Raw genomic sequence first — 53,265 nt, forward strand, 5'->3', positions numbered from 1 at the left:
CGCCCAACGCGGGATCGTCGAGGGCGGTTCGATCCCGTCCTGATAGGCGGCGTTGACCAGGATGATCAGGGCGGCCGCGGCCGCCAGCAGCAGGGCGGTGGCGGCCTTGGTGCCCCATAGCGGCGCCAGGCCCGTGAAGGGCAGGGTGGCCAGGAAGCCGGCGGCGATCACCACCATCAGCGGCGACAGCCAGGCCAGCAGGGTCAGGCCCACCGTCCGCACGCCGCGCACCAGGCCGGCGCGGGCCTCGGTCAGCTGTACGGCCATGTGGACGGCGGCGGCGAACATCAGGCCGGTGGCCGGGAAGGCGAAGGCGGTCTCGCCGATCAGCTTCTGGATCGCCTCGACCCCGATCAGCTTGAACAGCGCCCCGGCCAGGAATAGCAGCAGCCAGAAGGCGCCGGTGAAGGCCAGGGACAGGAACAGCCGGATCAGGTTGGTCCAGGCCAGGTCGAAATAGTCCGCGTAGGGCGCGACCGGCTTGCGGGCGGCGTCGGCCGGCTGGACCAGATGGTGGGCGATGAACAGCAGGGCGGCCGCGGCGATGAAGATCGGCGGCGACAGCGGGCCGGCGCCCAGGCGCTGGGGCTCGGCCCCGGTCCAGGCGGCATGGACGGCCAGGATCGCGGTCAGGCCGGCGGCGAGGGCGGTCCAGGTGATCAGCGCCGCGCGCCGCATGGCCGACAGCGCGGCCAGCGGGATCAGCGGGACCATCAGGGCGCAGACCAGCAAGGGCGCGTAGAGCATCGGCGCCGTCGCCGGCCAGGCCTTGGACTCGTCGGCCTTCTGCAGCAGGAAGAGGACAATCCCCTGGGCCAGGCCGATGGCCAGGCGCGTCGCGGCCGTCTTTCGCGCCGTCGTGGCGTCCGTCGAGCTCATCCGGCGTCTCTCCCTATTTCGAGCAGGACGTCATATCCGCACGCGGTTGTGAAGCTTCTCCGCTTGGCTTAGCAATTCCGTCCTCTTTGGAGGGGTGAGTATGAAACAGTGTTTCCGGGCCAGCGTAGCGGCCCTTTTCGCGGTGACGATGCTGAGCGGCGTCCCGGCTCTGGCGCAGGAAAAGGGCGGCGACAAGCCCGCCGCCGAGGCCAAGTCGGACCTGCCGCCGCTGCCGGCCGACAAGTCGGTGCAGCAGTCGGCGACGATCGGCGGCAAGGTTGTCAACTACACCGCGACCGTCGGCGTGCTGCCGGTGCGTGACGAAAAGGGCAAGAAGGTCGCCGAGGTGGTCTACACCTCGTACATCGTCAACGGGCCGCGCGATCCCAGCCGCCCCATCACCGTCGCCTTCAACGGCGGCCCCGGCGCGGCCTCGGTCTATCTGAACTTCGCCCTGGGCCCCAAGCGCGTGCAGTTCGGCGCGGAAGGCGACAGCCCCTCGTCGTTCAGCAAGCTGGAAGACAACCCCGCCAGCTGGCTGGACTTCACCGACCTCGTCTTCATCGACCCGGTCGGCACCGGCTTCTCGCGCACGCTGGTCAATGAGGAAGAGACCAAGAAGCGCTTCTACGGCGTCAAGCAGGACATCGACTACCTGTCGCGCATCGTCTTCGACTATCTGGTCAAGACCGAGCGCCTGGCCTCGCCAAAGTACCTGGTCGGCGAAAGCTACGGCGGTTTCCGCGGCCCGCGCCTAGCCTATGAGCTGCAGACGGATCTGGGGGTCGCCGTGAAGGGCGTCGTGCTGGTTTCGCCGCTGCTGTCCAGCGCCGGCCGCGCCAGCCAGGAGGTCTCGCCCCTGCCGGCCATGTGGACCCTGCCGTCCATCGCCGCCGCCAAGCTGGAGCGCGAGGGCAAGTTGACGCCTGAGAACATGAAGGCCGTCGAGGACTATACGCGCGGCGAATACATGGTCGATCTGATGAAGGGTTCCGACCCCGCCGCCCTGGACCGCCTGACCACCAAGGTCTCGGCCATGACGGGCCTGGATCCGACCTATGTCCGCCGCGCCGGCGGCCGCCTGGAGACCCAGTCGTTCCTGCGCGAGGTGTTCCGCGACAAGGGGCGCCTGGGCAGCCGCTACGACAGTAACGTCACCTCGCTGGATCCCTTCCCCAACGCGCCCGAGCAGGAGGTCAACGACCCGATCCTCGACGCGATCATCGCCCCGACCACCAGCGCCATCGTCGACTTCACCACCCGCATCGTCGGCTGGAAGCCGGAGGCGCGCTACGAGGCCTTGTCGAACAGCGTCAACCGCCTGTGGGATCGCGGTCGCGGCGCCGACACCGAGTCGGTGACCGACCTGCGCAAGGTCGTCTCGGTCGACCCGAAGCTGAAGGTGCTGATCGTCCACGGCTACAACGACCTGTCGTGCCCGTTCTTCGCCTCGCGCCTGATCGTCGACGCCATCCCGGCGACGGCCAATGGCCGCGTGACCCTGTCCAACTATCCGGGCGGCCACATGTTCTACAGCCGCCCCGACAGCGGCGCCGCGTTCCGCCGGGACGTCATGGCGCTGTACGGAGCGCGCTAAACTCAAGACACCGATCTTCCCGGCCTTCGCCGGGAAGATCGAGTTCATTATTGCGCTAGCGCGCCAGCCGCCCGTCTTCCAGGGCCGCCGGTTCGAACGAGAAGATCACGCTGGGATCCGGCTTGGCCACGCCCTTGGCCAGCTTCTTGTCGCCGGCCGCGTGCAGCAGCCAGCGGATGACGTTGAGCCGGGCTTCCTTCTTGTGGTCGGCGCGAACGCAGATCCACGGCGCGATGTCGCTGTGGGTGCGCATCAGCATCTCGTCGCGGGCCTTGGTGTAGTCATCCCACTTGTCCTGAGCGACCTTGTCCAGGTCGCTGGTCTTGAAGGCCTTCAGCGGATCCTCGCGGCGAGCCTTCAGGCGTTCGGCCTGCTCCTCGCGGGTGATGTCGAGCCAGAACTTGACGTAGCGCAGGCCGTTCTCGACCAGCATCCGCTCGAAGGCCGGCACGTCGCGCAGGAATTGCTCCTGCTGCTCGGGCGTGGAGAAGTCCATCACCCGCTCGACCCCGGCGCGGTTGTACCAGGAGCGGTTGAAAATCACCGCCTCGCCACAGGCCGGCAGGTATTCGACGTAGCGCTGGAAGTACCACTCGCTGCGCTCGCGCTCGTTCGGCTTGGGCAGGGCGACGATGGTCGTGGCGCGTTTGGACAGGTGCTCGGTGACGCGGGCGATCGTGCCGTCCTTGCCGGCGGAGTCGCGGCCCTCGAAGATCACCAGGATCTTCCAGCTGTCCTTGATGGCCTTCTTCTGCATCTCGATCAGGGCGAGCTGCAGCTGCATCAGTTCGTTGTCGTAGTCGTCGTGCTTGCTCATGGCGGCGAGCCTACCCCCCTAAAGTCGAGTTGCGCTAGAAGGACGCCATGATCCGTCTTTTCGTTCCCAATGACCTCTCCGCCGGCGCCGGCGTCGTCCCCACCGTCGACCAGTCCCGCTACCTGACCTCCGTCATGCGTCTGGGCGTTGGCGCGCAGGTGCTGCTGTTCAACGGCCGAGACGGCGAGTGGCGCGCGACCATCGTCGAGTCGACCAAGCGCGGCTGCCTGCTGAAGGCCGAGGATCAGGCCCGGCCCATGGCGTTTGGACCCGACCTCGACCTGATCATCGCCATGGTCAAGCGTGGCCGGGTCGAGACCATCGTCGAGAAGGCCGCCGAGCTGGGCGCGCGTCGCGTGCGGCTGACCATCACCCGGCGGACCAATGTCGACTTCGTCAAGCTGGGACGCCTGGACGCCATCGCCATCGAAGCCGCCGAGCAGACCGGCCGCCTGGACGTGCCCGAGGTCGCCGATCCGGAGAAGCTTGACAAGATCCTCGACGCCTGGGACCCGGCCCGACGCCTGGTGTTCTGCGACGAGGGCGGCGACGCCCGGCCGGCGATCCAGGCCCTGGTGGAGACAGGGGATCCGGCCGCCATCCTGATCGGCCCCGAAGGCGGGTTCGCCCCCGAGGAACGCGAGCGCCTGCGGGGGCTTCCCTTCGTCACGCCGGTGTCGCTTGGCCCTCGCATCCTGCGGGCGGATACGGCCGCCATCTCCGCCATGACCTTGTGGCAAGCGGTTGCGGGAGATTGGCGGTAAAAATATTATGGCGAAGGTCGCCCCTTGAGGTTCGCAAAGAAAACGCCCAACTGGGCGTGACCGAGTTTCCGTCGGCGGAGAGATGGGCCTCTCCTCCCGTAGCACTACACCCTGGGGAGGGACGGCTTGCATGGCCGACACCACTAGCGTTCAAGATCGTCAGCTGACGCTCGCAGACCTGACCGACTATTTCGCTCAAGGGGCCAAGCCCAAGGAGCGTTTCCGCGTCGGCGCCGAGCACGAGAAGTTCGGCTTCTATCTCGGATCGAATACGCCGGTTCCATACGAAGGCGACAAGGGCGTCCACGCCCTGCTGACCGGCCTGCGGCGCTTCGGCTGGAAGCCCGTCATGGAAGGCGAGGTCATCATCGGGCTGGAGCGCAACGGCGCCAATGTCAGCCTGGAGCCGGGCGGCCAGTTCGAGCTCAGCGGCGCGCCGCTGCTGACCATGCACGACATCTGCGACGAGACCGGCCAGCACCTGGACGAGGTCAAGACCGTCGCCGACGAGCTGGGCCTGGGGTTCCTGGGTCTGGGCTTCTCGCCGCTGTGGACGCGCGGCGAAGTGCCGATCATGCCCAAGGGCCGGTACGTGATCATGCGGGAGTACATGCCCAAGGTCGGCAATCTCGGCCTCGACATGATGCTGCGCACCTGCACGGTGCAGGCCAATCTCGACTTCTCCAGCGAAGCCGACATGGTCGCCAAGTTCCGCATGAGCCTGGCCCTGCAGCCGATCGCCACGGCGCTGTTCGCCAATTCTCCGTTCACGGAAGGCAAGCCGAACGGCTTCCTGTCGGCCCGCGCCAACGTCTGGACCGACACCGACCCGAACCGCACCGGCCTGCTCGACTTCGTGTTCGAGGACGGCTTCGACTTCGAGCGCTACGCCCGCTATTCGCTCGACGTGCCGATGTATTTCGTCAAGCGCGGCGACAAATATATCGACGTGGCCGGTCGCAGCTTCCGCGACTTCATAGAGGGCAAGCTGCCCGAGCTGCCGGGCGAGATCGCCACGATCAAGGACTTCGCCGACCACACGACCACGGCCTTCCCGGAAGTCCGCCTGAAGACCTATCTGGAGATGCGCGGCGCCGACGCCGGCCCGTGGAGCCGCCTGTGCGCCCTGCCGGCCCTGTGGACCGGGGTGTTCTACGACGACGCCGCGCTCGCCGCGGCGTGGGACCTCTGCAAGGACTGGTCGCTCGAGGACCGCGAGGGCCTGCGTCGCGACGTACCGAAGCTGGGCCTGAAGGCGACGGTCGCCGGCCGCACCGCCCAGGACGTCGCCAAGGACTTCGTGGCCATCGCCAAGTCGGGCCTGAAGAACCGCGCCCACATCAACGGCGGTTTCCTCGACGAGACCATCTATCTGGGCGAGTTGGAGCAGATCGCCGACAGCGGGATCACCCCCGCCGACAAGCTGCTGTCGCTCTATCACGGCGAATGGCAGGGCGACATCAGCCGCGTCTTCACCGACTGCGCCTACTGAAATCGGCTAGGCGGGCCGGCTAAAACCTCGTTATGTGGTTTGACTACATAACGAGGTTGCCGATGCTCCGACCGCTTCTGCCCGCCGTCTTGTTCACGGTCCTGGCGACGCCCGTCTGGGCGCAAAGCCTGACGCTGGTCGGAATCGATGGACAAGCCGTCACCCTGAGCGCCGCCGAATTGACGGCCATGCCGCGCCAGTCCGTGACCTTGGCGGGCCATGGCGAGCGCCATGTCTATGAAGGGCCGTTGCTGATCGATGTGCTGGCCAAGGCCGGCGCGCCGACGGGCAAGGCGCTGCGCGGACCAGAGATGGCGGATGTCGTCCTGGTCGAGGCCGGCGATGGCTACGCCGTGGCGCTTGGCCTGGCCGAGGCCGATCCGGGCACGCGCGCCAACCGCGTCATCCTGGCCGATCGCGCCGATGGCGCGCCGCTGGCGGCCCCGGAAGGCCCGTTCAAGTTGGTCGTGGAGGGCGACCTGCGTCCCGCCCGCTCAGCACGGATGGTCGCCAGGATCACGGTCACGCGCCTTGGCGGCGGCGCGGTGGCTTCAAGCCGCACGCCCTGAAATCCGCGCTCTAGAAGATCGCGCGTACGCCGACGATGATCCCGACCCAAAGGCTCACGGCGGCCCCGAGCGCGAACAGCCGGCCCCAGGCGAGGCGGCGGATGGGGTGGGTCGCGTGAACAGCCCGATCATATGAGACGTAGGCCATGGTTTCCTCCGTGCTCCTCTGACGGGAGCTGGCCCCAAGGTCACGCTCCCAACCGTTAACAGGGGCTTAAAAGCCCGGCTAAAGCGATCCGACGCCCTTGTAGGGTTGGTCGACGTCGCGCTCGACCTTTTCGGAATCGGGCATGGCCACGTTCGGCGGCCAATGCGGGGCCTGGCTGGCCCCCGAACCGCTGTCGGTGTGGCGGACCACGTCGTCGACGCTGGCGGCTTCGGCCTCGGGGGTCGTGCGCTCGCCCAGTTCGAACGCGACATGCTCGGGATAGAAGGCCACGCGATCCGCGATCCGCCCCACCGCCGAGAACGGGTCCTCGTAGGTCCAGACAGCGTTCTCGATGACCTTGGCGTCGCGATAGATGGTGAAGTAGTTGGCGTCGCCCTTGTAGGGGCAGTGGGTCACCTTGTCGGTCCGACGCAGGAACGACATCTGAACGTCCGCCCGCGTGAAGTAGTAGACCGGCGGGTAGTTGGCTTCCTTCAGGACAAGCACGTCGTCGCTGTCGGCGATCTCGTGGCCCTCGAAAAGCACGCGCACGGGGGTCGGGGCGCGTTCGATGGTGATGGGGTGGCTTTCGTCGGGGATCTTCATGGCGGCTCCCGTCCTAAAAAGGGTTCGCTGAGGCAAACGCATGGGGCGGCGGCCAAGCTCCCAATCCAAACATGGGTCCGTTTAGGTCAGCGGCAAGCCGTTGCTTGTGAAACCGTCAGCCGCGTGATCTTCTCCCCGCCAAATTGGGGTCGATGGGGCGATTTGACCGGAGCGCGTCGGGCGAAAGTGTATACGGTTTCGCCGGCCGGACGCGCTCCAAACCTAACAACAGCGGCCTTCCGCTCGCGGAGGGCCATTGGGGGGTCAGGTCCCGTCTCTCGTCATGTTCAAGGCTAGCGTATGAATATCGTTATCGCCGCGGGGATCCTTGTCACGCTCGTGACCGGCATTCCCGTCCTGGTCCAGCTGCTGCGCGGCCACCCGCGCGGCCTGATCATCTGCTTCCTGGCCGAGATGTGGGAGCGCTTCTCCTACTATGGCATGCGCGCCATCCTGATCTTCTATCTGACTCAGCATTTCCTGTTCGACCCCAAGGCCGCGTCCGGCCACTACGGCTCCTACACAGCGCTGGTGTATCTGCTGCCGCTGATTGGCGGCTTCCTGGCCGACAAGTGGCTGGGCACGCGCAAGGCGGTCGCGTTCGGCGCGATCCTGCTCGTCGCGGGGCACCTGGCCATGGCGATCGAGGGCAAGCCCGCCGTCCAGACCCTGACCTATCAGGGCGCGACCTACGAATTCCAGGCCGAGGGCCGGGGACAGGACCGCGTGGCCAAGCTGGTGGTCGCGGGCAAGCCCTATGATGTCGCCGCGACCAAGGCCGGCGACTTCGAGATCAAGAACCTGCCAGCCGGCGCGCCGCTGCCCGCCGTCCTCCAGAAGGCCGATTACAAACTGGACGTGACGGGTCGCGATCCGCTGTACCTGAACATCTTCTGGTTCTCGCTGTCGCTGATCATCCTGGGCGTCGGCTTCCTGAAGCCCAACATCTCGACCATCGTCGGCCAGTTGTATCCGCAAGGCGACCCGCGTCGGGATCCGGGCTTCACCCTCTACTACTATGGCATCAACCTAGGCTCGTTCTGGGCCTCGATCCTCTGCGGCCTGCTGGGCGTGAACGTCGGCTGGTGGGCGGGCTTCGGCCTGGCCGGCGTCGGCATGCTGGCCGGCTTCGTGGTCTTCGTGCTGGGCAAGCCCTGGCTGGAAGGCAAGGCCGAGCCGCCTCGGCCCAAGGTCCTGAAGGAAAAGGTCCTGGGTCCCATCAACCGCGAGTTGGCCATCTACGCCGTCTCCCTGCTGGGCCTGATCGGGATCTTCTTCCTCGTGCAGTTCAACGCCGTGGTCGGCATCGCCCTGAACATCGGCATCCTGGCCTCGCTGGGCTACATCGGCTGGTTCATGTTCCGCAAATGCGGCAAGGAGGAGCGCGAGCGGCTCGCCCTGGCCGTGTTCCTGATCTTCGGCGCGGTGGTGTTCTGGACGCTGTTCGAGCAGGCCGGCTCGTCGCTGAGCCTGTTCGCCGCGACCAATGTCCAGCTGGATCTCGTCCGCGAGCCCGTCCGACTGTTCAGCGGCGCGGTGACCCTGGCCACGCCGGAGCAGCTGTCCAAGGCCGGCATCGACGCGGCCTCGACCTTCTGGGTCAACACCAGCTTCAACGCCCCGCAGACCCAGGCCCTGAACGCCGGCTGGATCCTGATCTTCGCCCCCGTACTGGCCGCGCTCTGGACCTTCCTGGGCGCGCGCGGCAAGGATCCCAATCCGGTCGTCAAGTTCGGCCTGGCCCTGATCCAGGTCGGCGCCGGCTTCCTGCTGCTGCAGTGGGGCTCCACCTTCGCCGACGGCGCGTTCAAGATGCCGCTGATCTTCCTGGTGCTGATGTACATGCTGCACACCACCGGGGAGCTGTGCATGTCGCCGGTCGGCCTGTCGCAGATGACCAAGCTGTCGCCCGGCGCGGTGGTGTCCTTCATGATGGCCGTCTGGTTCATGGCCGTGGCCATCGCCCAGTGGGTCGGCGGCAAGATCGCCGGCTTCGCGGCCACCGAGACGGTCGGCGGCCAGGTGCTGGACCCCGGCGCGGCGCTCGCCGCTTCGCTGAAGGTCTTCAACATCATCGGCCTGGTGTCGGTGGTGATCGGGATCGGCTTTCTGCTGCTCTCGCCGGTGCTCAAGAAGTGGTCGCACGGCGCCGACGACACCACTGGCCCGACGGTCGCCGACGCCTCGGGGGCCTGAGCCGAAAAGGAACGAAGGGCCCCAGCATGGACTGGGGCCCTTCTCACGAGGCGCGGAGGGGCCGCGCCTCGACCCCAGGTGGGACCGTCCTTCGCGGTGGCTCAAACCACGAAGTCCGTTTCCGCTCCTACCCGAAGCTCTTTGGTGAAAACCTGGAGCCAAGGTGGCGCTCGTCGTGCCGCTAGGGAAGTTACAAGCCCGACAGGTGGATTAAACCTTTGCAAGGTTGCGCGGGCCGGCGCTGGCCCCTAGGTCCAAGACCCGACGGAGGGCCGCGATGACCGACCTTGTTAAGCCGCTGACGACCGACGACGTGACCGGGCCGGACGGCGAGGCCGTGCTGGCGCTGAACAACGACCATGCCGTCGAGCTGTCTTGGCTGGAGCCCGAGCGGCTGGCGCATCTGGTCGCCGAGGCCTTCGTCTCCCGGCGCGTCGGCGTGGCCGATGCGCTGCTGCTGACCTTCGACCAGGCCGCCGACTATGACAGCGTCAACTACCTGTGGTTCCGCGCGCGCTACCCGGCGTTCGTCTATGTCGACCGCGTGGTGGTCGCCGACAGCGCGCGGGGCAGGGGCCTGGCGCGCGCGCTTTATGACGACCTGTTCGCGGCGGCCAGGGCGGCGGGGCACGACCGCATCGTCTGCGAGGTCAATTCAGATCCGCCCAACCCGGCTTCGGACGCCTTCCACGCCGCGCTGGGCTTCATCCCCGTGGGGACGGCCGAGATCCACGGCGGGAAGAAGACGGTGACCTATCTGGAGCGGCGGCTCTAAACGGCCGTCCCGCCCACCGTCAGCCCCGTGATCTTCAGGCTGGGCTGGCCCACGCCCACCGGCACGCCCTGGCCGGCCTTGCCGCAGACGCCGATGCCCGGGTCGAAGTCGAAGTCGTTGCCGATCATCGTCACGCGGGTCAGGGCCGAGGGACCGTCGCCGATCAGGGTCGCGCCCTTGACCGGGGCGGTGATCTTGCCGTCCTCGACCAGGTAGGCCTCGGTGCACTGGAAGACGAACTTGCCGTTGGTGATGTCGACCTGTCCGCCGCCGAAATTGGCGCAGTAGAGGCCGCGCTTCAGCGAGGCGATCATCTCCTGAGGATCATCATTGCCGGCCAGCATGCCGGTGTTGGTCATGCGCGGCATAGGCATGTGGGCGTAGGACTGGCGGCGACCGTTGCCGGTGGCCTTCATGCCCATCAGGCGCGCGCTCATGCGGTCGTGCATGTAGCCGACCAGGACGCCGTCCTCGATCAACACGGTGCGTTCGGTCGGCGTGCCTTCGTCGTCGATGGTCAGCGAGCCGCGTCGGCCGGCCAGCGAGCCGTCGTCGAATACCGTGACGCCCTTGGCCGCAACGCGTTCGCCGATACGGCCCGAGAAGGCGCTGATGCCCTTGCGGTTGAAGTCGCCTTCCAGGCCGTGGCCGACGGCCTCGTGCAGCAGCACGCCGTTCCAGCCGGGGCCGAGCACCACGTCCATCTCGCCGGCCGGGCAGGCGACGGCGTCGAGATTGACCAAGGCCATGCGCAGGGCCTCGTCGACCTGGTCCTGCCACTTGTCGGGGCTGATCCAGGCGGCGAAGCCAGCGCGGCCGCCGGCGCCGGAGGAACCGCTCTCGCGGCGGCCGTCCTTCTCGACGGTGACCTGGACATTGACCCGCACCAGCGGGCGGACGTCGCGGAGCAGCTTGCCGTCGGCGCGCAGGATCTCGACCACGCGGCGCTCGCCGGCCATCGAGGCCATCACCTGCACGACGCGCGGATCGCGGGCGCGGGCGAAGGCGTCGATCTCCTGGAGCAGCGAGACCTTGTCGGAGAAGTCCGGCGAATTGACCGGGTTGTCCTCGCCGTAAAGCCGCTCGTTGGTCGAGCGGGGACCTTCGGCGCTGACGCCGGCGTAGCCGCGCTTGGCGAGGCTGGCGGAGCCGGCGGCGCGGCGGATGGCGGCTTCGGAGATTTCGGCGGCGTGGGCGAAGCCGGCCGTCTCGCCGGCCACGACGCGCAGGCCGAAGCCTTCGGCGCTATCGTAGGAGGCGCTTTTCAGGCGGCCGTCGTCGAAGACGAAGGCCTCGCTCTCGGAGCGTTCGAGGAACAGCTCGCCGTCATCGGCGCCGGCCAGGGCCTCGCTCAGGATCGCCTGGGCGCGTTCGCGATCGACGCCGGCGGCGTCCAGGATGGAGGTGGCGGCCAGGGACGAGGCGGCCAGGGAGGAGGCGGAGAGCGGAGCGTTCATGCGCCTACAGGTAGGCTTTCCGAACGCGTCCGTCACCCCGCCCCCTTTGTCACACCCGCTCCCGATCTTTCCGGCGAAGGCCGGGATCCAGATCGTATGGTCGCGAGGCGCCCGCGAAAACGCCCGCGCTCCTGTCCGGAACGCGGGCGCTCTAGCCTCTGAGCCCCGGGTTTCGTCGGGGAGATCGGACCTCGAGATCAATATTCTCGGCGCACTTCGCCCGAGCCGGTGATCTCGGTGCTGACCGTCCTGGGTTCGGTGCGCAGTTCGACGTCGCCGCTGCCGGAGATGTCGATCTTGGCCTTGTTGGTGGCGAACAGAGCTCCGCCGCCGCTGCCCGAGACGTCGAACACCGCGTCCTTGGCCTTCAGGTCGCCGAGATTGACCCAGGACGAACCCGAATTGTCGACCGTCAGGCTGTCGACGCGGCCGGAAGCCTCGACGCCGCCGCTGCCGCTGACCGAGACGACGGCGGTCGGATGGTCGTACCGGCGGACCTCCAGATCGCCCGAGCCGCGGACGTCGAACTTGGTGACGTCCGGCGCGATGACCGTGATCTTCACCCGATCGGAGTCGCTTTCGACATGCACGCCGAACGCGTTGATCGTGATGCTGTCATGGTCGACGCCGTCGTTGTCGCCCAGGCTGATGCGGCCGCCGTCGACGCGCAGGCGGTCGATATAGCTCTTGGGACCCGAGGCGACGATCTTGGCCTCGGCGCCCTGGACGAAGACCACGTCGACCGGCAGGTCGATGGTCAGTTCGTCCTTGCCCGTCCAGGCGAAGGTGCGGTCGACGCTGGGCTCGGCATGTCGGCCCTGGACGAAGTGGCGTCCGGTGCGGATCACCTTGCCGTTCTCGCGGATGACGATGGTCTCGTCATGGTCCAGCGGCAGGGTCCAGCCGTTCTTGAGGATGTCGGGGCCGGCGATGGCCGCCACCCCGGCGAAGCAGCCTACGGCGAGCACGAAGCTGGCCCCGGCGACGATGAGCGTATTGCGGATCAACATTGTCCCCTCCTAGTGCCGCTCAGGCTTGGTCCATGGCCGGCTTCAGCAGCCGGAAGTGAAGACGGGCGTACCAGACGACCGCGTTGAAGACCCCGACCGTGGCCAGCGTCAGCAGGGCGCCGAGGCAGGTGGCCACGCCCATCATGCCCAGCCCCGCTAGGAAGGCGGTGATCGGGCCGCCGGGCGGTCCGGTCAGCGGGCCGGCGGCGAACACGAAGCCCCCGGCGATGAAGATGGTCACGACCGCGACCAGCATCCCGAACAGGACGCCCAGCACGCCCATCAGCAGGGGCAGCAGGAACATCACGTCCAGGGCGCCCAGGCCCAGCAGGGCCAGGACGGCGGCCATGGCGTTGGAAGGGTTCTTCTTTTCCTCCCATTGCTTCAGGCCGGCCTCGGCGCGCATCTCGCGGGCCAGGCGGTCGGGATCGCCGAGGGCCGCGGCCGTCTCGGCCTCGCTCCGGCCCGCGGCTTGCGCATCGGCGAAGTGCGCCTCGTGGTCGGCGACGATGTCGGCGATGGTGGTCACCGGCAGACCGGCGAGACCCCGGCGCAGGCGGATGATGAACTCGGCGCGGGTCATGCGGCGGCTCCCACGATGCTGTTGACCGCTTGCGAGAACGCCGACCATTCGGCCTTCTGCTGCTCCAGGCTTTGCCGCCCGACAGCCGTCAAGCGGTAGTATTTGCGCGGCGGACCACTCTGGCTTTCAACCAGGTAGGTCTCGACCAGGCCATCCGACTGCATGCGGCGCATCAGCGGATAGATCGTCCCTTCCCCCATATCGATGTCCCTCGTCAGCCTGCTGGCGATCTCGTAGGCGTAGCTGTCGGCGTGCGAGAGCAGGGCCAGCACGCATAGCGCCAGCACGCCTTTCTTCAGTTGGATTTCAATCGTTTCCGGCACGGCGTCCTTGCCTCCGTTGATGCTCCCTTCTACCGACAGGTACTGAGTGGTGCAAGGTACCTGCTCATGAACGATACGTAATGATGCGGACGGGCGTTTTAGGGGTTGATGAGAATGGATCGCGACTAGAGCGCCCCAGGCCGGGGATAACGGGCATTCCCATGCCCGGCGTGTGGCCTCTGCCGCTTGGCAACCGCTGGGGATGCGCGTATGCAGCCTCCGGACCAGTCCTTTGGGGCGGGCTGCCGTCGACGCGCGATTCCAAGAGCGCGAAGTCGATTGCGGGGCGCTCTGGGATCGTAATGTGCAAGTCGGCGCGGGTTGGCCTTGATATGGCTCAAACCGCCGCCGAAACGGGCCGTGAGGGATATGAAGGCGCAATTTTCGGGGATTCGGCGGATCATGACGGGCGCGTCCGCCCTCACCGCCGCGATGGTGTTTTCTGGGATGTTCGCGGGGAACGCCCTCGCCGAGGATCTGCTGGGCCAGCCGACGCCGGGGGCCATTGACCTTCAGCCGGCCGCCTCGGTCCTGAAGCACGACGCGATCCGCTTCCACAACCTGGTGCTGATGCCGATCATCACGGCCATCACCCTGCTGGTTCTGGGCCTGCTGATCTGGATCGTCGTTCGCTACAACAAGAAGGCGAACCCGGTCCCGGCGAAGTTCAGCCACAACACCACGATCGAGATCATCTGGACGGTCGTCCCGGTGCTGATCCTGATGCTGATCGCGATCTTCTCGTTCCGCCTGCTGTTCGCCTACAACGACATGCCCAAGCCCTACATGACCGTGAAGGCCACGGGCTATCAATGGTACTGGGGCTACGAGTACCCGGACCAGAAGATCAGCGAAATCGTCTCGCTGCCGCTGACCAAGGAGCAGGCCGACGCCAAGAAGGTCCCGTACCTGCTGGCCGCGGACAAGGCGATGGTCGTTCCCGTCAACCAGGTCGTCCGCGTCCAGGTCACCGGCGCCGACGTGATCCACTCGTTCGCCCTGCCGGCCTTCGGTCTGAAGATCGACGCCATTCCGGGCCGCCTGAACGAAACCTGGTTCAAGGCCGAGAAGACCGGCGTCTACTACGGCCAGTGCTCGGAGCTCTGCGGCGTCGACCACTCGAACATGCCGATCGAGATTCACGTGGTCTCGCAAGGCGAGTTCAACGCCTGGGTCAAGGAAAAGGTCGCGCCGCCGGCGCCCGCCGCTCCGGCCTCCGCGACCGTGACTCCCGCTTCGGCTCCCGCCGCTCCCGCTTCCGCTCCGGCCGCGGCTCCCGCCGCGCCGGCGGCCTAAGATACGATCGTAGGATAGAAGTCCGATGGCTCACGCCGCAGACACTCACGACGCGCACGGCGGTCATGACGACGCCGACCACAAGCCGCCTTTCATCGCCCGCTGGTTCTTCTCGACGAACCACAAGGACATCGGCACGCTGTACATCCTGTTCGCCATCATGGCGGGCATCGTCGGCGGGGCCCTCTCGGGCCTGATCCGCTGGGAGCTGATGGAGCCGGGCATCCAGGTGTTCTCGGACACCGGCATGCTGGCGCAGATGGGCATCTTCAAGGGCAAGCACGGCTATAACGCCGTGGTCACCGCCCACGCCCTGATCATGATCTTCTTCATGGTCATGCCCGCCATGATCGGCGGCTTCGGCAACTGGTTCGTCCCGATCATGATCGGCGCGCCGGACATGGCCTTCCCGCGGATGAACAACATCTCGTTCTGGCTGCTGGTCGCCGCGTGGGTCCTGCTAGTCACCTCGATGTTCGTCGACGGCGGCCCGGGCCGCGGCTTCGGCGGCGGCTGGACGATCTATCCGCCGCTTTCGACCATCGGCCACAAGGGTCCGGCCATGGACCTGGCGATCCTGTCGCTCCACCTGGCCGGCGCCAGCTCGATCCTGGGCGCGATCAACTTCATCACCACGATCTTCAACATGCGCGCGCCGGGCATGACCCTGCACCGCATGCCGCTGTTCGCCTGGTCGGTGCTGATCACCGCCTTCCTGCTGCTGCTGTCGCTGCCCGTCCTGGCCGGCGCCATCACCATGCTGCTGACCGACCGTAACTTCGGCACCCACTTCTTCGACCCAGCCGCCGGCGGCGACCCCGTCATGTTCCAGCACCTGTTCTGGTTCTTCGGTCACCCGGAAGTGTACATCCTGATCCTGCCCGGGTTCGGCATCATCAGCCACATCGTCTCGACCTTCTCCAAGAAGCCGGTCTTCGGCTACCTGGCGATGGCCTACGCCATGGTCGCCATCGGCTTCGTCGGCTTCGTCGTGTGGGCGCACCACATGTACACCGTCGGCATGAGCATCAATCTGCGCGCCTACTTCGTGGCCGCCACGATGATCATCGCCGTCCCGACGGGCGTGAAGATCTTCAGCTGGATCGCCACGATGTGGGGCGGCTCGCTGGACTTCAAGACGCCCATGCTGTGGGCGATGGGCTTCATCTTCCTGTTCACCGTCGGCGGCGTGACCGGCGTGGTCCTGTCGAACGCCGGCATCGATTACAGCCTGCACGACACCTACTACGTGGTCGCCCACTTCCACTACGTGCTGTCTCTCGGCGCCGTCTTCGCCATCTTCGCGGGCTTCTACTACTGGTTCGAGAAGATGTGGGGCGTGAAGTACAACGAGTTCCTCGGCTGCGCCCACTTCTGGGTGATGTTCGTCGGCGTGAACCTGATCTTCTTCCCGCAGCACTTCCTGGGCCTGCAAGGCATGCCGCGCCGCTACGTCGACTATCCGGCCGCCTTCGAGAAGTGGAACTACGTCTCGACGGTCGGCTACATGATCACCGTCGTCGCCGTCGGCATCTTCATGATCATGCTGCTGGAAGCCGCGATCCGTCGCCGCCCGGCGGAAGCCAACCCGTGGGGCGAAGGCGCCACGACGCTGGAATGGACCCTGTCCTCGCCGCCGCCGTTCCACCAGTTCAGCGAACCGCCGGTGATCAAGGAAGACGGCCACCACTAAGGCCGGCTTCCAGGTTTGACCTGAAGCAAAAGGGGGCGCGGTCGGGATCCTTAAGGGTCCGGGCCGCGCCCTTCGCCCATTCAAGACCGATATATTCACCTCGATGTCGAAGACCCTCGCCATGACCCCGGAGACCGTTCAGCCCGACACGTCGCAGCCAGACCTGTCTCAGGCCGCGCGTTGGCAGGACTACTTCCAGCTGATGAAGCCGCGCGTCATGTCGCTGGTGGTGTTCACGGGCCTGACGGGTCTGCTGGCCGCCCGCGCGCCGATCCATCCGGTCCTGGGCGCCATCGCGGTGCTGTGCATCGCCGTCGGGGCCGGCGCCTCGGGCGCGCTGAACATGTGGTACGACGCCGACATCGATCAGCTGATGCGCCGCACGCGCGGCCGTCCGGTCCCGGCCGGCAAGGTCAAGGGCGAGGAAGCCGCCTCGCTGGGCGTCGTGCTCTCGCTCCTGTCGGTCATGTTCCTGGGCTTCGCGATCAACTGGTTCGCGGCCGCCCTGTTGGCCTTCACCATCGTCTTCTACGCCGTCGTCTACACGATGTGGCTCAAGCGCTGGACCGCGCAGAACATCGTTATCGGCGGCCTGGCGGGCGCCTTGCCGCCGGCCATCGGTTGGGCGGCGGCCACGGGCCACGCCCCGCTGAACGCCTGGCTGATGGTGGCGATCATCTTCTTCTGGACCCCGCCGCACTTCTGGGCGCTGTCGCTGTACGTCACCACCGACTACGCCAAGGCCGGGGTGCCGATGCTGCCGGTGGTCAAGGGCGCCAAGGAAACCCGCAAGCAGATCCTGATCTACAGCCTGATCCTGATCCCGATCTGTCTGACGCCGGTGCTGACGGGCCTGGGCGGCCCGATCTATCTGGCGGTGGCCGGTCTGGGCGGCGCGGTGTTCCTGCTGCTGGCGGCCCGCGTATTCACCAGCAAGGCCGGCGACGCCGCCGACCCGCGCATGACCGACCGCGCCCTCTACGAGGTCACCGAGGACGACAAGGCCCCCAAGGGGGAGCAGGGCTCGAAAGCCGCCCGCAACCTGTTCGCCTTCTCGATTCTCTATCTCTTCGCCATGTTCGCCGCCCTGCTGGGCGAAGCCGTGTCGGGCGTGCACGCCCTGGAGCTGCTCAAGTGAATCAACCCCTAGACACTCAAGCCAACAGGGACGCCGCCAAGAAGGCGCGGGACGGGCGCAACATCGCGCTCGGCCTGGGCCTCGTGGCCTTCGTCATCATGGTCTTCGTGGTCACCCTCGTGAGGCTCGGCGCCAATGTCGCCCACCCGCACCCCTAGGGATCGCACCCCAAAGGCGGACCTGACCCCGCAGGAGCAGGCCGCGCGCCGGAACGGCAAGGTGGCGATGATCTGCGCCGCCGCCTTCTTCGGCATGATCGGCGCGGCCTATGCGGCCGTCCCGCTGTACAAGCTGTTCTGCCAGGCGACCGGCTTCGACGGCACGGTCCGCAAGGCCGAAGCCAAGCCGGACAAGATCCTGGACCGCAAGGTCACCATCCGCTTCGACGCCAATATCCGCGAACTGCCCTGGAAATTCCAGGCGGTGCAGTCCAGCCAGGACGTGCGGATCGGCGAGACGGGCCTGGCCTTCTTCAAGGTCACCAATCTCACCGACAAGCCGATGACCGGCCGCGCGCTCTACAACGTGGTGCCGGAATCGGCGGGGCCGTACTTCCAGAAGCTGGAGTGCTTCTGCTTCACCAGCCAGACGGTCCAGCCCCACCAGACGGTGGAGTTCCCGGTCGTCTACTTCGTGGATCCGCAATATGTGAAGGATCCCGAGACCGTCGGAAAGAACGAGATCACGCTCAGCTACACGTTCTTCCCCGCCGTCGACGATGGCAAGAAGACTAAAGTTGCGGCCGCGGCGACACCGCGCATCGTGGAACCCCTTGGCGGCGCACCGTCCAGGGGGCTATAGCGTTTCAGAACGACCACGGCGCGGGGGACCAGCGACCGTGATCAGAGGGATATAAGGGTTAGCAGCAACATGGCCGGCGCCGTCAAACACGACTACCACATCCTTCCGCCCAGCCCGTGGCCCTTCGTGGGCTCGGCCGCAGCCACCGTCATGGCCATCGGCCTGATCGGCTGGATCAAGGGCGGCGTCTTCGGCATCGAGAAGGGCAACTGGGCCATTTTCGCCGCCGGCATCGCGGGCGTGCTCTACACCATGTTCGGCTGGTGGTCGGACGTGGCCAAGGAAGCCAAGGCCGGCGACCACACCCCGGTCGTCTCGATCGGCCTGCGCTATGGCATGATCCTGTTCATCGCTTCGGAAGTGATGTTCTTCGTGGCGTGGTTCTGGATGTTCTTCGAGATGGCGCTGTTCCATCATCACCGCACCTTGTCGGCGATCGAGGAAGTCCGCACCGCCTGGGCCACTTGGCCGCCCGCCGGCGTCGAGACCGTCTCGCCCTGGCACCTGCCGCTGGTCAACACTCTGACCCTGCTGCTCTCGGGCACCACCGTCACCTGGGCGCACCACGCGCTGCAGGTCGGCGACCGCAAGGGCGCCAAGTGGGGTCTGATCCTGACCGTGCTGCTGGGCGCGCTGTTCACCTGCATCCAGGTGTACGAGTACAGCCACATCAACCACGAGCAGCTGTTCTATTCGGAAGCGGCCGTGAACTCGGGCCTCTATGGTTCGACCTTCTTCCTGGCCACCGGCTTCCACGGCTTCCACGTGTTCGTCGGCACGATCTTCCTGGTCGTCTGCCTGATCCGCCTCATGAACGGCGCCTTCACGCCCAAGCAGCACTTCGGCTTCGAAGCCGCCGCCTGGTACTGGCACTTCGTGGACGTGGTCTGGCTGTTCCTGTTCGCGTTCATCTACGTGATCTTCGGGGCCTCGCCCCACTAGAGCCCTCTTGAGAGGGCTCTAGCCTCAAAGTTTGAGCGCGGCGACGCGCTCGGGGGTCGCAAGATCCTGAGGGCCCGGAGCGCGGATCAGCGTTCCGGGCCTTTTTCGTTTCAAGGCTGGGCCGAACATGACCAAGACCAATCCCTACGCCGCCGGCGCGCGCGGCCTCTGCCCCAACTGCGGCGAGGGCCATCTGTTCGCGGGCTTTCTGAAGGTCGCCCCCTCCTGCGAGGCCTGCGGTTTCGATCTGGGCAAGTTCGAGACCGGCGACGGGGCGGCGACCTTCGTCATCCTGATCGCCGGATCGGTCTGCGCCTTCGGGGCGCTGTTTTCGATGTTCGCCTGGAACTGGCCTATCTGGGCGCTACTGATCGTCTGGTTGCCCGCCGTGGTGATCATCAGCCTGGGCCTGATGCGCCCGGCCAAGGGTCTGATGGTCGCCGCCCAGGTCGCCCACAAGGCCTCGGAGGCCGGCAGGGACCATGTCTGAGGCCCTCAAGAAGCCCGGCTTTCCGATCGGCCTGACGATCGCCACGGCGATCGCCTTCGCCCTCCTCTGCGGCCTGGGCGCCTGGCAGCTCCAGCGCCTGCACTGGAAGGAGGGCATCCTCGCGCGGATCGAGACCCTGAAGACCGCGCCGGCCTTGCCGCTGATCCAGGTGCTGACGGCGCGGGCCCGCGCCGACGACCTCGCCTGGACCAGGGTGAGCGTCGATTGCGGCGACGTCGCCGGCGAGCCCCTGCCGCTCGTCTATGGCGTCCGCGACGGCGACGTGGTCTGGCGCGCCCAGGCTCCCTGCGCCGTCCTGGCTGGCCCCTACAACATGATCCTGGTGGACCGTGGCGTGGTCCCGACCCTGACGGGGCAGGTCGCGCCGCCGCCCCGATCCTTCGACGCGCCGCGCCGCGTCGTCGGCGTGCTGATGCCGATCAAGCAACTGGGCGGCGACCGGGCCGAGATCCTGAAGCGCTTCCCCGGCCGCCAGCCCGCGCCCCTGGTGCTGATGGCCGAGAGCGAGGCCCCCGCGCCGGCCGGAATCACCCCCGCGCCGCTGCCGGCAGAAATTTCCAATCGGCACCTCGAATACGCTCTTACGTGGTTCGGTCTTGCCGTAACCCTGCTGTTTATCTATGCCGCCATGCTCTGGCGAAGAGTGAGACCCTGATGCGCTACGTGTCGACCCGCGGACAGTCCGCGCCCATCGGCTTCCTGGATGCGGTGCTGGCCGGCCTAGCCCCCGACGGCGGCCTATACGTGCCCAACGAGTGGCCCAGCTTCTCGGCCGCCGAGATCGCGGGCTTCGCGGGCCAGTCCTACGCCCAGGTGGCCGCCGCCGTGGTCGGCAAGTTCGTCGGCGACGACATCCCCAAGGATGTCCTGCTGCAGATGTGCGAGGAGGCCTACGCCACTTTCGCCCACACCGCCGTCACGCCGCTGAAGCAGCTGACCCCGAACCGCTACCTGCTGGAGCTGTTCCACGGCCCGACCCTGGCGTTCAAGGATGTGGCGATGCAGCTGCTGGGCAGGCTGTACGACTACGTGCTGGAACGCCAGTCGCGGAAGATGACCATCATCTGCGCCACCTCGGGCGACACCGGCGGCGCGGCCGTCGAGGCGTTCCGGGGCCGCAAGAACGCCCGCATCGTCGCTCTCTTCCCGGAAGGCCGCATCAGCGAGGTGCAGCGCCGGTTCATGACCACGGCCGTAGACGCCAACGTGGCCTGCATCTCGGTGCTGGGCTCGTTCGACGACTGCCAGGCCATCGTCAAGCAGGCCTTCCAGGACGACCAGTTCCGTCACGCCGTCGACCTGTCGGGCGTCAACTCGATCAACTGGGCGCGGATCGCGGCCCAGAGCGTCTACTACTTCACCTCGGCCGTCGCCCTGGGCGCGCCGAATCGCCAAGTGGCCTTCGTGGTGCCCACGGGCAATTTCGGTGACGCCTACGCCGCCTTCGTGGCCAGCAAGCTAGGTCTGCCGATCCACTCGGTGACCGCCGCCACCAATTCGAACGACATCCTGGCCCGCGCCATCGAGACGGGCCGCTATTCGCGCGGCGCCGTGGCCGCGACCCAGAGCCCGGCCATGGACATCCAGGTCGCCAGCAACTTCGAGCGCCTCTATTTCGAAGCCGTTCGCCGCGACGGCACCGAGACCGGCCGGGCTTTCCGCGCGTTCGCCGACACCGGCCTGCTGGACATCCCGCCGGGCGCCCACGCCTGGATGCGCGAGCTGTTCCGCGGGGCCTCGGTCAGCGAGGCCGACACCGCCAAGACCATGCTCTCGACGTTGAACGAGACGGGCGAGGTCATCGACCCGCACACCGCCGTGGGCCTGGCCGCCGCGCAGGGCGTGGACGTCCCGGCCTCGGTCCCGGTGGTGGTGTTGTCGACCGCCCATCCGGCCAAGTTCCCCGAAGCGGTTCAGGCCGCCACGGGCCTTGCCCCGGCCACCCCGCGCGCCACGCCGGACCTTTCCAAGAAGGCGGAAAAGTTCGAGCGCCTGCCGGCCGATGGCTCGTCCATCAAGGCCTTCGTGCGGACCTTCGCGGCCAATACTTGAGGCTGGACTCGTATTTGGAGGCGCGGCGTCCTAGATACCGCCGCTCATGACCACGATCCTCCGCACCCTGCCCAATGGCGTCCGCGTCGTCTGTGACCCGATGCCGGGCCTCGAAACCCTGGCTCTGTCCGTCGTGGCGGGGCGCGGGGCCGCCTATGAGGATCCGGCGCGGTCGGGCTGGTCGCACCTGCTGGAGCACATGGTGTTCAAGGGCGCGGGCGGCCGCTCGGCCCGCGACATCGTCGAGGTCATCGAGAACCAGGGCGGCTCGATCAACGCCGCCACCGGCTATGAGCGCACCAGCTTCCAGGTCCGGGCGCTGAAGGGCGGCCTGGACCTCGGCATGGACGTCATCGCCGACCTCGTGCGTCGTCCCGCCCTCGATCCGGCCGACCTGACCCGCGAGAAGCAGGTCGTCGCCCAGGAGATCGCCGAGGCCGCCGACGCGCCCGACGACTACGTCTTCGACCTGATCCAGCGCTCGGCCTGGGGCGACCATCCGGTGGGCCGTCCGATCCTGGGCAGCGACGCCACGGTCGAGGCCGCCACGGTCGAGGCCCTGTCCGACTGGCGCGCCCAGCTCTACGCCGCCGACCACCTGGTGGTCAGCGCCACGGGCGCTGTCGACGAGGCCGAGCTGATGGCCGCCGCCGAGCGCGCCTTCGGCGACCTGCCCGCCACGGCCGGCGCGCCCGTCCCGCAAGCCGCGGCCTTCATCGGCGGCCCCCAGGCCGAGACCCGCAAGCTGGAGCAGGCGCATCTGGTGTTCATGCTGCCGGCCTGCGGCGCGCGCGAGCGGGACTATTTCGCCCTGCGAATCTTCGCCGAGACCCTGGGCGGGGGCATGTCCTCGCGCCTGTTCCAGGAAGCCCGCGAGAAGCGCGGCCTCGCCTATAATATCGACGCCTATGCCGACACCTATGCCGACCACGGCGCGCTGGGCATCTATGCCGGCTGCGCCGCCGGCGACGCGGTCGAAACCGCCAAGGTCTGCGCCGAGGAACTGGTCAAGCTGGCCGAGCGCATCAGCGACGCCGAACTCGCCCGCGCCAAGGCCCAGCTGAAGGCCCACATGTTCATGGCCCGCGAGCAACCGCTGTCGCGCGCGGAGCAGGGGGCCGGTCAGGTGCTGTTGTTCAACCGCCTCTATCCGACGTCGGAACTCGCGGCCGAGGTCGACGCGGTGACCCCCGCCGACGTCGCCCGCCTCGGACAGCGCCTGCTGAGCGGTCGGGCCGCGACCGCCGTGCTCGGCGCCAAGTCGGCGCTGAAGGCCGGTGAGGCGTTCAGCAAAGCGTTGTCCTAGGCCGCTCGACGTCGGAAGGTGGCGGCGGTGACCAGATCAGAGCCTCGTCCTTGTCCGTCCTTCTGCCGTTCCTGAAGACCCGCCCCCGCCTGCGGCTTGAGGGCCGTGCCGTCTATCTGCGGCCGCCGCGTCCCCAGGACCATCGCGCCTGGGCCGCCCTGCGCGCCAAGTCCCGTTCCTTCTTGGAGCCGTGGGAGCCGACCTGGCCCGAGCATGACCTGACCCGCGCCGCCTTCAGGGCTCGACTCGCGGCCTATGCCCGCGAGCTGGAGTTCGGCGAGGCCTATCCGTTCTTCATTTTCCGTCGGTCGGACGACGTCCTGGTCGGCGCCGTGCGGCTTTTTCACGTGCGACGTGGCGTCGCTCAGACCGGCGCGATCGGCTACTGGGTCGGGCAATCCTTTACGCGCCAAGGCTTGATGAGCGACGCCGTCGAGACCTTGATCCGCTTTGCTTTCACGGGCTTGGGTCTCCACAGACTTGAAGCGGCGTGCATGCCGCAGAACGCCGCCTCGGCCGCCCTGTTATTGAAATGTGGATTTTCCGAGGAAGGATATGCGCCGGCTTATTTGAAAATTAACGGCGGTTGGCGAGATCATCGTCTGTTCGGCATGGTCGCGCCTGAGTAAGTGGCGTGGCCCGACCGACGAGTTTTTGGGACGGGCATGTCTTTCAAGACCAGCGAGCGACGGATCTGGGACACCACCGCCACGCTTGAAGCGTTGGGCGGGGCCGACGTCGCGCTGTGGATCTGGGAGCCTGAAGCCGACCGCTTGCGCCTGAACGGCGCGGCGCGCGCCCTGGGCCTGGGCCCGCTGGCGCCCGAATGTTCGTCCGCCGCTTTCCGGGCGCTGGCCTTGCCGCAGGACCGCGCGCAGGCCGAGGAAGTCCTGAAGATGCGCGCGCCGGGCTGCGAAGTCGTCGCCCGATTCCGCGTGCGCGGCGGCGAGACCTGCCTGTGGCGCGGCGTATGGCTGGAGGAGGGCGTGCGCGCCGCCGGCGTGGTCGCCCCCGAAACCAAATTCTCGGCCTCTGAACGCTGCGAGCTCACGGGCCTGCTGGATCGCCGCAGCTTCATCGCCCGCGCCCGCGAACGCCTGCATCAGGACGGCATGCACGAACTGGTCGTGGCGGACCTGGATCGCCTGCGCCGCCTGAACGAGGCCCTGGGTCACGAACGGGCCGACCTGGTCCTGGCCGCCCTCGGCTCACGTCTGGCCGCCTCGTTCCCGGGCGACGCCCTACTGGGCCGCATCGGCGAGGACGAGTTCGCCGTGCTGTGCGAGCCCAAGGGCTATCAGCCGGCCGAGATGCTCCGTGCCGCCCTGGAGCAGCCGCTGCGCGTGGCCGGCTTCGACATCCACCCGACCCTGTCGATCGGCGCCGTGTCCGCCGAAGGCGGCCTGGACGCTCCGGACGCCGCCGAGCTGCTGCGTCGCGCCGAACTGGCCGTCGAGGCCGCCTCCGCCGCGGGCCGAGGCGGCGCCGCCGCCTATGGCCGCTCGATGGAGACCGACGGCCTCTCGCGCCTGGCTCTGGAAGCCGACCTGCGCGGCGCGATCGCGCGCGGCGAGATCAAGCCCTATTTCCAGCCGGTCGTGCGCCTGTCGACCGGCGCTCTGTCGGGCTTCGAGGCCCTGGCCCGCTGGATTCACCCGCGCCGGGGCATGCTGCCGCCGGACGAGTTCCTCCCCCTGATCGAAGAGATGGGGCTGATGAGCGAACTGGGCGCGCACATGATGCACACGGCCGCCAAGCAGCTGGCCGCCTGGCGCGACGACCATCCGGCGATGGGCGCCCTGACCGTTAGCGTCAACCTGTCGACCGGCGAGATCGATCGCCCGGGCCTGGTGGACGACGTGGCCGAGACCCTGCGCGTCAACCGCCTGCCGCGCGGCGCCCTGAAGCTGGAAGTGACCGAGAGCGACATCATGCGCGATCCCGAGCGGGCCGCCGTGATCCTCAAGACACTGCGCGAAGCGGGCGCCGGCCTGGCGCTGGACGACTTCGGCACCGGCTTCTCGTCGCTGTCGTACCTGACCCGCCTGCCGTTCGACACGTTGAAGATCGACCGCTATTTCGTGCGGACCATGGGCAGCAACGCTGGCTCGGCCAAGATCGTCCGTTCGGTCGTCAAGCTGGGCCAGGACCTGGATCTGGAAGTCGTGGCCGAGGGCGTCGAGAACGCCGAGATGGCCCATGCCCTGCAGTCGCTGGGCTGCGACTACGGTCAGGGCTTCGGCTATGCGCCGGCGCTGTCGCCCCAGGAAGCCGAGGTCTATCTGAACGAGGCCTATGTGGACGGCGCGGCCCCGGTGAAGGCCAGAGGCTAAAGCAGAACGAGGCTAAGCTCTGCCCGCCGTCGCCGACAGGTGGTCGGCGGTGACGCCCAGCTTGGCCAGGGCCCGTGTCCACTTGTGTTCGTGGTCCTCGTCGAACAGCAGGCCCTCGTCGGCGTCGCAGATCAGCCAGACATTGTCGCGCAGCTCCTGCTCCAGCTGCCCCGGACCCCAGCCGGCATAGCCGAGGGCCAACATCGCCTTGCGCGGGCGGTTGACGCCGGCCATGGCGTCCAGCACGTCGCGGGTGGCGGTCAGGCCCAGGCCGTCGGCCACCGGCAGGGTCGAGTCCGGCGAGACGAAGTCGTCGGTGTGCAGCACGAAGCCGCGCTCGCGCTCCAAGGGACCGCCCAGGAGCACGAGGTCGCTAGGGGCCTGGATCTTGGACTTCACGCCCAGGCGCGTCAGCAGCTCGAACACGGTCAGCCCCTCCACGGGGCGGTTGACCGCCAGGCCCATGGCCTGGTCCTCGTCATGGGCGCACAGATAGAGGACGGTGCGCTCGAAGCGCGGGTCCTCGATCCCGGGCATGGCCACCAGAAGCCGCCCGATCAGGAAGTCGCGGTCGTCGCCATCGGGGTCTTCGTCGATGAAGCTGTCCATGGTCGGAGCATTGGCCTTCGAGGTGACGGTTTCAAGTCGTTGAACGTTTCAAAGCGTGCTTGGCGTCCGCTCTCGCGAGGGATATTCGAGCAGGCGCGATTTCGCACGCACACGAGGAAACACGGCCCATGGCGATCAAGGTTGGCGACACGCTGCCCGCGGCGACTTTCATGACCAGCACGGCCGAAGGGCCGGCGCCGATCACCAGCGACGACATCTTCAAGGGCAAGACCGTCGCCCTGTTCGCCGTCCCCGGCGCCTTCACCCCGACCTGCTCGGCCAAGCACCTGCCGGGCTTCAAGGAGAAGGCCGCGGAACTCAAGGCCAAGGGCGTCGACACGATCGCCTGCGTCTCGGTCAACGACGTCTTCGTGATGAAGGCCTGGGGCAAGGACCAGGGCATCGACGGCGAGGTTCTGCTGCTGGCCGATGGCAATGGCGACTTCACCAAGTCGGTCGGCCTGGACTTCGACGGTTCGAAGTTCGGTATGGGAGAGCGCTCGCAGCGCTACTCGCTGATCGCCAAGGACGGCGTCGTGACCCAGCTGAACGTCGAGGAAGCCGGCCAGTTCAAGGTCTCGTCGGCCGAGTACCTGCTCGAGCAGCTGTAAGACGGCTTTTGGTTCAGCTCCCGCGTTGAGGGGGCTGAACAGGAGGGGGCGCTGCGGCCGAGGCCAGCGACGCCCCCTCGGTCGTCGGCCTCCGGCGATGCCGGACCAGGGACCGACAGACCCTCGGAAGGGGCGCGGCTGATCCGCTCCTGATCTCATTACCGCAAAAAAGAATAGCGCGATAAATAAAGTCGTGGACACGGCCGCGCTGTGAGGATAGAACGCCTTTCGTTCTCGCGATAATAATTATCGCAGCTTAGAAATGAGGATCGAACCATGAGCCAGTCGAGTCAAGCTTCCCGCCGCGGTGTGATGACCGCCGGCTTCGGTATCGTCGCCGCTGCTGCCGCTTCGCTGGGTCAGGGCGCCCAGGCCGCGACCGCCCCGAAGGCCGCCGCCGCGCCGCACGCCGCCAACAGAGCCCAGAGCGGCTTCGTCACCACCAAGGACGGCGTCCAGATCTTCTACAAGGACTGGGGCCCCAAGGACGCTCAGCCGATCGTGTTCCACCACGGCTGGCCGCTCAGCGCCGACGATTGGGACGCCCAGATGATGTTCTTCCTGCTCAAGGGCTATCGCGTCATCGCCCATGACCGTCGCGGTCATGGCCGCTCGACCCAGACCGACACCGGCAACGAGATGGACACCTATGCGGCCGACGTCATCGCCCTGGCCGACCATCTGGACCTGAAGAACGCCTTCCATGTCGGCCACTCCACCGGCGGCGGCGAGGCCATCCACTACGCCGCTCGCGCCAAGCCGGGCCGGGTGGCCAAGGTCGTGCTGATCGGCGCGGTGCCGCCGATCATGTTGAAGACCCCCGCCAATCCGGGCGGCCTGCCGATCGAGGTGTTCGACGGCTTCCGCTCGGCCCTTCTGGCCAACCGAGCCCAGTTCTTCCGCGACATCCCGGAAGGTCCGTTCTTCGGCTTCAACCGCCCGGGCGCCAAGGTCAGCCAGGGCCTGATCGACAACTGGTGGCGTCAGGGCATGGCCGGCGGCGCCAAGGCCCACTACGACTGCATCAAGGCCTTCTCGGAGACCGATTTCACGCCGGACCTCAAGAAGGTCGATGTGCCGGTGCTGATCATGCACGGCGAGGACGACCAGATCGTCCCGATCGCCGACAGCGCCCACCTGGCCATCAAGCTGGTCAAGAAGGGCGCGCTGAAGACCTATCCTGGCCTGCCGCACGGCATGGCGTCCACCCACCCCGAGGTGATCAACGCCGACCTGCTGGCGTTCTTCAAAGCGTAGGGGTCAAACGAAACCTCGCCCTTCGACAAGCTCAGGGTGAGGTGTCTTGTGAATGGTCATTCGAAGTCGTCCTCACCCTGAGCTTGTCGAAGGGCGAGGGCGGCTTCGCGGCGTCTAAGCTCCCAGCACTTCCGGCGTCATCGCCTCGAGGTCCGCCGCGCCCAGCATGACGCCGGCCGCCGCGCCTGGGACCTGGGCCAGGACCGATTCGGCGAAGACGCGGGCCAGGGCGCGCTTGCTCTCGGCCCAGGCCGCGTCCGCCTCGCTTGAGGCGGCCAAGGCGCCCTTGGCCAGCATCCAGCCGCCCACGACGTCGCCCAGCAGTTTCAGATAGGCCGTGGCGCCGCTGAGGGCGTCCGGCATCGACTTGGTCCGGCGATCGACCAGCCAGGCCGTCGCCGCGGCGGCGGCGTCGAGGGCCGCGCCCAGGCGCAGGCCGACGGCCTTGAGCTCCGAGGCGTTCAGGGCGTCGATGGTGTCGCGGATGTCGTCCATCAGGTCGGCGACGGCCTGGCCTTCGCCCATCGTCAGCTTGCGGCCGATGAGATCGATGGCCTGGATGCCGTTGGTGCCTTCGTAGATCGGGGCGATGCGGGCGTCGCGATAGTGCTGGGCCGCGCCGGTCTCCTCGATGAAGCCCATGCCGCCGTGGATCTGCACGCCTTGCGAGGCGACCCAGACGCCGACATCGGTCGACCAGGCCTTGGCGATCGGGGTCAGCAGCTCCTCGCGCAGCTTGGCGCTGGCGCGGGTCGTCTCGTCGGCGGCGGCGCGCGACAGGTCGGCGGCGACGGCGGTCGACAGGCAGATGCCTCGCGCGGCCTCGATATGGGCCTTCATCAGCACCAGCGAGCGGCGCACGTCCGGATGGTCGAACAGGCGCGAGGGATAGGCGCCGGTCCAGGCCGAGCGGCCCTGGGCGCGGTCCTGGCTGAAGTCGAGGGCCTGCTGGTAGGCGCGCTCGGCGATGGCCACGCCCTGGGCCCCCACCTGCAGGCGGGCGGCGTTCATCATCACGAACATGTTGGGCAGGCCCTGTCCCAGACCGCCGACCAGTTCGGCCTTGGCGCCCTCGAAAAGCATCACGCAGGTGGGCGAGCCGTGGATGCCCAGCTTGTGCTCCAGCCCGCCGACGCGCACGGCGTTGGCCTCGCCCAGCTTGCCGTCGGCGTCGACCAGCACCTTGGGGGCCAGAAACAGCGAGATGCCCTTCACGCCCGGAGGGGCGTCGGGCGTGCGGGCCAGGATCAGGTGGACGATGTTGTCGGCCGCGTCGTGGTCGCCCCAGGTGATGTAGATCTTCTGGCCGGTGATCCTCCAACCGCCCTCGCCATCCGGCGTGGCCAAGGTTGTCAGGGCCGCCAGGTCCGAGCCCGCCTGGGGCTCCGTCAGGTTCATGGTCCCCGTCCACTCGCCGGAGACCAGCTTGGGCAGGTAGGTGTGCTTCTGGCTGTCCGTGCCGCACAGCTCCAGGGCCTCGATGGCGCCCAGGCTCAGCATCGGGCAGAGGCCGAAGGCCATGTTCGAGGCCTGGATCATCTCCAGCACCGCGACTTCCAGCGTCTTGGGCAGGCCCTGGCCGCCGTGCTCGACCGGCGCGGCCAGGCTGGCCCAACCGCCTCGCGCGAACTGCTTGTAGGCGTCGGCGAAGCCGGGGGCGCAACGGACCACGCCGTTTTCCAGCTTGGCGCCGACCTGATCACCGCCCCGGTTCAGCGGGGCCAGCACGTCGGCGGCGAAGGCGCCGGCCGCTTCGAGCACAGCGGCCACCGTATCGGCGTCGGCCTCGGGAAAGGCGTCCGCCAGCCGCCCGAAGTCCGCCGCATGCCGCAGCGAGAAGGCGAGGTCACGAACGGGCGCGCGATAGGTCATGCAGATAACTCCAGACTGTCGGCGACCTGTTTAGGCGGGGTGACGTACGTCGCCAAGCCGGCCACAGCTTTCTGCGTATCATCACGGTGTCGTGATCGCCGTCCCCTTCCATCGCATGATGGAGTTCTTAAGTCGCGGAAACAGTAACTAATGCTGTTTTAGTTTTAACTGGAGCAATCTCCCCGATGTCCCGTCCCTTCGCTTCCAAGCTCGCTTATGGCGCGCTCGCCGTCGCCCTCCTGACGGCCCCCGCCGCGCTGGCCGCGCCGGGCGTTTCCTCGACCAAGCCGGCCGACCTGCCCGCCGGACACTATGTGCTCGACAAGACCCACGCCTCGGTCGTGGCCAAGATCAAGCACATGGGCTTCTCGAACTATCAGTTCCGCTTCACCAAGGTGGACGCCAGCTTCGACTACGATCCCAAGGCGCCGGCAGCCTCCAAGATCAGCGTGACCATCGATCCGGCTTCGGTCGACACCGCGACCGGCGCCGACGCCTTCGGCCTGAAGTTCAACAAGGAACTGGCCGGCGACGGCTGGCTGGAAGCCAACAAGTTCCCGACCGCCACCTTCGTCTCGACCAAGGTCGAGCCGGGCGCGGGCCAGACCGGCAAGGTCTATGGCGACTTCACCCTGCACGGCGTCACCAAGCCGGTCGTGCTGGACGTCACCTTCAACGGCGTCGGCTCCGGCTTCGTCCCGGGCAGCGTCAAGACCGGCTTCTCGGCCTCGACGACGATCAAGCGCTCGGAATTCGGCGTTTCGAAGTACGTTCCGCTGGTCGGCGACGATGTGCAGCTGAACATCGAAGTCGAGTTCGACAAGAAGTAAGCCTTCAAGGGGATCTGGGAGATGTCCATGGCCGCAAGCCGTACGCGCTACACGACGGTGGCGATCGTCATTCACTGGCTGATCGCCGCGGCCCTCATCTTCCAGATCATCCTGGGCTGGCGGATGGGCGACGGACCCAAGGGGCCGACGACCTACGCCCTGTTCCAGCTGCACAAGTCGATCGGCATCACCATCCTGCTGCTGAGTCTCGCGCGGCTGGCCTGGCGGCTGTTCAACAAGCCGCCGCTCGCCCCCGAAGGCCAGCCCAAGTGGGAGCAGGTCGCCTCCAAGCTCGTTCACGTCGGCTTCTATGTCATCATGATCGGCCTGCCGCTGACGGGCTGGATCCTGGTCTCGACCAGCCGCGTGCCGATCCCGACCCTGCTGTTCGGGGCGATCCCCTGGCCGCACATTCCGGGCCTGCCCGAGCTGGCGGCCGGTCCCAAGCACCTGTGGCATGAGATCGGCGAACTGGGTCATGGCGTGCTGGTCAAGGTCACCTACTTGCTGCTGGCCCTGCACCTGGGCGCGGTGGCCAAGCACCAGGTCCTCGACAAGGACGAGGTGTTCGCCAACATGGCCCCCGGCGCTCGCCCCGGCTGGAAGGAGCCCCGCGCCTGGCTGGCCGCCGCCGGTCTCGCCGCCGTGGTCGCCGCGGGCTACCTCTATATGCCCGCGACCAAGGCCAAGCCCGCCACGCCCGCGCCCGCCGCCGAACCGGCTCCGGCCGAAACCCCGACCGCCGCCGCGACCCCGCCGGTCGACGCCGCCGCCCCGCCCGCCGTCGAGGCCCCCGCCGCGCCGGTCGCTGAACTCAAGGACCCGGTCGCCTGGGTCGTCCAGAAGGGCTCGACCCTGGGATTCAGCGCTACCTGGTCTGAGAACGCCATCGAAGGCCGCTTCAAGACCTGGACCGCCGACATCCTGTTCTCGCCCGACGCCCTGGACCGCTCGAAGCTGACCGTCTCCATCGACACCGCCTCGGTCGACACCGGCGACGCCCAGCGCGACACGAGCCTGCCCAGCGGCGACTTCTTCGACACCGCCGAGCATCCCAAGGCGACCTTCACCGCGACCAAGTTCCGCAAGACCGGCGAGGGTAAGTTCGTCGCCGATGGGACCCTGGACCTGCGCGGCGTGAAAAAGCCGCTCAGCCTGCCGTTCACCCTGAAGATCGACGGCGACACGGCGACCGCCCGGGGTGTAACCACCCTCGACCGGACGACGTTTGGAGTTGGGCAGGGCGAATGGGCGTCGACGGACGAAATCGCGGCGAAGGTGAAGGTCAGCTTCAGCCTGACCGCCAAGAAGAAGTAGCGGCCGCCGCCGACGCTCTGCGCGCCGGCGGGCTGGTCATCCTGCCGACCGAGACGGTCTATGGGCTCGGGGCCGACGCCGCGAACCCGGCGGCCGTGGCGGCGATCTTCGAGGCCAAGGGCCGTCCGCGCTTCAACCCGCTGATCGCCCACGTCGCCGACCTGGAGACCGCCGCGCGGATCGCCGAGCTCGACGACCGCGCCTACGCCCTGGCCCGTGAATTCTGGCCGGGGCCGCTGACCATCGTCGCGCCCATCAAGGATACGGCCGCCGTCTGCGACCTGGCTCGCGCCGGCCTCGACACCGTGGCCATCCGCGTGCCGGGCCACCCGGTTTCGCACGCGGTGCTGGAAGCGTTCGGCGGGGCGGTCGTCGCCCCCTCGGCCAACCGTTCGGGCCGCCCCAGCCCCACCACCTATGCCGACGCCGTGGCCGAGACCGGCGACAAGGCCGCCGCCGCCCTGGATGGCGGTCCGTGTGCCGTCGGCCTGGAATCGACCGTGGTCTCGGTCCTGGACGGCCAGGCGCGCCTGCTGCGGCCCGGCGCCGTCACGCGCTTTCAGCTGCAGCGGATCGTCGGGCCTCTGGCGGAAGCCGAGGACGACGCCAAGCGCTCGCCCGGTCGCCTGGCCCTGCACTACGCCCCCGATGCGCCGGTGCGGATCAACGCCAAGGCCCCGGAGGCCAGTGAGGCCTATCTGGCGTTCGGCGCCCTTCCGAACGAATTGGAGCCGGAGGGTCCTTACGTCTTCAACCTCAGCCCGTCAGGCGATCTGGCCGAAGCCGCCGCCAACCTCTTCTCATATCTGCGCGCCGCCGACCGTCTTGGCCCCTCGGCCATCGCCGTCGCGCCGATCCCGGAAGACGGCTTGGGCGAAGCGATCAATGACCGGCTGCGGCGCGCCGCCGGCTACGTAGGATAGACCGATGAAGAGCAAGACCCGGATCATGTATGTCGAGGACAAGTCCAAGGGCATCAACGGGCCGGCGCGGATCGGGCGGGTCGTCTCATCCAAGAGCGGCGAGACCCTGCACTATGCCGGCCAGACCTTCTTCGCCCTGCGCCACTCGGGCCTGAAGGCCAATTTCCAGGACAGCGAGACCGGCCATCCGTACTGGATCGCCCGGGCGCGCAAGGACGGCGCCGACCGATTGTTCAAGGGCGCGGGCGATCCGCCCGTGATCGACGACAATGTGCGCGAGGAATATTGGCGCGACATCCGGGGCCTGCCCGACCCGGCCTTGGGCTAGCCGCGCGAGGCGATTATAGTGCGCCCATGACCAAGCCCGTTCCCCCAAAAGACTTGGCGAGCGTCGTCTCCCGGATCAAGGCCGTGCTCGGCGAGGGCGGTTGGAGTCAGGATCCGGACGTGCTGGCGCCGCACCTCGTCGAGTGGCGCGGCCGCTGGCGGGGTGAGACGCCGCTGCTGGTCACGCCACGCACGACCGCCGAGGTCGCCGCCGTGGTCGGCATCTGCGCCGCCGAGGGCGTGGCGATCACGCCCCAGGGCGGCAACACTGGCCTCGTCGCCGGCCAGATCCCGCGCGGCGAGATCCTGCTGTCGACCACGAAGCTGAAGGGGATCCGTGACGTCGATCCGATCGACGACGCCATGGTGCTGGAAGCCGGGGTCACACTATACGAGGCGCATCAACAGGCCGCCCGGGTCGGCCGTCGCTTCACGGTCGGCGTGGCCTCGGAAGGCTCTTGCACGATCGGCGGGCTGATCTCGACCAATGCTGGCGGCACGGCGGTTCTGCGCTACGGCATGATGCGCGAGCAGGTGCTGGGCATCGAGGCGGTGCTGCCCAATGGCGAGATCTGGAACGGCCTGAAACGCCTGCGCAAGGACAATACCGGCTACGACCTCAAGCAGCTGCTGATCGGCGCCGAGGGCACGCTGGGCATCGTCACCGCCGCCTCGCTGAAGCTGCACCCGCTGCTCGCCTCGCGGGCCGTGGCGATCGTCGGCCTGAACTCGCCGGCCGACGCCATCCAGCTGCTGGCCCGCGCCAAGGACGAGACCGGGGGCGGGGTCGAGGCTTTTGAGCTGATGGGCCTGCTGGGCTTCGCCCTGACCGTCCGCAACGTGCCGGGCCTGCGCGATCCGTTGCCGACCGAGCATCCGTGGTACGTGCTGATCGAGATCGCCAGCGGCGAGCCGGGCGCGGCCGAGGCGGCGCTGGAGCGGCTGTTGGCCAAGGCGCTGGATGACGGCCTGATCGCCGACGCCGCCGTCGCACAGACCGAGACCCAGATGAAGCAGTTCTGGCATATCCGCGAGGGTCACTCGGCCGGCCAAAAGCCCGAGGGCGCGGTCTGGAAGCACGACATCTCGGTGCCGGTCTCCAAGATCCCCGCCTTCATCGAGCAGGCCGACGCGGCGCTGGAACAGGCCTTCCCCGGCGTGCGGATCATCGCCTTCGGCCACGTCGGCGACGGCAATGTCCACTACGATGTGCTGAAACCCGTCGGCGCGGACGACGACGCCCACGACGCGATGCGCGAGCAGGGGGCCAGGATCGTCCACGACATCACGGCCAGTTTCGCCGGCTCGATCAGCGCCGAGCACGGCCTGGGGGCGATGAAGACGGCCGAGGCCCTGACCTACAAGGACCCGATCGAGGTCGCGGCCCTGCGGGCTATCCGCGGGGCGCTGGACCCTAAGCGGATCATGAACCCCCGGATCCTGTTTTAGGCGGCCTTGGCCAAGGCGCGCCGCTTGCGGGCGCGCAGGGCTTGCAGGACCAGCACGCCGATCGCGCCCAACGGGATCGTGGCCTTGTAGAAGCCGGCCTGCGAGCCAGGGCCTAGCACGTTGATGGCCAGCGGGATGAAGCCCCACTTGTCCGTGCCCTGCTGCATCCAGAACGCGCCGACACCGACGAAGCACATCAGCGCCCACACGATGCGGAACTTCAGGGTCCGGTCGCGGGCGACCAGGAACGCGGCCACGACCATCGGCAGCGGCCAGGCGAGAGCGGCCACGAGGCCAAAAGTCTGGGTCATTCGGCCTTGCTAGAAGGACTTGGGGGTCGCGTCCAGCGCGGCCTTGGCCTCCCGCCGCGCCTTTCCCGCTCGCCAGAAGGCCGCCAAAGCGCCGATCGGCAGCGCGAATTTGAGCACGAACGGATAGAAGCCCATGAAGCCCTGGGCGGTCGCCCCCGCGCCGATCAGCGCCAAGGTGAGGGGCTGAAAGCCCCATTGTCCGGTGGTCCAGTTCAGGGTGGCCGAGCCTATCCCAACCAGGGCGGTGATCGCCCACAGCCACTTGCGCTTGAAACGCGGCGCCCGCAGCACGGTGATCAGCGCGGCCAGCATGGTCAGGGGCGAGAGCGCCGTGAGCGCCATGAACACCAGATGGCCCGGGGGTTTGGCCAGTGTCAGGCGGTTCGTCTTGAGCTGGTCCTCGGTAGCGCGCTGCAGGTGGAAGTACTCCGCGCGCCAGAGGCCACCCTTGGGGCGCTTCAAGCGGACATCATACAGTACGCCCTCGCCGGGATGGGTGAACTCATAGCGAAGCGATAGGGTGTCCAGCGCGCCATACTGATAGAAGAAATTGATCAGCCGGCGACGCGACGCTTCGCCCTGGGGCGTGTAGGCCTGCATCGCCTTCAACTGGCTGGCTGTGATCGCGGCCGAGGCCTCGGGGGTCAGGCGGGTTCGCAGCGCGCGCTCGTCGTTGGTCCGCACCGCCCGAAGGACATCCATGGCCACGGCCTCGGCCGCCGGGTCGGTCTTCAGATTGGTGCAGGCCGCCGTCAGGCCCGCCGCCGCCAGAGCGGCGACGGTCGCCAAGATCCTGATCAAGCGCATGAACTCGTCTCCTGATTGGCGAGAAGGCTCGCTAAAGCCGGAGGTTTTGTCCAGCGGCTAAGCTTCGGGCACCCCCGCCATCATCGCCTTCAGCGCCGCCAGGTGGCCCTTCAGCGCCTTGCGGCCCTGGGGCGTCAGCGACAGCCAGGTGCGTTGGCGACCGTCCGAAGCGGCTTTGCGGACCTTGACGTAACCGGCTTCTTCCAAGGTCTTCACGTGCTTGCTGAGCACCGATTCCGAGACGTCCAGCGCCTCGCGGACGGTGGCGAAGTCTATGGTGTCCACCGCCGCCAGCATGCAGCACATCTGCAGGCGGTTGGGGGCGTGGATCACCGTGTCGAGCTCGGCGCTCAAAGGGGCCGCCCGTCGCGCAGGTCGGCGCGGAACGCCGCTTCCCAGACGAAGCCGCCGATCGTGGCCGCCACCGCGATGATCATGCCGGCCATCAGCGGCGCATGAGTGACGTGCTTCATGTGGAAGAGCCAGCCCGACAAGGCCACCAGTCCGCCGGACAGGATCGCCAGCCCGACGGCGACGATCCGGGTCCGCCCGGCGCGGTAGCCATAAATCCACATGCCGGTCTTGCGGATATAGGCTCTGACCAGCAGCCAGCATCCCAGGCCGCAGACCGCGAAATAGCCGGCCTGCCAGATCAGGGGCGCGGCCTGGATCGCGGCGAGGCCGCCCATCAGCAGGCCCAGGGCCGGGTGGTACCAGGTCGGCGCCTTGGCGCGTTCGGCCAGGTCGGTATTGGCGGCTTCGACCTCGGCCAGCATCCGCAGGGCGTCTTCGTCTCGGGTCATCAAGACCTCCTTACTTTCCATTGCGGAAAGTCCTAGTTCATCACTTTCCAATCTGGCAAGTGGAAACTTTCCGATATGGAAAGCGACGGGCTCGACAAGCTTGCCCTGGGCGAGCTTGATAGCGGTATGAGCACGCTCTTCCGGTTCGCCGGCGCCGTGCGGCGTCACGCCGAGGTCGAGGCCTGGTTCTCGGCCGAGGATCCGCTGCGCCGGCTTGTCGAGCCGTGGTTCGAGCGCCTGCGGGGCAGCGGCGACGACGTCCGCGAACTGCTGCACGACGGCCATCCGGCCGCCTGCGTCGAGGACGCCGCCTTCGCCTATGTCGACGCCTTCGCCGCCCACGCCAGCATCGGCTTTTACGCGGGCGCGCAACTGCCCGATCCGGGCCGACTGCTCGAAGGGACGGGCAAGCGGATGCGGCACGTCAAACTGCGCTGGGGTCAGCCGATCGACGAGGCGGCGCTGGCCGACCTGACCGTCGCCGCCCATGGGGACATGCGGCGGCGTGTCGACTCAGGGGAATGACAGAACTGGCGCCGTCGCCCCTAAGTCTCTATCTCCCCGGCCATGCTGATGGTCATCTCGCCCGCCAAGTCGCTGGATTTCACCGCCCCCAAGGCCGTGCTGCCGCTCACCACGCCGGCGCTCAAGGCCCAGATCGTCGAACTGGCCAAGGTCACGCGCAAGCTGACCGCGCCCGACCTCAAGCGCCTGATGCATATCTCCGACGCCCTGGCCAAGCTGAACCGCGAGCGGTTCCAGGCCTTCGACTCCGAGCTCGAGGACGGCCTGCAGGCGATCATCGCCTTCAACGGCGACGTCTATGGCGGCCTCGCGGCGCGCGAGCTGGATCGGCCGGCCCTGGAGTGGGCGCAGGATCACCTGCGCATCCTGTCGGGCCTCTATGGCGTGCTGCGCCCGTTCGACGCCCTCCAGCCCTACCGCCTGGAGATGGGCACGCGGCTGAAGACCAAGCGCGGGTCGAACCTCTACGACTTCTGGGGCGAGACGATCTCCAAGACCCTGAACGCCGCCGCCGAGGGCCATGACGACCCGACCCTGGTGAACCTGGCCAGTCAGGAATATTTCGGCGCCGTCGACGCCAAGGCCCTGAAGCTGCCGGTGGTCACCTGCCACTTCAAGGAAGAGAAGGCCGGGGAGCTGCGGGTGCTGGGCTTCTTCGCCAAGAAGGCGCGGGGCCGCATGGCGCGCTACATCATCGACAACCGCATCGACCGCGCCGAGGGGATGAAAGGCTTCGATCTGGACGGCTATGCGTTCAAGCCCAGCCTTTCCACCGAGGCCGACTGGGTTTTCGCTCGCCCGCAGCCCTGAATTCATCTATCGATGAATTTATAAAGGCTCGCTCTTCGCAATGGCGAGCGATATGTTGCATCGCAACATCGTTAGGGCGTCATCCAGGAGCGTTCCCATGGCCGTCGACTTCGGTTTGCAGGGGCAGGTCGCCATCGTCACCGGCTCGACCAGCGGCATCGGTCACGCCCTGGCCGACGCGCTCGCCGCCCAGGGCTGCAACATCGTCATGAACGGCCTGGGCGAGATGAACGCCATCGAGCGCGCCCGCGCCGAGATGGCCGAGGCCCATGGCGTCGAGGTGCTGTACCACGGCGCCGACATGACCAAGCCAGACCAGATCGCCGACATGGTTCGCGCCGCCAAGGCCGAGTTCGGTGAACTGGACATCCTGATCAACAACGCGGGCGTCCAGCACGTGGCCCCGATCGAGGACTTCCCGGACGACAAGTGGGATCTGATCATCGCGATCAACCTGACCTCGGCCTTCCACGCCACCAAGGCGGCCGTGCCGATCATGAAGGAGCAGGGACGCGGTCGGATCGTCAACATCGCTTCGGCCCACGGTCTGGTCGCCTCGCCGTTCAAGTCGGCCTATGTCGCCGCCAAGCACGGCATACTGGGCCTGACCAAGACCGTGGCCCTCGAGGTCGCCGAGCACGGCATCACCTGCAACGCCATTTGCCCGGGCTTCGTGAAGACCCCGCTTGTCGAGGCCCAGATCGCTGACCAGGCTAAGGCCCGCGGCATCTCGGAAGAGGCGGTGATGAAGGACGTGATCCTGGCCGCCCAGCCGACCAAGCAGTTCGTCACCTTCGAACAGCTGGGCGGCATGTTGCTGTATCTGGTCTCCGACGCCGGGGCCTCGGCCAATGGCGCGGCTTTCCAGATCGACGGCGGCTGGGTCGCGCAATAGGCTGGGCCGGTGCCCATCCCGCCCTTCATCAAGAAGAAGTCCGGCCCCCGGACGCTGAGCCTGGCCCTCCAGGGCGGGGGCTCGCACGGAGCCTTCGAGTGGGGAATCCTCGACCGGCTGCTGGAAGAGGACGACCTGGAGATCCGGGCGGTGACCGCCGCCTCGGCCGGCGCCATGAACGCCGTCTGCCTGGCCCAGGGCTTGATCGACGACGGCAAGGCCGGCGCGCGCAAACGCCTCGACGCGTTCTGGCGGCAGGTGAACCGGCAAGGCGGCCGCAACGTCTTCGGCGACACCTCGATCTGGACAAAGGCCTTCGGGGGCGGCGCCGACTGGCTGAAGAACACGCCGGGCTGGCGAATGGCCGAGACCTTCGCCCTGTCGCTCAGCCCCTATGAATTCAATCCGTTCAACCTGAACCCGCTGCACGACGCGCTGGAAGGCGAGATAACCTTCAGCCAGATCCGCGAAAAGAGCCCGATCAAGCTCTACATCGCCGCCACGGCGGTGCGGACCAGCAAGTCGGTCATCTTCCGCGAGTCGGTGCTGACGGCCCGTCACATCATGGCCAGCGCCTGCCTGCCGCAGGTCTTCCAGGCGGTGGAGATCGACGGCGAGCCCTACTGGGATGGCGGCTTCCTGGCCAACCCCCCGCTGTGGCCGCTGTTCTATGACGACACGCCCGACGACATCCTGATCGTCAGCCTCAACCCGTTCGTCCGCGAGGAGACGCCCAAGTCGCCGGGCGAGATCATGGATCGGCTCAACGAGATCACCTTCAACGCCTCCCTGGCCTCGGAGCTGCGGGCCATCGGCTTCGTGCAGAAGCTCCTGGACGAGGGCCTGCTGAAGGACACCGCCCGGGGCCGCTACCGCCGGATGCTGGTCCACGCCATCACCGCCGACAAGCCGCTGGCGGACCTGTCGCTGTCGACCAAGTTCGACACAGAGTGGAGCTTTCTGACCGACCTCAAGGCGCGGGGCCGCGCGGCGGCGGAGGCTTGGCTGACCGACTGCGGAAACTGTATCGGTGTGAAGTCCAGCGTCGATCTGAGGGTCGGCTTTCCCTGAAAGACTTGGCCATGAACCATCCCGTGCCGACCGTCGGTGTCGTCTGCCTGCGCGGCGAGGAGGTCCTGCTGATCCGACGCGGCACGCCGCCTCGGCTGAACCAGTGGAGCGTGCCAGGCGGACGGTTGGAGTGGGGCGAAGCGCTTGAGGTCGCCGCCCTGCGCGAGCTGAAGGAAGAAACCGGCGTCGAGGCTCAATTGCTGGGCCTGCTGGACGTGGTCGACGGGGTGTTTCCAGCCCGTCCCTCTCTTGACGGGAAGGGAGGAGAGATTACCCGCCACTACGTGATGATCGACTACGCCGCCCGCTGGACCGGCGGCGAGCCCGTGGCCGGCGACGACGCGGCCGAGGCGCGGTTCGTGACGCGGGACGAGGCCATGGCCCTGGTCGAGTGGGAAGAGACGCGGCGGGTGATCGCGGAAACTTATGAGAAGTTCGGGGCCTAGCATCCCGGGGTTGCTCGTGCTCAATCCAGCCTCATGACTCTCATCGAAGCCCGCGCCCCGCGAACGTCGCTCAGTCCAAACGCGCTGATCCTGGTCGCGGCTTGCGTCGGTCTAGGTTGGGCAGTCGCCGCTGAACTTCCTCCGGCCGGACCACTGACTTTCGCCCTTGTCGCGGCCACCTGGATCCTCAGCGTCGGGATCCACGAGTTCGGCCACGCCTTGGTCGCCCACAAGGCCGGCGACACGACCATCGTCGAGAAGGGCTACCTGACGCTCGACCCGCTCAAGTACTCCGATCTCGTCACCACCCTCATCTTTCCGCTGCTGGCCCTGGCGCTGGGCGGCATCGGCTTTCCGGGCGGGGCGGTCTATCTGCGCGAGGACCTGATGCGGTCGAAGGGCTGGCGATCGCTGGCCTCGCTGGCCGGACCGCTGGGGACGCTGGCGGTGCTGATCGCCCTGGCCGTCGCTCTGCCCTTCGTCGCCTCGGGTCCGCTGTACAACGCCCTGTCGCTGCTGGCCCTGCTGCAGGCCAGCGCCCTGGTTCTCAATCTGCTGCCGATCCCGGGCCTGGACGGCTATGGCGTCATCCGGCCGTTCCTGCCCGACGGCGTGCGCGCGAAGATGGTCAAGATCGAGCGGATCGGCTTTCTGATCCTGTTCGCCCTGATCTTCTGGGTCCCCGGCGTCAGCGGCTTCATCTTCGGCGCGGCCCTGACGGTCATCGACCTGCTGGGCGTGTCGCGGCCAGCGGTCGGCGCCGGTTGGCAGGCCTTCCACTTCTGGGGCTCTTGACCTTCCACGCCTGACCGCCTCTCTTCAAACAAGCGTTTCAGACATAAGAGGGAGGTTCGCCATGGCCTACGCGCCGTTCAATCTGTCGGGCAAGGTGGCCCTGGTCACCGGCGGCAATCGCGGCATCGGCCTGGGCATGGCCAAGGCGATGGCGCAGGCCGGCGCGGACATCGTCATCTGGGGCTCCAACCCCGAGCGCAATCTCGAGGCCGAAAAGCAACTGACCACCCTGGGAGTCCGGGTGAAGGCCCAGACCGTCGACGTCTCCGACGAGGACCAGGTCCGCGAAGGCATGGAAGAGGCCTTGGCCGCCATGGGCCGGGTCGACAGCGTTTTCGCCAATGCGGGCATCGGCTTTGGTTCGCCCTCGTTCGTCGAGATGAAGACCGAGACCTATCGCAAGGTGCTGTCGGTCAATCTGGACGGCGTGTTCTTCACCCTGCGCGAGGCCTGCCGCCACATGGTCGAGCGCGCCAAGACCGGCGATCCGGGCGGTTCGCTGGTCGGGGTGGCCTCGCTGGCGGCCATCGAGGGCGCGGCGCGGAACGAGGCCTATGCGGCCACCAAGGGCGCGGTGATCTCGATGATCAAGTCGGTGGCCGTCGAGCACGCCCGCTACGGCGTGCGCGCCAACGCCATCCTGCCGGGCTGGATCGCCACCGACATGACCGCTGGGGCGCAAGGCAACGCCGCCTTCGCCGAGAAGGTCATCCCCCGCGTGCCGGCCCGCCGCTGGGGCGAGCCCGACGACTTCGGCGGCATGGCGGTCTATCTGGCCTCGGACGCGTCCAGCTATCAGTCGGGGGCCACGATCGTGATCGACGGCGGATACTCGATCTTCTAGAGAGCCGATTTCTGGACTCTGAAGTCCAAAGAAAGCTCATGTAAAACAGGGCCTTGCGGAACCCGCCGCGCGGTGAGAAGCTTTGCTTGCGGCAGTCCGGACATCAGATCCGGACGCCGACGAGGAAACAAAGACGATGACGCCCCAAGACGTTGTCAGCCTGGCTCCGCCGCGCGGCTTCCTGACGCTGATCGCCCTGGTCCTGACGGCCATGGCCAGCTGCTTCTGGACCGCCGAGTCCGACGTCGAGACCGAGTTGGCGAAGCGCCGCTAACCTCGCGGCACGCTTGCGGGCGCGGGCGCGGCGCGAAACCCTCCCTGAAACAATGGGAGGAACGGGTCATGGGCCTGCGCACGCCGCTCTGCGATCTACTGCATATCGAGCATCCGATCCTTCTGGCCGGCATGGGCGGGGTGTCCTACGCGCCCCTGGCGGCGGCGGTGTCGAACGCCGGCGGCTATGGCGTGCTGGGCATGGCCGGGACCTCGCCGGACTTCATCCGCGCTCAGATGCGCGAGGTCAAAGGCCTGACCGACAAGCCGTTCGGCGTCGACCTGCTGGCCGCCACCCCCGACGCCCTGACCGCCAGCGTCGAGGTCATCATCGAGGAGGGCGCCTCATCCTTCATCGCCGGCCTTGGCGTGCCGCTGCCGATCATCGCGCGCCTCAAGGCGGCCGGCCTGAAGGTCATGGTCGTCTGCGGGGCCGTTAAGCACGCGGTCAAGGCCGAGCAGGCCGGCTGTGACGCGGTCATCTGCCAGGGCGGGGAGGGCGGCGGCCACACGGGCCTGGTCGGGACCTTGCCGCTGGTCGCCCAGGCCGTGGAAGCCGTGAAGATCCCGGTGGTCGCCGCCGGCGGCCTGCACGACGGGCGGGGCCTGGCCGCGTCCCTGGCCCTGGGCGCTCAAGGCGTCTGGATGGGCACCCGCTTCATCGCCAGCCATGAGGCCCATGCCGGCGACCTCTACCGCCAGGCGGTGGTCGAGGCGGCCGACGAGGACACCGTCCGCACCCGCTGCTACTCGGGCAAGCCGATGCGGGTGAGGAAGAACCCCTATGTCGACGACTGGGAAGCGCGGCCGACCGACATCCAGCCGTTCCCACAGCAGGCCATGGTCTCGATCCGGGCGGGCGCGATGGGCGGCATCGGCGGCCAGGTCGACGGACTCGACCCGGCCAAGTCCTGCTTCGCCATGGGCCAGAGCGCCGGCGGCGTGCGCGAGGTGCTCCCCGCCGGCGAGATCGTGGCGCGGCTGGTGAGCGAGGCTGAATCCGCGCTGGACCGGGCTTCGGCTTATCGGTCCTGAATCCTAGCGCTTGTGCGGGGGCAGGATCCGCCCGAAGTGCGCCTCGACGGCCGCGTGGCATTCGCAGGCGCGCTTCTCCAGCCCCGGACGATCCAGCACCTCGACCTTTCCGCGGCCGATGTGGATGACCTTCGCGTCCTGCAGGACGCGGGCCACGGCGCTGACCGTCGTGCGCTGCACGCCCAGCATCTGGGCCAGGGTCTCCTGCGTCAGGCGGATCGGCTCCTTGCCCGAGCGGTCGTGGGCGAACAGCAGCCAGCGGCAGACGCGCTGCTCGATCGGGTGCAGGGCGTTGCAAGCCGCCACCTGCATCATCTGGGCGATGAAGGCGTCGGCGGCGCGATCGAACAGGTCTCCGACGCTGGCATGGCGGGCCTTGGACTCTTCCAGCTTGGCGGTCGAGAGACAGAAGGCGTGGCCGGGGACGCGGACCACGGCGCGGCCATAGGCGGGCTTGAAGCCGGCGCTGACCACGCCGCCGATCGCGCCCTCGAAGCCGATGCTGGCGGCCTCGATCTCCTGGCCGTCCGAGGTCACCACCAGCAACGAGGCCTGGGTGGGTCCGCAGGGCAGATAGGTGTGCTCGACATCGTCGCCGACATCGAACAACACGGCGTCGGCCGGCAGGTCGACGAGCACAAGATGCGCGGCCAGTTCGGCCAGGGCGTCCGGGCGCAGGGCGGCCAGCAGGCGGTTGGAATCATAGGTCGGCGCGGCGTCGCCCTCGACGGTGCTGCGGACGATGCGGGTGATGGCGGTCATGCGTGCCTCCCGTGAAGCTCGACTGCATAAGCGCATGGCGCACGGCTTAGTTTCCCGTGGACGGCGAGACTCTTCCGAAGCACCCTCCCGGTGGGCCACGGCGCCAAGCCCGGGAGGGGGAGCGATGATCGCCAAGCGACACCTGCGGCGGAGGCTGAGCCAGTACGGCGCGCTGTGGCTTGGATCTTTCGTCGTCACCCTCTTCGTCATGGCCGCCATGGTCTTCGGCGTCGGGATGCCGCTGGCCGACACCGCCGATCTCGTCCTGCCGATCGCGCTGGCCCTGCTGGGCCTGGCGGTGATCGCCGGCGTCGGGATCACCTTGGCCAATGACGTCAGCCTGTCGACCAAGTCGCTGATCACGGCCCTGGCCCTGCTGCTGATCCTGCCCCTGCTGTGGGCTCCGGTCCTGGCGGTGATCGTCACGGCCGCCATCGACGGGGCGTCGGTGGAATATTCCACCGCCTATGCCCAGTTCCGGATCACGGTCAGCCACCTGATCTACCCACTGGTGGCGATGCTGGGCGAGGATCCGCTGGTCGGCTTCGTCTGGCAGGCGTTCCAGGTCGTCGCGTCCGTGGTGGGCGCGGTCGCGTCCATCCTTCAGGTATGGCGGGTCATCAAGCCGTTCCTGTACGGCGACGATGAAGAAACGGCCGAGGCCTAGAGCATTTTTTCGATCCAATTGGATCGGTGAAATGCTCTAGCCTATTGTTTTGACGCATTTTCTGACGACGAACCGGTATCCACTTCGTCGGAAAATGCTCTAGCTGGACGGCGTTTAGCTGAGCGTTGTCGGGCCGGGCAGCACCCAGTCCTCGTCCTGCTCGTGCAGCATGACATGCAGCCCCAGGCCGGCCGGATGTTCGGCCAGGCGTCGAGCCGCCGCGCTGGCTTCGCCGCGCGTCTCATAGGCGCCAAAGCGTAGGTGGTCGCCGATGATGGACCAGCGATCGCCGACCCGAACGACACCGTAATGCACCTCAGTCATGGGGGACCTCCTTGCAGTATCCACAGGGAACGCCCGATCTGTGGCGATCACAAGGCCCTTATCCTTCGAGCTTTTCTGACACCGAGGGACATTGTGTCCCCAGGTGGGCTTTCGTCGCTCGCCCGTCAGGCGCGGGACGGTGACAGGCGGGCGGGGTTTGGCCATAACAGGCTCATGTCGCGTCCGTTCCTTATCGGCGTCCTCCTCGGCGCCCTCGTGGTTTCGCCGGTCATGACCCCCAGGGCGTGGGGTCAGGAACGGGCCGCCGACGAGCGTCAGCGCCTGCTGGACCTGGCCTATACGCTAGGCGAGAGCCATGCCCTGCGGCAGGCCTGCCACGGCGTCGACGATCAATACTGGCGCTCGCGCATGGTCCGCCTGACCGAGGTGGAGCAGGCCGATCAAGCCTTCGACGCCCAGATGCGCGAGCGTTTCAACACCGGCTTCGCCTCGCGCCGCAGCGAGTATCCGCTCTGCGACGAAGCCAGCCGCAAGGCCGAACAGGCGACAGCCCGCAAGGGGCAGGCCTTGGCCCAGAAGCTCTCGCAGTCGATGCGCCCGACGCGTCCGCCGCCCAGCCTGTCGGATTCCATGGCGGACGGCGAAGCGGCGCGCTAACCTCTACTCAGGTTTGTAGAGGAGCGTTGCTCTTGGGCACGTCCATCGTCGTTCTGGTCCTGCTGATCCTGGCCTTCGTGCTGGTGATGAGCGTCATCAAGATCGTGCCGCAGGGGCGCGAATTCACCGTCGAGCGGTTCGGCCGCTACACCCGGACCCTGAAGCCCGGCATCAGCATCCTGACCCCCTTCGTCGAGACGATCGGGCGCAAGGTGAACATGATGGAGCAGGTTCTGGACGTCCCTCAGCAGGAGGTCATCACCAAGGACAACGTCTCGGTGAAGGTCGACGCGATCGTCTTCATCCAGGTGATGGACGCCGCCGCCGCCGCCTACCGGGTCGACAACCTGATCTACGCCATCACCCAGCTGGCCCAGACCAATCTGCGCACCGTGGTCGGCTCGATGGAGCTGGACGAGGTGCTGAGCCAGCGCGACGCGATCAACACCCGCCTGCTCTCGACCATCGACCACGCCACCGGCCCTTGGGGCGTCAAGGTGGCGCGGATCGAGATCAAGGACCTGACGCCGCCGACCGACATCACCAACGCCATGGCCCGCCAGATGAAGGCCGAGCGCGAGCGTCGCGCGGTGATCACCGAGGCCGAGGGGGAGAAGCAGTCCCAGATCGCCCGCGCCGAGGGCCAGAAGCAGTCGGCCATCCTGCAGGCCGAGGGCCGCCGCGAGGCCGCCTTCCGCGACGCCGAGGCTCGCGAGCGGGAAGCCGAGGCCGAGGCCAAGGCGACCACCTTCGTCTCCGAGGCCATCGCCAAGGGCGACGTCAACGCCATCAACTATTTCATCGCCCAGAAGTACGTCGAAGCCTTCGGCGAGCTGGCCCGCAGCCCGCAGCAGAAGACGGTGATCGTACCGGCCGACTTCTCCGGCCTGACCGGGACCGTCGCCGGCGTCGCCGAACTGATCAAGAGCCTGGGCGCGGAGACGCCGAAGGCGCCGCCGCCGTCGCGGAGCGCATCGACCGCCGCGCCGGTCAGCGCGCCGTCCGGCCCCCCGCCCGCCAAGCGCGGAGCCTAGGCGATGGGCGCGATCGCCGGCTTCTACGCTCTGCAACCGTTTTGGCTGTGGCTGGCCGTCGCGGCCCTCTGCCTGGCCATCGAGGTCTCGACCGGGACGGGCTGGCTCCTGTGGCCGGCCGCCAGCGCCTTCGTCATCGGCCTGATCGCCCAGGCCCTGCATCCGGGCCCGGTGCTCGAGATCGGCCTGTTCGCCGTCCTGACCATCGCCTCGACCTATCTGGCCCGCCGCTTCCTGCGGCCGGTGCTGGAGGCGAAGTCGCCGGACCTCAACGACCCGACGCAACGGCTGATCGGCCAGCGCGGCCAGGTGCTCTCGACCTTCGAGCAGGGCCGCGGCCGGGTGTTTGTCGACGGCAAGGACTGGGCGGCCGAGACCGACGAGCCGATCCCCGCCATCAGTCAGGAAGTGGTGGTCATCGGCCTGGACGGCGCGGTGCTGAAGGTCCGCAAGATCCCGACCTGACGGAAACCTGCTGACAGAACGCGGCGCCGCCCCTGTTATCCGCCGACGGCGACACCATTTGAGCCGCGCATCAGCCACCTTGCAGGGCATGCGCGACGCTGTGCCTCGTATTGGGGCATCGTCGCGTTTAGGGGAGACGGCGTGACTTCAATCATATCGGTAAAGGGTCTGACCAAGACCTATGCGTCTGGCCATCAGGCCCTCAAGACGATCGACCTCGACATCCGCAAGGGCGAGATCTTCGCTCTGCTGGGCCCGAACGGGGCGGGCAAGACCACCCTGATCAGCATCATCTGCGGCATCGTCAATCCCAGCCTGGGCGTGGTCCTGGCCGATGGCCACGACGTGGTGAAGGACTATCGCGCCGCCCGCTCCAAGATCGGCCTCGTGCCGCAGGAGCTGAACACCGACGCCTTCGAGACGGTCTGGGCCACGGTCAGCTTCTCGCGCGGCCTGTTCGGCAAGCCACGCAACGACGCCCTGATCGAGAAGATCCTTCGCGACCTGTCCCTGTGGGACAAGAAGGACAGCAAGATCATGGCGCTGTCGGGCGGCATGAAGCGACGGGTGATGATCGCCAAGGCGCTGAGCCACGAGCCGACCATCCTGTTCCTGGACGAGCCCACCGCCGGCGTCGACGTCGAGCTGCGCCGCGACATGTGGGAGATGGTCCGCCAGCTGCGCGAGAACGGCGTCACCATCATCCTGACCACCCACTATATCGAGGAGGCCGAGGAGATGGCCGACCGGATCGGGGTGATCAACAAGGGCGAGATCATCCTGGTCGAGGACAAGTCGGTCCTGATGCGCAAGCTGGGCAAGAAGCAGCTGACCGTTCACCTGCGCGAGCCGCTGACCGTCCTGCCGCCCGGCCTGACCGATCCCTCGCTGAGCCTGATCAATGACGGCGCGGACCTCGTCTACAGCTTCGACACCCAGGCCGACGACACCGACATCGCCGATCTGCTGAAGCGTCTCGCCGAGCATGGAATCGACTTCAAGGACCTCAAGACCGACCAGAGCTCTCTGGAAGACATCTTCGTCAGCCTGGTGAGGGCCCCGCAATGAACCTCTTCGCGAACCCATATGCCATTGGGGCCATCTACCGCTTCGAGATGGCGCGGTGGTTCCGCACCCTGGCCCAGAGCATCATCGCGCCGGTGCTGTCGACCAGCCTCTATTTCGTGGTGTTCGGCTCGGCGATCGGCTCGCGCATGCAGTCGATCGACGGCGTCAGCTACGGCGCCTTCATCATCCCGGGTCTGGTCATGCTGTCGCTGCTCAGCGAGAGCATCTCCAACGCCTCGTTCGGCATCTACATGCCCAAGTGGGCCGGCACGATCTATGAGCTGCTCTCCGCGCCCGTGGCCTGGTTCGAGGCGGTCGCCGGCTATGTCGGCGCCGCCGCCACCAAGTCGATCTGCCTGGGCCTGCTGATCCTGGCCACCGCCCGGATCTTCGTGCCGTTCCAGATCGCCCACCCGTTCGTGATGCTGCTGTTCCTCGTCCTGACCTCGATCACCTTCAGCCTGTTCGGCTTCATCATCGGGGTCTGGGCCGACAACTTCCAGAAGCTGCAGATCGTCCCGGCGCTGATCGTGACGCCGCTGACCTTCCTGGGCGGCAGCTTCTACTCGATCAAGATGCTGCCCGAGGTCTGGCAGAAGGTAACCCTGTTCAACCCGGTGGTCTATCTGATCAGCGGCTTCCGCTGGAGCTTCTACGGCCAGTCGGACGTCGGCGTCGGCGTCAGCCTGGCCATGACCGCCGTGTTCCTGGTCCTGTGCCTGACGGCGGTGGGCTGGATCTTCAAGACGGGCTACCGACTGAAGGTTTGAGGCGAATCCATATTGAAAGTTGAGGAGCCGAAACCTCGTCCTTCGACAAGCTCAGGATGAGGTTTCTACTCGAACGCCAGCAACCGTCCTCACCCTGAGCCTGTCGAAGGGCGAGGACGGCCCCTCGGCGCTAGTCTTCGGTAGGCTCCCCCGCCTTGAGCCCCTGGACGCCGCCGCCCTTCACGCCCTTGCTGACCAGGGCCGCTTCGGCGGCCTTGACCATGGCGCGCTCGGCGTTGAAGGCCGTCAGGGTCTCGCACGCAGCGAAGAAGCCGGGATCGGTGTTGGTGTCGATCTCGGGCTGGGCGACGACCAGGTGCAGGCCGAGGGCCTTGAGCTTCAGCACCGCCTCCAGCAGGTCGGTGGTCGTGCCGGCCAGGGCGTGCAGGCTCAGCACCGCCAGCGTCCCACCGGGCGCCAGCGCCGCCAGGGCCTTGTCGAGGCCAGGACGGATGATGGCGTTGGTCAGGCTCCGGTCGCTGAACACCTCCTGGCAACCCAGCAGCAGCAGGCGCTCCTCCTGGACCGGGCTGAAGAAGACGCCCCTGACGGGCGGCAGGCGGTAGTAGCCGACGCGGTTCATCGCGTCGGCTTGGCAAACCCGGCGCGCCTTGGCGAGGACTTTCCGGGACCGCCCACAGCTTCTTAAGCGAGCAGGCTCGCGACCAGCCGCCTAAGCACGGGCAAACCGCGCCCGATAGGCGCCGGGCGTGGTCGCGAACCGCCGGCGGAAGTGATGCCGCAAGGCCGGCGCGCCCAGGCCCACGGCTTGCGCGACCTGCTCGATCCCCGCCGGCGAGGTCTCCAGCAGATCCCGCGCCCGGTTCAGCCGCTCGGCCAGCAGCCAGCGGGCAGGGGTCTCGCCGGTGGCGGCCTCGAACCGGCGCAGGAAGGTCCGCTCGCTCATCCCCGCGGCGCCGGCCAGGGTCTTGATGGTGTGGTCGCCGGCGAGGTCGGCGCGCATGCGGTCGAGGATCGGGGAAAGTCGCGACGCCTCGTGCGCCGCGGGCACCGGCCGCGCGACGAACTGGGCCTGGCCGCCGTCGCGATGCGGCGGCACGACCAGGCGGCGGGCGACGGTGTTGGCGGCCTCGGGCCCGAAGTCCCGGCGGATCAGGTGCAGGCCAAGATCGATGCCGGCGGCGCTGCCGGCCGAGGTCAGCAGGTCGCCCTCGTCGACATAGAGCACGTCCGGTTCGACCGCGATCGCCGGATAGCGCTGGCGCAGGGCGTCGGCATAGCGCCAGTGGGTGGTGGCGCGCCGCCCATCCAGCAGCCCGGTCGCCGCCAGCACGAAGACGCCTGAGCAGATCGACATCAGCCGCGCGCCGCTGGCGTGCGCCATACGCAGCGCCTCGATCAGCGGGGCCGGCACGGGGTGATCCATCCCCCGCCAGCCCGGGGCGACGATGACGCTGGCCTCGCTCAGAAGTTCCAGCCCGCCGTCGCCGACGATCCGCACCCCGCCCAGGCCGCGCAGGTCGCCTGGCTCCGCGGCGGCGGTGGCGAAGCGGTACCAGCCGGCGCCCATCTCCGGACGCGGCAGGGCGAACAGCTCGACCGCCACGCCATATTCGAAGGTGCAGAGGCCATCATAGGCGAGAACGACGACGAGAGGGTTTGGCATGATATTTACGGTCGATGTCGATCTCGCCAGCTAACGTCAGCGTGGCCTTCGCGGCAAGTCTATGAGTGTCCAAACCTGGAGACTTCCATGAGCTTCGTATCCGAGATCCCCGCCGCCTCGCCCGACGTCGCCGCCGCCCACTTCGCCGGGAGGTTGTCGCTGGAGACCGATTGCGCCGACGTCGCCGCCGCGATGCGGGCGGGCGAGGTCGATTTCGTCCTGCTGCATGTGGTGGGTTCGCCTGAAGCCTATGCCCGCCGCCACCTGCCGGGCGCGCTCCACCTGCGTCACGCCGACATGACCGCCGAGCGGATGGCGCAATGGCCCGCCGACACCCTGTTCGTCGTCTACTGCGCCGGCCCGCACTGCAACGGCGCCGACCGCGCGGCGCTGAAGCTTGCCAGGCTGGGCCGGCCAGTGAAGCTGATGATCGGCGGGATCACCGGTTGGGAGGACGAAGGCCTGCCGTTCGCGAGCGGCGATCAGCCCGGCAGCTTCTAGGCGCTTGAGGCTGTCGCCCAGAGATCCCAACAACCGTCATCCCGCGCTTTATGCGCGGGACCCATTTGTCCGTCGCAAGTGCAATGCGGACCTAAGCTCTCACGTAAAAGCTGAACGATGGGTCCCGCGAACAAGTCGCGGGATGACGAGAAATTTGGAGCGACGAGAGAGTCTAGAAGACCCTCGGATTGGCCTTGCGCAGGCCTTCATTGGCCAGGGCGTCGGCGCGTTCGTTCAGCGGATGGCCGGCGTGACCCTTGACCCAGCGCCAGTCGACATCGTGCCGCTCGCGGGCGGCGTCGAGGCGTTTCCACAGGTCGTCGTTCTTGACCGGGCTCTTGTCGGCCGTCTTCCATCCGCGGGCCTTCCAGCCCTTGATCCACTCCTGGATGCCCTTCATCACGTACTGGCTGTCGGTGTGCAGCTCGACCTTGCAGGGGCGGTTCAGCAGCTCCAGCGCCTGGATCGCGCCCATCAACTCCATGCGGTTGTTGGTGGTCGCCGGCTCGCCGCCGCAGATCTCTTTCTTCTTGTCGCCATAGAACAGGATGGCGCCCCAGCCGCCGGGGCCGGGATTCCCCTTGCAGGCGCCGTCGGTATAGATCGTGACCTTGGGCGTCATGCGAACAGCACGAGGCCTTCGCGATGGACGGCCAGCTTGCGCTCGTATTCCAGCGGATCCTTGGGCCGGACCAGCGCGCCCGCCGGGGTCGAGCCCCAGTCGGCCAGGCGGGTCAGGAAGAAGCGGATCGCCGCGCCGCGCGCCAGGATCGGCAGGGCTTCCTTCTCGGCCGGGCTCAGCGGGCGGCGGCGCTCATAGCCGTTCAGCAGGGCCTTGGCGGCGGTGATGTTGAAGCTGCCGTCGGCCTCGAAGCACCAGGCGTTAAGGGTCACCGCCACGTCGTAGGCGTAGCTGTCCTCGCAGGCGAAATAGAAGTCGATCGTCGCGGCGAACTTGCCGTTCGACTCGAAGAAGACGTTGTCGGGGAAATAGTCGGCGTGGATCACGCCCGCCGGCAGATTGCGCGGCCACATCAGGGCCAACTGCGCCAGGTCGTTGTCGATGGTCGCCGACAGGCCGGGTTTTAGGTCCTCGGCGGCCTTGCGGTGCTTGGCGAACAGCGGAGACCAGGCGCTCTGGCCCAGGTCGTTGGCGCGGCGGCCGGGATAGCCCTCGCCGGCCAGATGCAGCCAGGCCAGGCCCTCGCCGGCCTCGCGGCAGTGGGCGACGGTCGGCTTGCGCACCGACAGGCCGGGCAGGAACTCGACGATGGCGGCGGACTTGCCGCGCAGGGTCGCCAGCGTCTTGCCGTTGCGGTCGGCGATCGGCCGGGCGCTGGGATAGCCCTTGTCGGCCAGCCAGGTCAGCAGGTTCAGGAAATAGGGCAGGTCGTCGGCCTTCACCCGCCGCTCGTAGACCGTCAGGATGTAGCGACCCTTTTCGGTCTCCAGCAGGAAGTTGGAGTTCTCCACCCCTTCGGCGATGCCTTTGAAGGCCAGGGACAAGCCCAGGTCGTAGCCCGCGAGGAAGGCTTCGAGTTCAGCGTCGGTGATGTCGGTATAGACGGCCATGGCGTCGGGATGCTCGACGCGAGGCCTCGGGTCAAGCCGATGCTAAGCCGTCAGTAGCCGCGGCAGCTTGAACGTGATGGTTTCCCGCGCCTCGACCAGTTCCTCCACCGTGGTGTCGAAGCGGGCCGAGATGGCGTCGATGACGCCCTGCACCAGGTCTTCCGGGGCCGAGGCGCCGGCGGTCAGGCCCACGCGCGAGACGTTCTCGAACCAGGTCCAGTCGATGCCGGCCGCGTCGTCGATCAGGTAGGCGGCGGTGGCGCCGGCCTTCAGGCCGACCTCCATCAGGCGCACCGAATTGGACGAGTTCTTCGACCCGACCACGAGCACCAGTTCCGACTGTTCGGCCAGGTGCTTGACCGCGTCCTGGCGGTTGGTGGTGGCGTAGCAGATGTCTTCCTTGTGCGGGGCCGCGATCCCTGGGAAACGCTCGCGCAGCAGGGCGACCATGTCCGCCGTGTCGTCGACCGACAAGGTGGTCTGGGTCAGGAAGGCCACGTTGGCGGCGTCCTTCGGCTGCCAGGCGGCGGCGTCCTTGAGGTCCTCGATCAGGGTGACCGAGCCCTCGGGCAGCTGGCCCATCGTGCCGATGACCTCGGGGTGGCCGGCGTGGCCGATCAGCACGATCTCGCGGCCGGCGTCGTAGTGCTTCTGGGCCTCGACATGGACCTTGGAGACCAGCGGGCAGGTGGCGTCCAGATAGATCATCTGGCGCACTTGGGCCTCGGCCGGCACCGATTTGGGCACGCCGTGGGCCGA

The 53,265-nt window shown here is 67.6% G+C and carries 62 protein-coding genes and 2 pseudogenes (2 of these 64 only partly in view); 42 read left to right on the plus strand and 22 right to left on the minus strand.

The window, feature by feature from the left end; genetic code table 11:
* Window positions 1-879, minus strand: the beginning of a protein-coding gene (locus ACW175_RS00600) for a DUF4153 domain-containing protein (protein WP_492102750.1). 969 nt of this gene lie to the left of the window's left edge; only the first 879 of its 1,848 coding nucleotides appear in the window; the start codon lies at window positions 877-879; the stop codon falls past the left edge of the window.
* Between the two features lie 100 nt (window positions 880-979).
* Between ACW175_RS00600 and ACW175_RS00605 the strand changes: the two genes are divergently transcribed.
* Window positions 980-2,476 carry a S10 family peptidase gene (locus ACW175_RS00605; protein ID WP_492102751.1) on the plus strand — a complete coding sequence of 499 codons (1,497 nt, stop codon included), beginning with the start codon at window positions 980-982 and terminating at the stop codon, window positions 2,474-2,476.
* A gap of 55 nt (window positions 2,477-2,531) precedes the next feature.
* Here the strand turns inward: ACW175_RS00605 and ppk2 are convergent, their stop codons facing one another.
* Window positions 2,532-3,293 (minus strand): polyphosphate kinase 2, encoded by a 762-nt coding sequence (gene ppk2, locus ACW175_RS00610; RefSeq protein ID WP_492102752.1) that lies wholly within the window; start codon window positions 3,291-3,293, stop codon window positions 2,532-2,534.
* A gap of 47 nt (window positions 3,294-3,340) precedes the next feature.
* Here ppk2 and ACW175_RS00615 point away from each other — a divergent pair, with 47 nt between their 5' ends.
* From ACW175_RS00615 to ACW175_RS00625, 3 genes are all read left to right on the plus strand, one after another.
* Window positions 3,341-4,057, plus strand: coding sequence for a 16S rRNA (uracil(1498)-N(3))-methyltransferase (locus ACW175_RS00615; protein WP_492102753.1), 717 nt, complete (start codon window positions 3,341-3,343; stop codon window positions 4,055-4,057).
* A 130-nt stretch (window positions 4,058-4,187) separates the two neighbouring features.
* Window positions 4,188-5,549: a glutamate--cysteine ligase gene (locus ACW175_RS00620; protein WP_492102754.1), complete on the plus strand. Its 1,362-nt coding sequence runs from the start codon at window positions 4,188-4,190 to the stop codon at window positions 5,547-5,549.
* Between the two features lie 62 nt (window positions 5,550-5,611).
* The gene (locus ACW175_RS00625; RefSeq protein WP_492102755.1) at window positions 5,612-6,118 is read left to right on the plus strand and encodes a molybdopterin-binding oxidoreductase; all 507 of its coding nucleotides are present in this window, start codon (window positions 5,612-5,614) and stop codon (window positions 6,116-6,118) included.
* A 10-nt stretch (window positions 6,119-6,128) separates the two neighbouring features.
* On the opposite strand, the gene ACW175_RS00630 is transcribed toward ACW175_RS00625, so the two are convergent.
* Both ACW175_RS00630 and ACW175_RS00635 read right to left on the minus strand, forming a co-directional pair.
* Complete coding sequence (locus ACW175_RS00630; RefSeq protein WP_492102756.1) at window positions 6,129-6,266, minus strand: hypothetical protein; 138 nt, start codon at window positions 6,264-6,266, stop codon at window positions 6,129-6,131.
* Between the two features lie 78 nt (window positions 6,267-6,344).
* A complete protein-coding gene (locus ACW175_RS00635; protein WP_492102757.1) occupies window positions 6,345-6,872 on the minus strand; it encodes a DUF427 domain-containing protein in 528 nt (175 codons plus the stop codon).
* 81 nt (window positions 6,873-6,953) lie between these two features.
* Between ACW175_RS00635 and ACW175_RS00640 the strand changes: the two are divergent.
* The 3 genes and pseudogenes from ACW175_RS00640 to ACW175_RS00650 all read left to right on the plus strand — a co-directional run.
* A pseudogene (locus ACW175_RS00640) lies at window positions 6,954-7,031 on the plus strand (hypothetical protein); the annotation flags it as partial.
* A gap of 141 nt (window positions 7,032-7,172) precedes the next feature.
* Window positions 7,173-9,068 carry a peptide MFS transporter gene (locus tag ACW175_RS00645; RefSeq protein WP_492102758.1) on the plus strand — a complete coding sequence of 632 codons (1,896 nt, stop codon included), beginning with the start codon at window positions 7,173-7,175 and terminating at the stop codon, window positions 9,066-9,068.
* Between the two features lie 277 nt (window positions 9,069-9,345).
* A complete protein-coding gene (locus tag ACW175_RS00650; RefSeq protein WP_492102759.1) occupies window positions 9,346-9,843 on the plus strand; it encodes a GNAT family N-acetyltransferase in 498 nt (165 codons plus the stop codon).
* Here ACW175_RS00650 and tldD read toward each other — a convergent pair.
* The 4 genes from tldD to ACW175_RS00670 all read right to left on the minus strand — a co-directional run bounded on the left by tldD (window position 9,840) and on the right by ACW175_RS00670 (window position 13,216).
* Window positions 9,840-11,300: a metalloprotease TldD gene (gene tldD, locus ACW175_RS00655; protein WP_492102760.1), complete on the minus strand. Its 1,461-nt coding sequence runs from the start codon at window positions 11,298-11,300 to the stop codon at window positions 9,840-9,842. The genes ACW175_RS00650 and tldD overlap by 4 nt on opposite strands.
* A 197-nt stretch (window positions 11,301-11,497) precedes the next feature.
* On the minus strand, window positions 11,498-12,310 hold the full coding sequence (locus tag ACW175_RS00660; RefSeq protein WP_492102761.1) for a GIN domain-containing protein: 813 nt from the start codon (window positions 12,308-12,310) through the stop codon (window positions 11,498-11,500).
* Window positions 12,311-12,329: 19 nt separating this feature from the next.
* On the minus strand, window positions 12,330-12,893 hold the full coding sequence (locus ACW175_RS00665) for a DUF1700 domain-containing protein (RefSeq protein WP_492102762.1): 564 nt from the start codon (window positions 12,891-12,893) through the stop codon (window positions 12,330-12,332).
* On the minus strand, window positions 12,890-13,216 hold the full coding sequence (locus tag ACW175_RS00670; RefSeq protein ID WP_492102763.1) for a PadR family transcriptional regulator: 327 nt from the start codon (window positions 13,214-13,216) through the stop codon (window positions 12,890-12,892). The genes ACW175_RS00665 and ACW175_RS00670 overlap by 4 nt, the downstream gene beginning before the upstream one ends.
* A gap of 369 nt (window positions 13,217-13,585) precedes the next feature.
* Between ACW175_RS00670 and coxB the strand changes: the two genes are divergently transcribed.
* The 12 genes from coxB (at window position 13,586) to ACW175_RS00730 (ending at window position 25,288) form a co-directional block, all read left to right on the plus strand.
* Window positions 13,586-14,512, plus strand: a complete 927-nt coding sequence (gene coxB, locus ACW175_RS00675; RefSeq protein WP_492102764.1) for a cytochrome c oxidase subunit II — start codon at window positions 13,586-13,588, stop codon at window positions 14,510-14,512.
* 25 nt (window positions 14,513-14,537) lie between these two features.
* Window positions 14,538-16,205, plus strand: coding sequence for a cytochrome c oxidase subunit I (ctaD, locus tag ACW175_RS00680; protein WP_492102765.1), 1,668 nt, complete (start codon window positions 14,538-14,540; stop codon window positions 16,203-16,205).
* A gap of 103 nt (window positions 16,206-16,308) precedes the next feature.
* Entirely contained in the window at window positions 16,309-17,343 is a 1,035-nt protein-coding gene (gene cyoE, locus ACW175_RS00685) for a heme o synthase (protein WP_492102766.1), read from the plus strand.
* Window positions 17,340-17,501, plus strand: a complete 162-nt coding sequence (locus ACW175_RS00690; RefSeq protein WP_099575476.1) for a cytochrome c oxidase system small membrane protein — start codon at window positions 17,340-17,342, stop codon at window positions 17,499-17,501. Before cyoE ends, ACW175_RS00690 begins: the two co-directional genes overlap by 4 nt.
* Window positions 17,479-18,144: a cytochrome c oxidase assembly protein gene (locus tag ACW175_RS00695; RefSeq protein ID WP_492102767.1), complete on the plus strand. Its 666-nt coding sequence runs from the start codon at window positions 17,479-17,481 to the stop codon at window positions 18,142-18,144. The genes ACW175_RS00690 and ACW175_RS00695 overlap by 23 nt, the downstream gene beginning before the upstream one ends.
* Before the next feature lie 69 nt (window positions 18,145-18,213).
* Window positions 18,214-19,086: a cytochrome c oxidase subunit 3 gene (locus tag ACW175_RS00700; RefSeq protein ID WP_492102768.1), complete on the plus strand. Its 873-nt coding sequence runs from the start codon at window positions 18,214-18,216 to the stop codon at window positions 19,084-19,086.
* 127 nt (window positions 19,087-19,213) lie between these two features.
* A complete protein-coding gene (locus ACW175_RS00705; RefSeq protein ID WP_099575479.1) occupies window positions 19,214-19,576 on the plus strand; it encodes a DUF983 domain-containing protein in 363 nt (120 codons plus the stop codon).
* Entirely contained in the window at window positions 19,569-20,252 is a 684-nt protein-coding gene (locus tag ACW175_RS00710; RefSeq protein WP_492102769.1) for an SURF1 family protein, read from the plus strand. Before ACW175_RS00705 ends, ACW175_RS00710 begins: the two co-directional genes overlap by 8 nt.
* The gene (gene thrC / locus ACW175_RS00715) at window positions 20,252-21,649 is read left to right on the plus strand and encodes a threonine synthase (RefSeq protein ID WP_492102770.1); all 1,398 of its coding nucleotides are present in this window, start codon (window positions 20,252-20,254) and stop codon (window positions 21,647-21,649) included. Before ACW175_RS00710 ends, thrC begins: the two co-directional genes overlap by 1 nt.
* A gap of 46 nt (window positions 21,650-21,695) precedes the next feature.
* On the plus strand, window positions 21,696-22,955 hold the full coding sequence (locus ACW175_RS00720; RefSeq protein WP_492102771.1) for a M16 family metallopeptidase: 1,260 nt from the start codon (window positions 21,696-21,698) through the stop codon (window positions 22,953-22,955).
* A 50-nt stretch (window positions 22,956-23,005) separates the two neighbouring features.
* Entirely contained in the window at window positions 23,006-23,584 is a 579-nt protein-coding gene (locus tag ACW175_RS00725; protein WP_492102772.1) for a GNAT family N-acetyltransferase, read from the plus strand.
* A 36-nt stretch (window positions 23,585-23,620) separates the two neighbouring features.
* Window positions 23,621-25,288: a putative bifunctional diguanylate cyclase/phosphodiesterase gene (locus tag ACW175_RS00730; protein ID WP_492102773.1), complete on the plus strand. Its 1,668-nt coding sequence runs from the start codon at window positions 23,621-23,623 to the stop codon at window positions 25,286-25,288.
* A 12-nt stretch (window positions 25,289-25,300) separates the two neighbouring features.
* Here the strand turns inward: ACW175_RS00730 and ACW175_RS00735 are convergent, their stop codons facing one another.
* Entirely contained in the window at window positions 25,301-25,897 is a 597-nt protein-coding gene (locus ACW175_RS00735) for a YqgE/AlgH family protein (protein ID WP_492102774.1), read from the minus strand.
* A 128-nt stretch (window positions 25,898-26,025) separates the two neighbouring features.
* Here ACW175_RS00735 and ACW175_RS00740 point away from each other — a divergent pair, with 128 nt between their 5' ends.
* Window positions 26,026-26,508 (plus strand): peroxiredoxin, encoded by a 483-nt coding sequence (locus ACW175_RS00740; RefSeq protein ID WP_492102775.1) that lies wholly within the window; start codon window positions 26,026-26,028, stop codon window positions 26,506-26,508.
* 276 nt (window positions 26,509-26,784) lie between these two features.
* Complete coding sequence (locus ACW175_RS00745) at window positions 26,785-27,765, plus strand: alpha/beta fold hydrolase (protein WP_492102776.1); 981 nt, start codon at window positions 26,785-26,787, stop codon at window positions 27,763-27,765.
* 114 nt (window positions 27,766-27,879) lie between these two features.
* Here the strand turns inward: ACW175_RS00745 and ACW175_RS00750 are convergent, their stop codons facing one another.
* On the minus strand, window positions 27,880-29,637 hold the full coding sequence (locus tag ACW175_RS00750; protein ID WP_492102777.1) for an acyl-CoA dehydrogenase family protein: 1,758 nt from the start codon (window positions 29,635-29,637) through the stop codon (window positions 27,880-27,882).
* Window positions 29,638-29,822: 185 nt separating this feature from the next.
* Here ACW175_RS00750 and ACW175_RS00755 point away from each other — a divergent pair, with 185 nt between their 5' ends.
* The 5 genes from ACW175_RS00755 to ACW175_RS00775 are packed head-to-tail and all read left to right on the plus strand — an operon-like array spanning window position 29,823 to window position 34,483.
* Window positions 29,823-30,467, plus strand: a complete 645-nt coding sequence (locus ACW175_RS00755) for a YceI family protein (protein ID WP_492102778.1) — start codon at window positions 29,823-29,825, stop codon at window positions 30,465-30,467.
* Between the two features lie 27 nt (window positions 30,468-30,494).
* Window positions 30,495-31,784, plus strand: coding sequence for a YceI family protein (locus ACW175_RS00760; protein WP_492102779.1), 1,290 nt, complete (start codon window positions 30,495-30,497; stop codon window positions 31,782-31,784).
* The gene (locus ACW175_RS00765) at window positions 31,715-32,707 is read left to right on the plus strand and encodes an L-threonylcarbamoyladenylate synthase (RefSeq protein ID WP_492102780.1); all 993 of its coding nucleotides are present in this window, start codon (window positions 31,715-31,717) and stop codon (window positions 32,705-32,707) included. The genes ACW175_RS00760 and ACW175_RS00765 overlap by 70 nt, the downstream gene beginning before the upstream one ends.
* A 4-nt stretch (window positions 32,708-32,711) precedes the next feature.
* Window positions 32,712-33,035: a 1-deoxy-D-xylulose-5-phosphate synthase gene (locus ACW175_RS00770; RefSeq protein WP_099575491.1), complete on the plus strand. Its 324-nt coding sequence runs from the start codon at window positions 32,712-32,714 to the stop codon at window positions 33,033-33,035.
* A gap of 26 nt (window positions 33,036-33,061) precedes the next feature.
* On the plus strand, window positions 33,062-34,483 hold the full coding sequence (locus ACW175_RS00775; RefSeq protein ID WP_492102781.1) for an FAD-binding oxidoreductase: 1,422 nt from the start codon (window positions 33,062-33,064) through the stop codon (window positions 34,481-34,483).
* Here ACW175_RS00775 and ACW175_RS00780 read toward each other — a convergent pair.
* From ACW175_RS00780 to ACW175_RS00795, 4 genes are read right to left on the minus strand one after another with little or no spacing between them, the layout of a single operon-like run.
* Window positions 34,480-34,794 carry a hypothetical protein gene (locus ACW175_RS00780; protein WP_492102782.1) on the minus strand — a complete coding sequence of 105 codons (315 nt, stop codon included), beginning with the start codon at window positions 34,792-34,794 and terminating at the stop codon, window positions 34,480-34,482. The genes ACW175_RS00775 and ACW175_RS00780 overlap by 4 nt on opposite strands.
* Before the next feature lie 9 nt (window positions 34,795-34,803).
* Window positions 34,804-35,601: a hypothetical protein gene (locus ACW175_RS00785; RefSeq protein WP_492102783.1), complete on the minus strand. Its 798-nt coding sequence runs from the start codon at window positions 35,599-35,601 to the stop codon at window positions 34,804-34,806.
* Between the two features lie 57 nt (window positions 35,602-35,658).
* Complete coding sequence (locus tag ACW175_RS00790) at window positions 35,659-35,955, minus strand: transcriptional regulator (RefSeq protein ID WP_492102784.1); 297 nt, start codon at window positions 35,953-35,955, stop codon at window positions 35,659-35,661.
* The gene (locus ACW175_RS00795) at window positions 35,952-36,404 is read right to left on the minus strand and encodes a hypothetical protein (RefSeq protein ID WP_492102785.1); all 453 of its coding nucleotides are present in this window, start codon (window positions 36,402-36,404) and stop codon (window positions 35,952-35,954) included. The genes ACW175_RS00790 and ACW175_RS00795 overlap by 4 nt, the downstream gene beginning before the upstream one ends.
* Window positions 36,405-36,530: 126 nt before the next feature.
* On the opposite strand from ACW175_RS00795, the gene ACW175_RS00800 reads away from it, so the two are divergent.
* From ACW175_RS00800 to ACW175_RS00840, 9 genes are all read left to right on the plus strand, one after another.
* Entirely contained in the window at window positions 36,531-36,929 is a 399-nt protein-coding gene (locus tag ACW175_RS00800) for a DUF1801 domain-containing protein (RefSeq protein WP_492102786.1), read from the plus strand.
* 42 nt (window positions 36,930-36,971) lie between these two features.
* Complete coding sequence (yaaA, locus tag ACW175_RS00805; protein WP_492102787.1) at window positions 36,972-37,739, plus strand: peroxide stress protein YaaA; 768 nt, start codon at window positions 36,972-36,974, stop codon at window positions 37,737-37,739.
* Between the two features lie 97 nt (window positions 37,740-37,836).
* Entirely contained in the window at window positions 37,837-38,634 is a 798-nt protein-coding gene (locus tag ACW175_RS00810; RefSeq protein ID WP_492102788.1) for a 3-hydroxybutyrate dehydrogenase, read from the plus strand.
* 9 nt (window positions 38,635-38,643) lie between these two features.
* Window positions 38,644-39,705 (plus strand): patatin-like phospholipase family protein, encoded by a 1,062-nt coding sequence (locus tag ACW175_RS00815; protein ID WP_492102789.1) that lies wholly within the window; start codon window positions 38,644-38,646, stop codon window positions 39,703-39,705.
* 11 nt (window positions 39,706-39,716) lie between these two features.
* The gene (locus tag ACW175_RS00820; RefSeq protein WP_492102790.1) at window positions 39,717-40,151 is read left to right on the plus strand and encodes an NUDIX hydrolase; all 435 of its coding nucleotides are present in this window, start codon (window positions 39,717-39,719) and stop codon (window positions 40,149-40,151) included.
* Window positions 40,152-40,184: 33 nt separating this feature from the next.
* Entirely contained in the window at window positions 40,185-40,946 is a 762-nt protein-coding gene (locus tag ACW175_RS00825) for a site-2 protease family protein (protein WP_492102791.1), read from the plus strand.
* Window positions 40,947-41,007: 61 nt separating this feature from the next.
* On the plus strand, window positions 41,008-41,790 hold the full coding sequence (locus ACW175_RS00830) for an SDR family NAD(P)-dependent oxidoreductase (protein ID WP_492102792.1): 783 nt from the start codon (window positions 41,008-41,010) through the stop codon (window positions 41,788-41,790).
* Window positions 41,791-41,926: 136 nt separating this feature from the next.
* The gene (locus ACW175_RS00835) at window positions 41,927-42,064 is read left to right on the plus strand and encodes a hypothetical protein (protein WP_492102793.1); all 138 of its coding nucleotides are present in this window, start codon (window positions 41,927-41,929) and stop codon (window positions 42,062-42,064) included.
* Between the two features lie 68 nt (window positions 42,065-42,132).
* Complete coding sequence (locus ACW175_RS00840; protein ID WP_492102794.1) at window positions 42,133-43,098, plus strand: NAD(P)H-dependent flavin oxidoreductase; 966 nt, start codon at window positions 42,133-42,135, stop codon at window positions 43,096-43,098.
* Window positions 43,099-43,101: 3 nt separating this feature from the next.
* Here ACW175_RS00840 and ACW175_RS00845 read toward each other — a convergent pair whose 3' ends face one another.
* Window positions 43,102-43,860: a Crp/Fnr family transcriptional regulator gene (locus ACW175_RS00845; protein ID WP_492102795.1), complete on the minus strand. Its 759-nt coding sequence runs from the start codon at window positions 43,858-43,860 to the stop codon at window positions 43,102-43,104.
* 124 nt (window positions 43,861-43,984) lie between these two features.
* On the opposite strand from ACW175_RS00845, the gene ACW175_RS00850 reads away from it, so the two are divergent.
* On the plus strand, window positions 43,985-44,527 hold the full coding sequence (locus ACW175_RS00850; protein ID WP_492102796.1) for a hypothetical protein: 543 nt from the start codon (window positions 43,985-43,987) through the stop codon (window positions 44,525-44,527).
* Window positions 44,528-44,641: 114 nt separating this feature from the next.
* Here ACW175_RS00850 and ACW175_RS00855 read toward each other — a convergent pair whose 3' ends face one another.
* Window positions 44,642-44,851 carry a hypothetical protein gene (locus ACW175_RS00855; RefSeq protein ID WP_492102797.1) on the minus strand — a complete coding sequence of 70 codons (210 nt, stop codon included), beginning with the start codon at window positions 44,849-44,851 and terminating at the stop codon, window positions 44,642-44,644.
* Window positions 44,852-45,025: 174 nt separating this feature from the next.
* On the opposite strand from ACW175_RS00855, the gene ACW175_RS00860 reads away from it, so the two are divergent.
* The 5 genes from ACW175_RS00860 to ACW175_RS00880 all read left to right on the plus strand — a co-directional run bounded on the left by ACW175_RS00860 (window position 45,026) and on the right by ACW175_RS00880 (window position 48,806).
* Entirely contained in the window at window positions 45,026-45,469 is a 444-nt protein-coding gene (locus ACW175_RS00860) for a TIGR02301 family protein (protein WP_492102798.1), read from the plus strand.
* Between the two features lie 86 nt (window positions 45,470-45,555).
* The gene (locus tag ACW175_RS00865) at window positions 45,556-46,503 is read left to right on the plus strand and encodes an SPFH domain-containing protein (RefSeq protein WP_492104869.1); all 948 of its coding nucleotides are present in this window, start codon (window positions 45,556-45,558) and stop codon (window positions 46,501-46,503) included.
* A 3-nt stretch (window positions 46,504-46,506) separates the two neighbouring features.
* Window positions 46,507-46,968, plus strand: coding sequence for an NfeD family protein (locus ACW175_RS00870; RefSeq protein WP_492102799.1), 462 nt, complete (start codon window positions 46,507-46,509; stop codon window positions 46,966-46,968).
* A 117-nt stretch (window positions 46,969-47,085) separates the two neighbouring features.
* Window positions 47,086-48,036 (plus strand): ABC transporter ATP-binding protein, encoded by a 951-nt coding sequence (locus tag ACW175_RS00875; protein WP_492104870.1) that lies wholly within the window; start codon window positions 47,086-47,088, stop codon window positions 48,034-48,036.
* The gene (locus ACW175_RS00880) at window positions 48,033-48,806 is read left to right on the plus strand and encodes an ABC transporter permease (RefSeq protein ID WP_492102800.1); all 774 of its coding nucleotides are present in this window, start codon (window positions 48,033-48,035) and stop codon (window positions 48,804-48,806) included. The genes ACW175_RS00875 and ACW175_RS00880 overlap by 4 nt, the downstream gene beginning before the upstream one ends.
* Window positions 48,807-48,835: 29 nt before the next feature.
* Here ACW175_RS00880 and ACW175_RS00885 read toward each other — a convergent pair.
* The 3 genes and pseudogenes from ACW175_RS00885 to ftrA all read right to left on the minus strand — a co-directional run.
* Window positions 48,836-48,930, minus strand: a pseudogene (locus ACW175_RS00885) (hypothetical protein); the annotation flags it as partial.
* A 6-nt stretch (window positions 48,931-48,936) separates the two neighbouring features.
* Window positions 48,937-49,389 (minus strand): recombinase family protein, encoded by a 453-nt coding sequence (locus ACW175_RS00890; protein WP_492102801.1) that lies wholly within the window; start codon window positions 49,387-49,389, stop codon window positions 48,937-48,939.
* A 90-nt stretch (window positions 49,390-49,479) separates the two neighbouring features.
* Entirely contained in the window at window positions 49,480-50,433 is a 954-nt protein-coding gene (gene ftrA, locus ACW175_RS00895; protein ID WP_492102802.1) for a transcriptional regulator FtrA, read from the minus strand.
* 87 nt (window positions 50,434-50,520) lie between these two features.
* On the opposite strand from ftrA, the gene ACW175_RS00900 reads away from it, so the two are divergent.
* Complete coding sequence (locus ACW175_RS00900) at window positions 50,521-50,934, plus strand: rhodanese-like domain-containing protein (RefSeq protein ID WP_492102803.1); 414 nt, start codon at window positions 50,521-50,523, stop codon at window positions 50,932-50,934.
* Between the two features lie 172 nt (window positions 50,935-51,106).
* Here ACW175_RS00900 and rnhA read toward each other — a convergent pair whose 3' ends face one another.
* The 3 genes in view from rnhA to ispH are tightly spaced (at most 42 nt apart) and all read right to left on the minus strand, a layout consistent with a single transcriptional unit that may run on beyond the window.
* Window positions 51,107-51,556 (minus strand): ribonuclease HI, encoded by a 450-nt coding sequence (gene rnhA, locus ACW175_RS00905; protein WP_492102804.1) that lies wholly within the window; start codon window positions 51,554-51,556, stop codon window positions 51,107-51,109.
* Window positions 51,553-52,506, minus strand: a complete 954-nt coding sequence (gene thrB / locus ACW175_RS00910; protein ID WP_492102805.1) for a homoserine kinase — start codon at window positions 52,504-52,506, stop codon at window positions 51,553-51,555. The genes rnhA and thrB overlap by 4 nt, the downstream gene beginning before the upstream one ends.
* A 42-nt stretch (window positions 52,507-52,548) precedes the next feature.
* Window positions 52,549-53,265, minus strand: the 3' portion of a protein-coding gene (ispH, locus tag ACW175_RS00915) for a 4-hydroxy-3-methylbut-2-enyl diphosphate reductase (RefSeq protein ID WP_492102806.1). 255 nt of this gene lie beyond the right edge of the window; only the last 717 of its 972 coding nucleotides appear in the window; its start codon lies off the right edge, out of view; the stop codon is at window positions 52,549-52,551.

This window comes from Caulobacter sp. FV1ye6ST, from assembly GCF_058681225.1.

Coding starts and splice junctions, on each gene's coding strand:
- ACW175_RS00820 (WP_492102790.1), top strand. CDS start 39,717: ATGAACCATCCCGTGCCGACCGTCGGTGTCGTCTGCCTGCGCGGCGAG.
- ppk2 (WP_492102752.1), bottom strand. CDS start 3,293: ATGAGCAAGCACGACGACTACGACAACGAACTGATGCAGCTGCAGCTC.
- ACW175_RS00800 (WP_492102786.1), top strand. CDS start 36,531: ATGAGCACGCTCTTCCGGTTCGCCGGCGCCGTGCGGCGTCACGCCGAG.
- ACW175_RS00630 (WP_492102756.1), bottom strand. CDS start 6,266: ATGGCCTACGTCTCATATGATCGGGCTGTTCACGCGACCCACCCCATC.
- ACW175_RS00750 (WP_492102777.1), bottom strand. CDS start 29,637: ATGACCTATCGCGCGCCCGTTCGTGACCTCGCCTTCTCGCTGCGGCAT.
- ACW175_RS00845 (WP_492102795.1), bottom strand. CDS start 43,860: ATGACCGCCATCACCCGCATCGTCCGCAGCACCGTCGAGGGCGACGCC.
- ACW175_RS00900 (WP_492102803.1), top strand. CDS start 50,521: ATGAGCTTCGTATCCGAGATCCCCGCCGCCTCGCCCGACGTCGCCGCC.
- ACW175_RS00775 (WP_492102781.1), top strand. CDS start 33,062: ATGACCAAGCCCGTTCCCCCAAAAGACTTGGCGAGCGTCGTCTCCCGG.
- coxB (WP_492102764.1), top strand. CDS start 13,586: ATGAAGGCGCAATTTTCGGGGATTCGGCGGATCATGACGGGCGCGTCC.
- cyoE (WP_492102766.1), top strand. CDS start 16,309: ATGTCGAAGACCCTCGCCATGACCCCGGAGACCGTTCAGCCCGACACG.
- ftrA (WP_492102802.1), bottom strand. CDS start 50,433: ATGCCAAACCCTCTCGTCGTCGTTCTCGCCTATGATGGCCTCTGCACC.
- ACW175_RS00625 (WP_492102755.1), top strand. CDS start 5,612: ATGCTCCGACCGCTTCTGCCCGCCGTCTTGTTCACGGTCCTGGCGACG.
- ACW175_RS00890 (WP_492102801.1), bottom strand. CDS start 49,389: ATGAACCGCGTCGGCTACTACCGCCTGCCGCCCGTCAGGGGCGTCTTC.
- ACW175_RS00760 (WP_492102779.1), top strand. CDS start 30,495: ATGGCCGCAAGCCGTACGCGCTACACGACGGTGGCGATCGTCATTCAC.
- ACW175_RS00615 (WP_492102753.1), top strand. CDS start 3,341: ATGATCCGTCTTTTCGTTCCCAATGACCTCTCCGCCGGCGCCGGCGTC.
- ACW175_RS00830 (WP_492102792.1), top strand. CDS start 41,008: ATGGCCTACGCGCCGTTCAATCTGTCGGGCAAGGTGGCCCTGGTCACC.
- ACW175_RS00620 (WP_492102754.1), top strand. CDS start 4,188: ATGGCCGACACCACTAGCGTTCAAGATCGTCAGCTGACGCTCGCAGAC.
- ACW175_RS00825 (WP_492102791.1), top strand. CDS start 40,185: ATGACTCTCATCGAAGCCCGCGCCCCGCGAACGTCGCTCAGTCCAAAC.
- ACW175_RS00785 (WP_492102783.1), bottom strand. CDS start 35,601: ATGCGCTTGATCAGGATCTTGGCGACCGTCGCCGCTCTGGCGGCGGCG.
- thrB (WP_492102805.1), bottom strand. CDS start 52,506: ATGGCCGTCTATACCGACATCACCGACGCTGAACTCGAAGCCTTCCTC.
- ACW175_RS00700 (WP_492102768.1), top strand. CDS start 18,214: ATGGCCGGCGCCGTCAAACACGACTACCACATCCTTCCGCCCAGCCCG.
- tldD (WP_492102760.1), bottom strand. CDS start 11,300: ATGAACGCTCCGCTCTCCGCCTCCTCCCTGGCCGCCTCGTCCCTGGCC.
- ACW175_RS00665 (WP_492102762.1), bottom strand. CDS start 12,893: ATGACCCGCGCCGAGTTCATCATCCGCCTGCGCCGGGGTCTCGCCGGT.
- ACW175_RS00735 (WP_492102774.1), bottom strand. CDS start 25,897: ATGGACAGCTTCATCGACGAAGACCCCGATGGCGACGACCGCGACTTC.
- ACW175_RS00865 (WP_492104869.1), top strand. CDS start 45,556: ATGAGCGTCATCAAGATCGTGCCGCAGGGGCGCGAATTCACCGTCGAG.
- ctaD (WP_492102765.1), top strand. CDS start 14,538: ATGGCTCACGCCGCAGACACTCACGACGCGCACGGCGGTCATGACGAC.
- ACW175_RS00710 (WP_492102769.1), top strand. CDS start 19,569: ATGTCTGAGGCCCTCAAGAAGCCCGGCTTTCCGATCGGCCTGACGATC.
- ACW175_RS00870 (WP_492102799.1), top strand. CDS start 46,507: ATGGGCGCGATCGCCGGCTTCTACGCTCTGCAACCGTTTTGGCTGTGG.
- ACW175_RS00850 (WP_492102796.1), top strand. CDS start 43,985: ATGATCGCCAAGCGACACCTGCGGCGGAGGCTGAGCCAGTACGGCGCG.
- ACW175_RS00860 (WP_492102798.1), top strand. CDS start 45,026: ATGTCGCGTCCGTTCCTTATCGGCGTCCTCCTCGGCGCCCTCGTGGTT.
- ACW175_RS00855 (WP_492102797.1), bottom strand. CDS start 44,851: ATGACTGAGGTGCATTACGGTGTCGTTCGGGTCGGCGATCGCTGGTCC.
- yaaA (WP_492102787.1), top strand. CDS start 36,972: ATGCTGATGGTCATCTCGCCCGCCAAGTCGCTGGATTTCACCGCCCCC.
- ACW175_RS00705 (WP_099575479.1), top strand. CDS start 19,214: ATGACCAAGACCAATCCCTACGCCGCCGGCGCGCGCGGCCTCTGCCCC.
- ACW175_RS00765 (WP_492102780.1), top strand. CDS start 31,715: ATGGGCGTCGACGGACGAAATCGCGGCGAAGGTGAAGGTCAGCTTCAG.
- ACW175_RS00650 (WP_492102759.1), top strand. CDS start 9,346: ATGACCGACCTTGTTAAGCCGCTGACGACCGACGACGTGACCGGGCCG.
- ACW175_RS00770 (WP_099575491.1), top strand. CDS start 32,712: ATGAAGAGCAAGACCCGGATCATGTATGTCGAGGACAAGTCCAAGGGC.
- rnhA (WP_492102804.1), bottom strand. CDS start 51,556: ATGACGCCCAAGGTCACGATCTATACCGACGGCGCCTGCAAGGGGAAT.
- ACW175_RS00720 (WP_492102771.1), top strand. CDS start 21,696: ATGACCACGATCCTCCGCACCCTGCCCAATGGCGTCCGCGTCGTCTGT.
- ACW175_RS00840 (WP_492102794.1), top strand. CDS start 42,133: ATGGGCCTGCGCACGCCGCTCTGCGATCTACTGCATATCGAGCATCCG.
- ACW175_RS00730 (WP_492102773.1), top strand. CDS start 23,621: ATGTCTTTCAAGACCAGCGAGCGACGGATCTGGGACACCACCGCCACG.
- ACW175_RS00745 (WP_492102776.1), top strand. CDS start 26,785: ATGAGCCAGTCGAGTCAAGCTTCCCGCCGCGGTGTGATGACCGCCGGC.
- ACW175_RS00780 (WP_492102782.1), bottom strand. CDS start 34,794: ATGACCCAGACTTTTGGCCTCGTGGCCGCTCTCGCCTGGCCGCTGCCG.
- ACW175_RS00695 (WP_492102767.1), top strand. CDS start 17,479: ATGTCGCCCACCCGCACCCCTAGGGATCGCACCCCAAAGGCGGACCTG.
- ACW175_RS00810 (WP_492102788.1), top strand. CDS start 37,837: ATGGCCGTCGACTTCGGTTTGCAGGGGCAGGTCGCCATCGTCACCGGC.
- thrC (WP_492102770.1), top strand. CDS start 20,252: ATGCGCTACGTGTCGACCCGCGGACAGTCCGCGCCCATCGGCTTCCTG.
- ACW175_RS00635 (WP_492102757.1), bottom strand. CDS start 6,872: ATGAAGATCCCCGACGAAAGCCACCCCATCACCATCGAACGCGCCCCG.
- ACW175_RS00835 (WP_492102793.1), top strand. CDS start 41,927: ATGACGCCCCAAGACGTTGTCAGCCTGGCTCCGCCGCGCGGCTTCCTG.
- ACW175_RS00795 (WP_492102785.1), bottom strand. CDS start 36,404: ATGACCCGAGACGAAGACGCCCTGCGGATGCTGGCCGAGGTCGAAGCC.
- ACW175_RS00755 (WP_492102778.1), top strand. CDS start 29,823: ATGTCCCGTCCCTTCGCTTCCAAGCTCGCTTATGGCGCGCTCGCCGTC.
- ACW175_RS00740 (WP_492102775.1), top strand. CDS start 26,026: ATGGCGATCAAGGTTGGCGACACGCTGCCCGCGGCGACTTTCATGACC.
- ACW175_RS00660 (WP_492102761.1), bottom strand. CDS start 12,310: ATGTTGATCCGCAATACGCTCATCGTCGCCGGGGCCAGCTTCGTGCTC.
- ACW175_RS00880 (WP_492102800.1), top strand. CDS start 48,033: ATGAACCTCTTCGCGAACCCATATGCCATTGGGGCCATCTACCGCTTC.
- ACW175_RS00645 (WP_492102758.1), top strand. CDS start 7,173: ATGAATATCGTTATCGCCGCGGGGATCCTTGTCACGCTCGTGACCGGC.
- ACW175_RS00605 (WP_492102751.1), top strand. CDS start 980: ATGAAACAGTGTTTCCGGGCCAGCGTAGCGGCCCTTTTCGCGGTGACG.